This is a genomic window from Paenibacillus maysiensis (assembly GCF_000520815.1).
Taxonomy (GTDB): domain Bacteria; phylum Bacillota; class Bacilli; order Paenibacillales; family Paenibacillaceae; genus Paenibacillus; species Paenibacillus maysiensis.
The window spans coordinates 1-42,672 of sequence record NZ_ASRY01000223.1 but is presented as its reverse complement, the minus strand read 5'-3'; the positions used below and the strand labels follow the sequence as shown (position 1 = coordinate 42,672).

The 42,672-nt window shown below is 46.8% G+C and carries 38 protein-coding genes, 1 tRNA gene, 1 pseudogene and 1 other annotated feature; of the genes and pseudogenes, 35 read left to right on the top strand and 5 right to left on the bottom strand.

The window, feature by feature from the left end:
* The 14 genes and pseudogenes from L696_RS0116540 to L696_RS0116475 all read left to right on the top strand — a co-directional run.
* Window positions 1–472 (top strand): annotated as a pseudogene (locus L696_RS0116540) (cell division protein FtsA); the annotation flags it as partial.
* Window positions 473–538: 66 nt separating this feature from the next.
* A complete protein-coding gene (gene ftsZ, locus L696_RS0116535) occupies window positions 539–1,663 on the top strand; it encodes a cell division protein FtsZ (RefSeq protein ID WP_025684642.1) in 1,125 nt (374 codons plus the stop codon).
* 235 nt (window positions 1,664–1,898) lie between these two features.
* Window positions 1,899–2,975, top strand: a complete 1,077-nt coding sequence (gene spoIIGA, locus L696_RS0116530) for a sigma-E processing peptidase SpoIIGA (protein ID WP_025684641.1) — start codon at window positions 1,899–1,901, stop codon at window positions 2,973–2,975.
* A gap of 1 nt (window position 2,976) precedes the next feature.
* The gene (gene sigE / locus L696_RS0116525; RefSeq protein WP_025684640.1) at window positions 2,977–3,717 is read left to right on the top strand and encodes an RNA polymerase sporulation sigma factor SigE; all 741 of its coding nucleotides are present in this window, start codon (window positions 2,977–2,979) and stop codon (window positions 3,715–3,717) included.
* Window positions 3,718–3,813: 96 nt separating this feature from the next.
* A complete protein-coding gene (sigG, locus tag L696_RS0116520; RefSeq protein ID WP_025684639.1) occupies window positions 3,814–4,596 on the top strand; it encodes an RNA polymerase sporulation sigma factor SigG in 783 nt (260 codons plus the stop codon).
* Between the two features lie 124 nt (window positions 4,597–4,720).
* A complete protein-coding gene (locus L696_RS0116515; RefSeq protein WP_025684638.1) occupies window positions 4,721–5,059 on the top strand; it encodes a YlmC/YmxH family sporulation protein in 339 nt (112 codons plus the stop codon).
* A 96-nt stretch (window positions 5,060–5,155) separates the two neighbouring features.
* On the top strand, window positions 5,156–6,040 hold the full coding sequence (gene pgeF, locus L696_RS0116510; protein ID WP_025684637.1) for a peptidoglycan editing factor PgeF: 885 nt from the start codon (window positions 5,156–5,158) through the stop codon (window positions 6,038–6,040).
* Between the two features lie 8 nt (window positions 6,041–6,048).
* Entirely contained in the window at window positions 6,049–6,750 is a 702-nt protein-coding gene (locus L696_RS0116505; RefSeq protein WP_025684636.1) for a YggS family pyridoxal phosphate-dependent enzyme, read from the top strand.
* Window positions 6,741–7,193 (top strand): cell division protein SepF, encoded by a 453-nt coding sequence (locus L696_RS0116500; protein ID WP_025684635.1) that lies wholly within the window; start codon window positions 6,741–6,743, stop codon window positions 7,191–7,193. The genes L696_RS0116505 and L696_RS0116500 overlap by 10 nt, the downstream gene beginning before the upstream one ends.
* 7 nt (window positions 7,194–7,200) lie before the next feature.
* Window positions 7,201–7,458 (top strand): YggT family protein, encoded by a 258-nt coding sequence (locus L696_RS0116495; protein WP_014282426.1) that lies wholly within the window; start codon window positions 7,201–7,203, stop codon window positions 7,456–7,458.
* Window positions 7,459–7,466: 8 nt separating this feature from the next.
* Window positions 7,467–8,249, top strand: coding sequence for a YlmH family RNA-binding protein (locus L696_RS0116490; RefSeq protein ID WP_025684634.1), 783 nt, complete (start codon window positions 7,467–7,469; stop codon window positions 8,247–8,249).
* A 171-nt stretch (window positions 8,250–8,420) separates the two neighbouring features.
* A complete protein-coding gene (locus L696_RS0116485; protein ID WP_014282424.1) occupies window positions 8,421–8,930 on the top strand; it encodes a DivIVA domain-containing protein in 510 nt (169 codons plus the stop codon).
* A gap of 167 nt (window positions 8,931–9,097) precedes the next feature.
* Window positions 9,098–9,384, top strand: a binding site (T-box leader).
* Window positions 9,385–9,463: 79 nt separating this feature from the next.
* A complete protein-coding gene (gene ileS / locus L696_RS0116480; protein ID WP_025684633.1) occupies window positions 9,464–12,553 on the top strand; it encodes an isoleucine--tRNA ligase in 3,090 nt (1,029 codons plus the stop codon).
* Between the two features lie 141 nt (window positions 12,554–12,694).
* Window positions 12,695–13,090 (top strand): DUF5665 domain-containing protein, encoded by a 396-nt coding sequence (locus L696_RS0116475; RefSeq protein ID WP_081750753.1) that lies wholly within the window; start codon window positions 12,695–12,697, stop codon window positions 13,088–13,090.
* Window positions 13,091–13,121: 31 nt separating this feature from the next.
* On the opposite strand, the gene L696_RS0116470 is transcribed toward L696_RS0116475, so the two are convergent.
* Window positions 13,122–13,859 carry a TraR/DksA C4-type zinc finger protein gene (locus L696_RS0116470; RefSeq protein WP_025684631.1) on the bottom strand — a complete coding sequence of 246 codons (738 nt, stop codon included), beginning with the start codon at window positions 13,857–13,859 and terminating at the stop codon, window positions 13,122–13,124.
* A gap of 237 nt (window positions 13,860–14,096) precedes the next feature.
* Here L696_RS0116470 and lspA point away from each other — a divergent pair, with 237 nt between their 5' ends.
* The 12 genes from lspA (at window position 14,097) to L696_RS31510 (ending at window position 26,565) form a co-directional block, all read left to right on the top strand.
* The gene (lspA, locus tag L696_RS0116465) at window positions 14,097–14,588 is read left to right on the top strand and encodes a signal peptidase II (RefSeq protein ID WP_025684630.1); all 492 of its coding nucleotides are present in this window, start codon (window positions 14,097–14,099) and stop codon (window positions 14,586–14,588) included.
* Window position 14,589: 1 nt separating this feature from the next.
* The gene (locus tag L696_RS0116460) at window positions 14,590–15,561 is read left to right on the top strand and encodes an RluA family pseudouridine synthase (RefSeq protein ID WP_025684629.1); all 972 of its coding nucleotides are present in this window, start codon (window positions 14,590–14,592) and stop codon (window positions 15,559–15,561) included.
* A gap of 504 nt (window positions 15,562–16,065) precedes the next feature.
* On the top strand, window positions 16,066–16,632 hold the full coding sequence (gene pyrR, locus L696_RS0116455; RefSeq protein WP_025684628.1) for a bifunctional pyr operon transcriptional regulator/uracil phosphoribosyltransferase PyrR: 567 nt from the start codon (window positions 16,066–16,068) through the stop codon (window positions 16,630–16,632).
* A complete protein-coding gene (locus L696_RS0116450) occupies window positions 16,629–17,543 on the top strand; it encodes an aspartate carbamoyltransferase catalytic subunit (RefSeq protein WP_025684627.1) in 915 nt (304 codons plus the stop codon). The genes pyrR and L696_RS0116450 overlap by 4 nt, the downstream gene beginning before the upstream one ends.
* Window positions 17,544–17,655: 112 nt before the next feature.
* Window positions 17,656–18,978 (top strand): dihydroorotase, encoded by a 1,323-nt coding sequence (locus L696_RS0116445; RefSeq protein ID WP_025684626.1) that lies wholly within the window; start codon window positions 17,656–17,658, stop codon window positions 18,976–18,978.
* A 60-nt stretch (window positions 18,979–19,038) separates the two neighbouring features.
* The gene (gene carA / locus L696_RS0116440; RefSeq protein WP_025684625.1) at window positions 19,039–20,175 is read left to right on the top strand and encodes a glutamine-hydrolyzing carbamoyl-phosphate synthase small subunit; all 1,137 of its coding nucleotides are present in this window, start codon (window positions 19,039–19,041) and stop codon (window positions 20,173–20,175) included.
* A gap of 1 nt (window position 20,176) precedes the next feature.
* A complete protein-coding gene (carB, locus tag L696_RS0116435) occupies window positions 20,177–23,395 on the top strand; it encodes a carbamoyl-phosphate synthase large subunit (protein ID WP_025684624.1) in 3,219 nt (1,072 codons plus the stop codon).
* Window positions 23,396–23,517: 122 nt separating this feature from the next.
* Complete coding sequence (gene pyrF, locus L696_RS0116430; RefSeq protein ID WP_025684623.1) at window positions 23,518–24,255, top strand: orotidine-5'-phosphate decarboxylase; 738 nt, start codon at window positions 23,518–23,520, stop codon at window positions 24,253–24,255.
* Window positions 24,252–24,893: an orotate phosphoribosyltransferase gene (pyrE, locus tag L696_RS0116425; protein WP_025684622.1), complete on the top strand. Its 642-nt coding sequence runs from the start codon at window positions 24,252–24,254 to the stop codon at window positions 24,891–24,893. Before pyrF ends, pyrE begins: the two co-directional genes overlap by 4 nt.
* Window positions 24,894–25,042: 149 nt before the next feature.
* Window positions 25,043–25,207, top strand: a complete 165-nt coding sequence (locus L696_RS31215) for a hypothetical protein (RefSeq protein ID WP_014282411.1) — start codon at window positions 25,043–25,045, stop codon at window positions 25,205–25,207.
* A gap of 126 nt (window positions 25,208–25,333) precedes the next feature.
* Window positions 25,334–25,407, top strand: a tRNA-Ile gene (locus L696_RS0116415).
* Window positions 25,408–25,827: 420 nt separating this feature from the next.
* Window positions 25,828–26,565, top strand: coding sequence for a hypothetical protein (locus tag L696_RS31510; RefSeq protein ID WP_025684621.1), 738 nt, complete (start codon window positions 25,828–25,830; stop codon window positions 26,563–26,565).
* 219 nt (window positions 26,566–26,784) lie between these two features.
* On the opposite strand, the gene L696_RS29650 is transcribed toward L696_RS31510, so the two are convergent.
* On the bottom strand, window positions 26,785–27,075 hold the full coding sequence (locus L696_RS29650) for a transposase family protein (protein WP_081750752.1): 291 nt from the start codon (window positions 27,073–27,075) through the stop codon (window positions 26,785–26,787).
* A gap of 169 nt (window positions 27,076–27,244) precedes the next feature.
* Between L696_RS29650 and L696_RS0116405 the strand changes: the two genes are divergently transcribed.
* On the top strand, window positions 27,245–27,799 hold the full coding sequence (locus tag L696_RS0116405) for an integrase core domain-containing protein (RefSeq protein WP_049827416.1): 555 nt from the start codon (window positions 27,245–27,247) through the stop codon (window positions 27,797–27,799).
* A 580-nt stretch (window positions 27,800–28,379) separates the two neighbouring features.
* Here L696_RS0116405 and L696_RS0116400 read toward each other — a convergent pair.
* Both L696_RS0116400 and L696_RS0116395 read right to left on the bottom strand, forming a co-directional pair.
* Window positions 28,380–28,712: a hypothetical protein gene (locus L696_RS0116400; protein WP_025684619.1), complete on the bottom strand. Its 333-nt coding sequence runs from the start codon at window positions 28,710–28,712 to the stop codon at window positions 28,380–28,382.
* Between the two features lie 292 nt (window positions 28,713–29,004).
* A complete protein-coding gene (locus L696_RS0116395; RefSeq protein WP_025684618.1) occupies window positions 29,005–30,507 on the bottom strand; it encodes a GDSL-type esterase/lipase family protein in 1,503 nt (500 codons plus the stop codon).
* Between the two features lie 221 nt (window positions 30,508–30,728).
* Here L696_RS0116395 and L696_RS0116390 point away from each other — a divergent pair, with 221 nt between their 5' ends.
* Window positions 30,729–32,990, top strand: a complete 2,262-nt coding sequence (locus L696_RS0116390; RefSeq protein ID WP_025684617.1) for a helix-turn-helix domain-containing protein — start codon at window positions 30,729–30,731, stop codon at window positions 32,988–32,990.
* Window positions 32,991–33,020: 30 nt separating this feature from the next.
* Here the strand turns inward: L696_RS0116390 and L696_RS0116385 are convergent, their stop codons facing one another.
* Window positions 33,021–33,905 carry a carbohydrate ABC transporter permease gene (locus tag L696_RS0116385; RefSeq protein WP_025684616.1) on the bottom strand — a complete coding sequence of 295 codons (885 nt, stop codon included), beginning with the start codon at window positions 33,903–33,905 and terminating at the stop codon, window positions 33,021–33,023.
* A 268-nt stretch (window positions 33,906–34,173) separates the two neighbouring features.
* Between L696_RS0116385 and L696_RS0116380 the strand changes: the two genes are divergently transcribed.
* From L696_RS0116380 to L696_RS0116350, 7 genes are all read left to right on the top strand, one after another.
* A complete protein-coding gene (locus L696_RS0116380) occupies window positions 34,174–35,145 on the top strand; it encodes an ABC transporter permease (RefSeq protein WP_025684615.1) in 972 nt (323 codons plus the stop codon).
* 21 nt (window positions 35,146–35,166) lie between these two features.
* Entirely contained in the window at window positions 35,167–35,790 is a 624-nt protein-coding gene (locus tag L696_RS0116375) for a YesL family protein (protein WP_025684614.1), read from the top strand.
* A 28-nt stretch (window positions 35,791–35,818) separates the two neighbouring features.
* On the top strand, window positions 35,819–37,321 hold the full coding sequence (locus L696_RS0116370; protein WP_049827415.1) for an extracellular solute-binding protein: 1,503 nt from the start codon (window positions 35,819–35,821) through the stop codon (window positions 37,319–37,321).
* Window positions 37,322–37,559: 238 nt separating this feature from the next.
* Window positions 37,560–38,921, top strand: a complete 1,362-nt coding sequence (locus tag L696_RS0116365) for a glycoside hydrolase family 28 protein (protein ID WP_025684612.1) — start codon at window positions 37,560–37,562, stop codon at window positions 38,919–38,921.
* 24 nt (window positions 38,922–38,945) lie between these two features.
* Window positions 38,946–39,830, top strand: coding sequence for a dienelactone hydrolase family protein (locus L696_RS0116360; protein WP_025684611.1), 885 nt, complete (start codon window positions 38,946–38,948; stop codon window positions 39,828–39,830).
* Between the two features lie 25 nt (window positions 39,831–39,855).
* Complete coding sequence (locus L696_RS0116355; RefSeq protein WP_025684610.1) at window positions 39,856–40,860, top strand: pectinesterase family protein; 1,005 nt, start codon at window positions 39,856–39,858, stop codon at window positions 40,858–40,860.
* Entirely contained in the window at window positions 40,826–42,403 is a 1,578-nt protein-coding gene (locus L696_RS0116350) for a glycoside hydrolase family 43 protein (RefSeq protein ID WP_025684609.1), read from the top strand. The genes L696_RS0116355 and L696_RS0116350 overlap by 35 nt, the downstream gene beginning before the upstream one ends.
* Window positions 42,404–42,672: the final 269 nt, after the last annotated feature.

The window sequence follows — 42,672 nt, the reverse complement described above, 5'->3', positions numbered from 1 at the left end:
GCCAGCCGATGTGGTCTTTAAAGTGACCCGTATCGGCAGTAATGTCGATAAGGAATTCAATCAGCAGGACTTGGCTGCCATTATTGAGCCGAGGGTGCAGGAAATTTTTCAACTCATTCAGGCGGAAGTTAAGCGCTTGGGTTACACAGAGCTTCCGGGGGGTTATATACTTACCGGAGGCACCGTCTCCATGCCTGGTGTACTTCAGGTGGCACAAAGCGAACTGGCCGCTTCTGTAAGGATCGCCGTACCGGACTTTATCGGTGTAAGGGATCCGGGTTACACAAGCGGAGTCGGCATCTTGCATAATGCTATTCGCTACTATCGCGGAAGATCGACCAGCGTTAGCAGCAGCAGCGGTGGAAGTTCCAAGAAGCCGACCAACCGAACCAAGAGCAGTCCGGCTGCGGAAGGCGAGCAAAAGCAGGGGTTGATTGAACGCTTAAAAAACATGTTCAGTGAGTTTATATAACGTTCATTGCAATTATGCCAATCATGGACGGGCCATCCATGCACATTGAGGGGGAGATGGAATAGTATGTTGGAATTTGATTTTGAAATGGAGAGCTTGGCTCAAATTAAAGTGATCGGCGTCGGAGGCGGCGGCAGCAATGCGGTTAACCGAATGATCGAAAATGGTGTTCAGGGTGTGGAGTTTATCACCGTCAACACAGATGCTCAGGCGCTTCATTTAGCGAAGTCTGAGCATAAGCTTCAAATTGGTGATAAGCTGACTCGCGGCTTGGGTGCCGGAGCTAATCCGGATGTGGGTAAAAAAGCGGCTGAGGAGTCGCGTGAACTCATTATGAACACACTCAAAGGTGCGGATATGGTATTCGTGACGGCGGGAATGGGTGGCGGTACAGGTACTGGAGCAGCTCCTGTCATTGCTGAAATTGCCAAGGAATGCGGCGCGCTGACTGTAGGCGTTGTAACACGACCATTCACCTTTGAAGGGCGTAAGCGCTCCAATCAAGCCGAGCTGGGCATTGAGGGATTAAAAGAAAAGGTAGACACCTTGATTGTTATCCCGAATGATCGCCTGCTTGAAATTGTGGATAAAAAGACCCCTATGCTGGAAGCATTCCGCGAAGCGGACAATGTTCTTCGTCAGGCGGTACAAGGTATTTCTGATTTGATCGCTGTACCGGGTTTGATCAACCTCGACTTTGCTGACGTGAAAACGATCATGACGGAGCGTGGCTCCGCCTTGATGGGGATTGGCGAAGCAACCGGTGAGAATCGGGCGGCTGAAGCAGCACGCAAGGCTATCATGAGCCCGTTGTTGGAAACATCCATTGAAGGCGCACGGGGTGTGATTATGAACATCACTGGCGGCAACAATCTGTCTTTGTACGAAGTGAATGAAGCAGCTGAAATTGTAACCTCGGCTTCCGATCCGGAGGTCAACATGATTTTCGGTGCCATCATTGACGAAGAGTTGAAAGAAGAGATTAAGGTTACCGTCATTGCAACTGGCTTTGAAGGTAAACCAAGCCAACCGGCACCGGGGCGTAAACCGGCAGCCAACCCGGCGGCTCCTGAATCGGTGGAAAAGGGTTCTCCTAACTTGCGTCCGTTCGGCAACACTCAGAGCAGTGATCAACTCGATATTCCGACATTTTTACGTAACCGTTCACGCAATAATAATAACGATAACTAGATTGAAATCGGATAGCCCGTATTCTCCTTGGAGATACGGGCTTCTTTCTATTTTTTTTGCATCTCATATTCGATTCATTAGCCGATTCCAATGTAAGAACTCCATTTTTAACATTTCCTGTGCTTCTCCCCTTTCCGACAAAATTAGTCGGTCACCGTCCCCATCGTTAGACAGACTTTGAACAGCATGACTACTATACTTAAGCCTATCCTGCAAACGCTGGGCGGGTGAATCTTTGGTTGTTTACATCGACTTAATTTTTTTGGCCAATTTGTTCATTGATGCTGTACTGCTGATGGCTACTGCCTGGATGAGAAAAATTCGTCCGGTGTGGTGGCGACTGCTTGCTTCGGCTGTCATCGGTGCGATGTACGTGGTCATGATGTTTGTGCCGGAGCTGTCCTTTTTATTTACATTCCTGATTAAGCTGGCATTATCGGTCATTATGCTGTTGGTGGCTTTTGGGTTTGGCAGCATGCAAAAGTACCTTCGTACGATGGGTGCTTTTTATATGATCAATTTTGTAGCAGCGGGAGGAATTCTGGGGATGCATTATTTACTCCAGAGTACGGGGGAATTGTTTAATGGCATCTGGTACACGACTTCAGGTGGAATGTCCTTTGAGCTGAAAATTGCATTCTGGTTTATTTTATGCACGTTTGGCGGAGTGATGCTTTTCTTTCGTATTGTGCAATCTTCAAAGCAGCGCGCGGAAAGGATGAGTGGATTTCTGGGGGAGGTGCAGGTATGGATCGGGCAGGATCATATTGAGTGTACAGGCTTGTTGGATACGGGTAACCAACTTTATGATCCTTTGACCCGGACACCCGTGATGGTCATGGAGGCTGCCTTGTGGGAGGCATATTTACCCTCTTCCTGGCTCCAAAAGCTATCTGAGGGAAATGCGGATCAACTGGTGATGGAGTTGGGAGACGAATCGTTCAACTGGCAGGATCGAGTTCGTCTCGTTCCCTATCGTGGCATTAATCGTAACCATTCCTTCATGCTCGCACTCAAGCCAGATCGCGTAGAGGTGGTGATGAATGGGGCTCGCTATGTGCATCATCGAGTGTTGATCGGCTTGGATGGGGGGACATTATCGGCAGAGGGAAAATATCGCGCAATCATTCATCCGGATGTGACGGCACACGCGGAGGGGGCTGCTGAGCCGGACCAGAAGCAGGAAGCACGCTTTGAAGCGCAGGACGATGGTCGTGGACACACGATCAGGTCTGAAGGCAATCAGGCTATGGCTGTAACGGACGAAGGGACGCAGCGAGATTTTGCACCATTTTCAGAAGGGGGAGAATGACATGCGGGAACAGATGAAATTCAAGATGAAAATCAGATTGACTTTACAGTTGCAATATTATCGTATTTTATTTTTATTTGGGTTGAAAAGTGAAGAGATTTATTATATTGGCGGCAGCGAGGCGCTCCCCCCGCCGCTGACGAGGGATGAGGAAGAGTATTTGCTTGGAAAGCTCTCTTCCGGAGATGCTGCAGTACGGTCCATGTTGATTGAACGGAATTTGCGGCTGGTGGTATACATTGCGCGTAAGTTTGAGAACACAGGAATCAACATTGAGGATCTCGTATCCATAGGGGCGATAGGACTTATCAAGGCAGTTAACACCTTTGATCCCGAGAAAAAAATCAAGCTCGCTACCTATGCTTCCCGGTGCATCGAAAATGAAATTTTAATGTATTTGCGCCGAAATAATAAAACGAGAACTGAAGTTTCTTTTGACGAGCCTTTGAATATTGATTGGGACGGGAATGAGTTGCTGCTTTCCGACGTGATGGGAACGGAAAATGATACCATTTACCGCAATATCGAGGAACAGGTTGACCGCAAATTATTGCATAAGGCGCTGGATAAGTTGACGGATCGGGAACGTCTGATTATGGAGCTGCGTTTTGGCTTGCAGGACGGGGAAGAGAAGACACAGAAGGATGTTGCTGACCTGTTAGGTATCTCACAATCCTATATTTCGCGTCTGGAAAAACGTATTATTAAGCGCTTACGGAAAGAATTTAACAAAATGGTATGACGTTTGGGGATATTCGGAAGCGATGGAAACGGCGAATAAAAAAACACCCTCAGGAGATAATGTACATTAATGTTGCTCCTTGGGAGGTAAGACAAGATGACCCGAAACAAAGTGGAAATTTGCGGTGTGGATACCGCCAAACTGCCAGTGCTAACCAATGTGGAAATGCGCGAGCTGTTCACATCACTTCAGCAAAATAATGAACGATCAGCCAGAGAAAAATTGGTTAACGGCAATCTACGGCTCGTTCTGAGCGTGATTCAGCGCTTTAACAATCGGGGAGAGTTTGTTGACGATTTGTTTCAGGTAGGATGCATCGGCCTGATGAAGGCGATTGATAATTTTGACCTTTCGCAAAACGTGAAGTTTTCCACTTATGCGGTGCCGATGATTATCGGTGAGATACGCCGGTATTTGCGGGACAACAATCCGATCCGTGTATCCCGTTCGCTGCGAGATATTGCATATAAGGCGCTTCAGGTGCGGGATAGTCTAACAAATCTAAATTCGCGGGAACCGACGATTTTTGAAATTTCTGAGGCGCTGAACGTGCCTAAGGAAGATGTTGTGTTCGCATTAGATGCGATTCAGGACCCGGTTTCGCTGTTCGAGCCGATATATCACGACGGGGGCGACCCAATCTATGTGATGGATCAGATCAGTGATGACAGAAATAAGGACGTCTCATGGATTGAGGAAATCGCTCTGCGGGAAGCGATGCATCGCCTGGGCCAGCGTGAAAAGATGATATTGTCCATGCGTTTTTATGAAGGAAAGACGCAGATGGAGGTTGCCGACGAAATCGGTATCTCTCAAGCCCAGGTTTCGAGATTAGAGAAGTCGGCCATACAGCAAATGCAAAAGCACGTGAAGTCGTAGTCTTAAGGGAAGAGAAGCTTGGAAGGCATGCCGATAAAAACGATCCTGCGTGGATCGTTTTTGCGTTTACAGGACATTTTTTGGGTTCTCCCTCTCATATAGTGAAATAAAGGATGTGATACGTGTGAGTGCACCGGAAACGTCGGTAAGGGCCATGAAAATTTCCGAGTTTCAAACAAAGGATGTCATTAACATTGTAGATGGGCGACGATTGGGACAAATCAGTGATTTGGAGATTGATGTACGACAGGGCAAAATCGAGGCCATTGTTGTCCCTGGCAGCAGCCGTTTTATGGGCTGGTTTGGAGGGGGAAGCGAACTGGTCATTCCCTGGCGCAATATTGTTAAAATTGGCTCGGATGTGGTACTTGTCCGATTGGAGGGATTGCATGAGTCGCAGGGTGATGGTGAGGAAAAATTATATATTGAGCGTCAGGAACGAAATGACCGACGGGGATTTTGAGCAGTGACTTTGAGCTGTAGGAATATGTGTATTTGACAGCTATGTGAAGACACGGCGGCGGCTTTTTGGTACACTGGGCAGTAGAGGTGAAAACGAATGGAACCGTTTGTAGTGAATACCGGAGCAACGGGTGTCGCGTCAACGACAGATGGCGCGCATCCCTTGCCAGAGTTGTTATATATTCAATCCTGGGAGAAACAGGTTCGTGGATTGACAGCAGGTTTTACCGGACGCCATGGCGGTGTCAGTGAAGTGCCTTACGAAAGTCTGAATTGTGCGTTTCATGTAGGGGATGACCCGGAGAAAGTTATTCGCAATCGGCAGCTTATTGCGGAGCAGCTCGGATTTGTGCCTGAAGCCTGGACCTGTGGAGAGCAGGTACACGGTAATCACGTTGCTGTTGTAAAGGCTGCTGACCGCGGGCGCGGCTTTGTGGATCGTGCATCCGCTTTTCAGGATACAGATGGACTGTTGACCGATGTGCCAGGCATTTTACTGACATCCTTTTATGCGGATTGCGTGCCGTTATATTTTTGTGATCCGGTGCGGCGTGTAATTGGGCTAGCACATGCGGGCTGGAAAGGAACGGTTGCCGAGATTGCGCTGAAAATGGTGCAAACGATGCAGACCGAATATGGATCGCAGCCGTCCGATTTGCTTGCAGCCATTGGCCCTTCCATTGGTATAAAGTCATACGAGGTGGATGAGCATGTGATGAGCCAAATTCGGGTTTTGGAGCATGATTGCCCGGGTAATGATAAATGGGAAGGCACTGTCTATTTCCCGTTAGGCGGCGGAAAAACGCTTCTTGACTTGAAACAATGCAATCGACACATTATGATGAAAGCAGGAATATTGCCGAGCCGTATCGAATGTACTACCTTATGCACGAGTAGCCGCAGCGATTTGTTTTTTTCGTATCGCAAGGAAGGCGGCGTCACAGGGAGAATGGCGAGCTGGATTGGTCTGGAAGAGAGGTGAGTCCTCCCGTGTCTTTGGAGGAACGAATTAAAGAGGTGAACGCCCGTGTGGAAGCGGCATGTGCCCGCAGCGGACGTTCGCGTGAAGAAGTAAATGTGATCGCTGTCACGAAATATGTTTCGGCAGCGGCGATGGCTTTTGTATTGGACAGTGGCTTGGAGCATGTTGGCGAAAATCGCTGGCAGGATGCTGCGGATAAATGGAGCAAGCTGGGTGACCGGGGAACATGGCATTTTATCGGTCATCTGCAAACGAATAAGGTTAAAGATGTCATTGGAAAATTTGAATATATACATTCGCTTGACCGGCTGTCACTGGCTCAGGAATTGGACAAGAAGGCGGCTGCTCTTGAACTGAGGGTCAAAGCTTTTGTGCAAGTTAACATTTCTGGGGAAACTTCTAAATATGGTCTTTCTCCTGAGGCGGTGACCCCTTTTTTGAAGCAAATTCGTGAGCTTGAGCATGTGGACGTGATTGGCTTGATGACGATGGCTCCCCATGAGGAAGACCCGGAGAATACCCGACCTGTATTTCGGGGGCTACGTGAATTGCGTGATGCGATAAATGGACAAGCTTTAACAAGAGAACCTATTGTTCACTTATCGATGGGCATGTCTAATGATTTTGAGGTGGCGGTTGAAGAAGGAGCGACCTGGTTACGGCTTGGTTCTGTACTGGTCGGACGAGAGGAGGATTTCCATTGGGCGTAATGAATAAGTTCATGAACTTCCTGGGACTTCAGGAAGAAGAGGAAGTTGTAGAGCGAGAGGTTATGAATACGCCGGAAGATCAAGAAATTGAAACCCCAAGCTTTGATAAACGTAAGAACCAGAAGGGCAATAATGTTGTCAGCATCCATTCACAGAAAAATGTGAAGGTTGTCCTGTATGAGCCGCGTTCTTATGATGAAGCACAGGAAATTGCCGACCATATTCGTTCCCATCGTACCGTCGTGGTCAATTTGCAACGCATCCGCAAGGATCAGGCGCTGCGAATCATTGATTTTTTAAGTGGTACTGTATATGCGTTGGGTGGAGGCATTTCCAAGGTGGGCAATAATATTTTCCTGTGTACACCGGATACGGTTGAAATTCAAGGCTCCATTACGGAAATACTAGCTGACACTGAACAAGAACTTAACAGAATGAGGTGAGCTTTTCTTGATCGAGGTAATCGGTTGGCTATTTCAGATTTATTCTTACATGATCATTGCATATGTCCTGATGTCGTGGCTTCCTAATGCAAGAGAGAGTGTGATCGGTGATTTACTTGCCAAGTTTGTGGAGCCGTATTTGTCTCCTTTTCGCAGATTTATACCGCCAATCTTCGGGATGATTGATATTTCACCCATTGTTGCGCTGATTGCTCTGCGTTTTGCGTCGTATGGTTTGATGTCTTTAATTAGCAATTTCGTCTAGGAGGACTTATGCGAACTGAGATTTATGAGCACTTTCACCCGGATGAACGAGATTATGTAGATCGCGCTTCCGAATGGATCAGTCATGCGGGGGCTTACCATGAGCAGAAGCTGACTGATTTTTTGGACCCGCGTCAACTGTACATATTGGAGACGCTTGCTTCGAAGGAAGACAAGGTCACGATTAGGGTAGATGGCGGTTATGAGGCATCGGAACGAAAGCGGGCGCTAATCGCGCCCGATTATTCGTATGTGGACGGAGAGAATATGGGTATTCAGGTTCTTTCCGTCACGTCCGATGATCATAAAATTAACACGTTGGAGCACGGGGATTATTTGGGTGCAATATTAGGACTTGGAATCAAGCGTGGAAAAATAGGGGATATTCATGTGCTGGACGACGGGTGTCATGTATTGGTGGCTTCTGAGATCAGCGATTTTATTACGATGCATTTACAACAGGTTCATCGTGTTCATGTATGGACAGAACTGTTGCCTTCAGAAAATCTGCGGACGAAGGACGTTACATTGGAGCCGTTGGACCTGACGGTGGCTTCTTTGCGTCTGGATGGCATTACCAGTGATGTGTACAAGCTCAGCCGGAGCAAGATTTTAACTCCGATCCGGGCCGGACGTTGCCGGGTGAATTGGAAGGTGGAGGAGAATCCATCCACTTTACTCAAGGCAGGGGACGTTATTTCCATGCAGGGATTTGGGCGTTTCAAAGTGCTGGAAACAGATGGAATGACAAAAAAGGGAAGATTCCGTGTCAAAATTGGCAAGTTTATATAGCTGGAGGCAGGAATCACGAGCTTTCTGTCGAAAGAATTAAGCTATAGCAAAGAACTGGAACGATTTTGCTCTGTACAGTTTTCACAAAACGGGGTATGATGACCGATAGATGATAGTGAGCGTCGTGACGAGGTAAATGTTTTTTTGTCAATCTTATAGGAGGTGGACGGCATGCCATTAACGCCATTGGATATACATAACAAGGAATTTGCCCGCCGGCTTCGCGGTTATGACGAAGATCAGGTCAATGAATTTTTGGATCAGGTGATCAAGGATTACGAGGGCGTTATCCGTGAAAATAAAGAACTGAGTACACAGCTGTTGAATGTTCAGGAAAAGCTCGATCATTTTTCGACCATTGAGGATACGCTGAGCAAGACGATTATCGTGGCGCAAGAAGCGGCTGATGAAGTCCGTAATAACGCCAAGAAAGAATCGCAGCTCATCGTGAAGGAAGCGGAAAAAAATGCGGACCGCATTGTGAATGAAGCGTTGTCCAAATCCCGCAAAATTGCGCTGGAGGTCGAGGAACTGAAGAAGCAGGCTTCGATTTATCGGGCACGTTTTCGTACATTGGTGGAGGCGCAGCTTGACTTGCTAAGTCAGGACGGATGGGAAGCGCTTGAAAATCGTGAACGCGAAGTGCTGGAGCGCGAGCGTGAAATGAAAGAGATTTATTAATCCTCATCCCGAACAGCGATTTCTGGTCCTTGTCAGGGTTGACTTTTACCTTTAAACAGGCTATAACTGTAAATACTATACTGAATATCACGTTATCCATTGTGGGTAATGAGTCGTTATTCAGGGCAGCGAAGCTGCTGATTTAATATCCCGATGAATTTAACATTTGGAATTCGTTGATGGGAACGAGTACGTCATGATTTTGTCCCTCAGAGAGTTGGCCTTTTTCCGGTGCAAGCCAACGTTCAGAACATGACCGAAGATCCTCCCTGAGAAGTGAGCTGAAGCGCTTGGATTTTATCCGGTGTGTGTAAGCATTCACCGTTCGCCATACGTTATAATGGCGCCCTGCTGTAGTTGAGTAGGGCTCGGAGAGCCGTAACGGGACCAGTCTTTTTGAGATGGTTTGTTTACGGAATCAGGGTGGTAACGCGAGCACAGTCTCGTCCCTTACAGGGACGGGGCTTTTTTGTTGCTTTTTTTTCAGAGAATGCTACACCAACCAATGATGATCAGAGAGGGAGTATGACATTATGAACAGAGTGGATGTCAAAGAAAAGGCACGGTCCCGCGACCTGCGCATTCTGACCAAATGGAAGCAGGAGGGCACATTCCGTAAAACGATCACACATCGTGAGGGTAAGCCAAACTTTGTATTTTATGAAGGCCCGCCAACAGCTAATGGTAAACCGCATATCGGTCACGTGCTGGGCCGTGTAATTAAGGATTTTGTCGGCCGTTACCAGACGATGAAGGGATATCGTGTCGTACGTAAGGCGGGTTGGGATACCCACGGTCTGCCGGTAGAATTGGGTGTACAGAAGCAATTGGGCATTTCCCATAAGTCTGAAATCGAAGAGTATGGTGTGGAAAAGTTCATTAAAAAATGTAAAGCCAGCGTATTTGAGTATGAGCAGCAATGGCGTGATCTGACCGAAGCTATCGGCTATTGGACAGACCTCGATAATCCATACATCACGCTGGATAATAACTATATCGAGAGTGTGTGGAACATTCTGGCGACGATTCACGAAAAGGGTCTGCTGTATCGCGGTCATCGCGTAAGTCCGTATTGTCCGAGTTGTCAGACAACGCTGAGTTCCCATGAAGTGGCACAGGGCTACAAAGACGTAAAAGACCTGAGCGCCACGGCCAAATTTAAGCTGCATAGCAGTGGTGAATATGTGTTGGCCTGGACGACAACACCTTGGACCCTGCCGAGTCACGTGGCACTTGCCGTCAATCCTGATCTAGAATACGCTCGTGTAAAACAGGAAGACGGTGTATACATCGTTGCCAAAAATCTCGTCGAAGACGTGATTAAAGGCGATCATGAAGTGGTTGGCACGCTGCCAGGTTCGGAACTGGTAGGTCAAACGTATACTCCGCCATTTACTTATTTCCAAGTCGAGAAGGGCAATCAGATTCTGGGTGCGAAGTTCGTAACGGACTCCAGCGGTACAGGTATCGTTCATATGGCTCCTGCGCATGGTGAAGATGATTACCGGGTATGTCGTGAAAATGGCGTTGGATTCATCAATGTGGTGGATCTTCAAGGTAACTACGTCGAGGAAATCACTGATTTTGCAGGCCGTTTTGTGAAGGACTGTGATGTGGATATTGTTAAAATGCTGTCGGAAAAAGGCTTGCTTTACAGTAAGGAAAAATACGAGCATAGCTATCCGTTCTGCTGGCGTTGTGACTCCCCGCTATTGTACTACGCCATGGACAGCTGGTTTATCAAAACAACCGCCATCAAGGATCAACTGATTGCCAACAATAACGAAATCGAATGGTATCCGGGTCATATACGCGAAGGACGCTTCGGCAAGTTTTTGGAGGAATTGGTGGACTGGAACATCAGCCGTGATCGCTATTGGGGCACACCGCTGAATATCTGGGTTTGTGAAGAAACCGGAGAGCAGTTCGCTCCGCATAGTATTGCTGAACTGCGGGAACGTGCGATTGGCGACGTACCAGCGGACTTTGAGCTGCATAAACCATATGTAGATGAAATCAAGGTTCGCAGTACATGCGGTAAATACGAAATGACCCGTACACCGGAAGTGATCGACGTATGGTTCGACAGCGGCTCCATGCCTTTTGCCCAACATCATTATCCGTTTGAAAATAATGAAACATTCGAGCAGCAATTCCCGGCAGACATGATCTGTGAAGGTATTGACCAGACTCGTGGCTGGTTCTACAGCTTGCTTGCGATTTCGACCATGCTGACAGGGAAAGCTCCTTATAAAGCAGTTATGGCGACAGGCCACGTACTGGATGAGCAGGGACAGAAAATGTCCAAATCCAAGGGGAATGTGATTGATCCGTGGGAAGTGATTGACGAGTACGGTACAGATGCTTTCCGGTGGGCATTGTTGTCCGATAGTGCACCGTGGAATAGCAAACGTTTTTCCAAAGGTATTGTAGGCGAAGCCAAATCGAAGCTGGTAGATACGCTCGTAAATACACATGCTTTCCTGACCTTGTATGCGGATATCGACGGTTTTGATCCGGCACAGCATCCGTTCAAGCCATCAGCACACAAGCTGGATCGCTGGATTTTGTCCCGCCTCAACAGCTTGATTCTGGTGGTGGACAAAGCGCTGGCTGTGAACGACTTCCTGAACTCGTCCAAAGCGATTGAGTCGTTCGTGGATGAACTGAGCAACTGGTATATCCGCCGTTCGCGCGACCGATTCTGGGGCAATGGCCTTACAGAAGATAAATTGGATGCGTACCGAACACTAACTGAGGTGTTATTGACGACAGCGAAGCTGCTTGCGCCGTTCACGCCGATGCTGGCTGAGGATATTTACCTGAACCTGAGCAACGGGGAAAGCGTTCATCTGGATGATTATCCGACTGCCAATGAAGCCCTGATTGATCTGGAGCTGGAACGTGACATGGAGACGGCTCGCCGCGTAGTAGAACTGGCGCGCAACGTCCGTAACGAAACGGGACTGAAAACGCGTCAGCCGTTGTCTGAATTGATTTTGTCCATGGATCAGGATTTTGAGCTGAGTGGTTATGAGGAGATCATCAAGGATGAGATCAATGTGAAGCATATTCATGTTGAAACGGACGACAGTGGCTTTGTAGACTTCACACTGAAGCTGAATTTGAAGGTAGCGGGCAAGAAATACGGCAAAAATGTCGGCTTCCTGCAAAACTTTTTCAAAGGAATGTCTGCGGAGGACACCCGTTCGGTTGTAGAAAAAGGAGTGCTGAACGTGGCTTCTCTAGAAGGGGAAGAGTTACAGGTTACAGCCGAGGAATTGCTGGTGGAGAAAAAAGCGAAGGAAGGTTTTGCTTCCGCTTCCGGCTACGGTTTAACAGTAGCGTTGAACACGGACATTACACCTGAGCTAGAGCAAGAGGGCTGGGTACGTGAGGTTGTTCGTGCGGTGCAGGATTACCGTAAGAAGCTGGATCTGCCAATTGAAAAGCATGTCGCACTGACGCTGGATGTAGATAGTGAGCTGCGTCAGGCGATCGAAAACTTCGATTCGGTGTTGCGTGAGAACGTACTGGTAACGACGGTGACATTTGGTCAAGCCGAGCCTGTGGAACGCGTTGAAGTGAACGGTAAAACCATCGGCGTGCATATTGGGGAATAATTACAAGACCCCTGTCCCATAATACAATAACAGGCAGCATATAAAAACGAGCCTAAGCATTGGAAACGGATGGATGATCTCCGTTACTTGCTTCGGCTCGTTTGCTGCTTTTAGGGCAGCGCGGGAAAAGGGGGATTGTGCATGACAGCACGATCAAGACGCAGACAGGGGAGAAGCCGCCAAGGCATAAATAGAGGAAGTACGGGGGGTGTAGCAACAGATCAAAGTACAGCAGGTAATCAGGCTGACCAACTAAGCCGTGTGGAAAAGCTGGTGCGTTCCGTGGCACAGCAGTTGGAACGCACGCGCATTGCTGACTATGCCCTGTTGCTTAACAAGCCTGGGCGACTGCTCTGGCTAAACTTAATATCAGGTCTGTCCAGGGGGCTTGGCATCGCGCTTGGTTTTACTTTTTTCGCGGCGACCATTATTTATGTGTTGCAAGTGCTGGGAGCCCTGAATTTGCCGATCATCGGTGATTATATTGCTGATATTGTACGGATTGTGCAACGACAACTGGAGCTAAACACCTACTAGGTACTTGTTTACCTGTTAGGATTTCGTTGAACTATTCGTCTTCGTTCGTATCTGGCTCCAGCTCCAGCAGACCTTCGCCCTCGCCATCATCCAGATAACGCTGATAAATGGAGCTGCGGACAACAGATACATTTTTTCCATATATGTCTGTAGCTACAAAGCTTTCGTAGGGCTCCACGAAGCCCATATTATCATCGTTGGCCTCAATTTCCATATCGTCGTAGCGGTGGATTTCGCGACTTTCAGCCATAGCTGGTGTGTTAGATGTTCCCCAGCTTTCAACGATTTGCCAGGCATCTTCACCATCAAAGCCATTTTGATCATCACGCTCATCGAGACTTGTTCTGCCGAATGCAGGAGCCAGAAATTCTTCTTCGACCGGGCGTCGATTAGATACTTCCGTTTTAGGGCTGTATTCTTTACAGTAAATGGTATAGGGAACAGCCAGCAGACGCTCATAAGGAATCGGTTTGCCGCTAGCTGCACAAATGCCATAGGTTCCCTTATCCATTGCCAGCAAGGCTGATTCGATACGTTCTAATTGAAATTCGTCATGCTCCAACAGGGAAATGTCCTTGGCTCGCTCATACGTTTCGGTAGCCAAATCGCCCGGATGATTATCAATAGGGGAAAGCTCGCCGGTCTGATCGCGTTGGGAATCACTAAGTCCATAATGATCGTTGTCCTGCAAACGATGCTCAATCTCTTTTTTACGTTCCAGCAGTTCGTTACGCAATCCCTGCAATTGTTGCTCCGTCAATGGGGACATGGAATCCTCTCCTTATTCTAGGTTAAACCTGCGCGTGCGTTATGTCGGTTATGCTCCTTGTAGTTTGCACCGGGAAGACCTCTTTTACATAGGAAATTCTGATCAAATGCGCTGGAGTTGATTTCATTCGTAATCCAGTACCGATAGCTCGCGGGATTCGTGGACGATCTGAGAAGGCTTATGCTACAATAAATGGGATCGACAATGGATATAAGCAGATCGGAGTGACGAAGGACTGTGATTTATTTTGGTATTGCGCTAATTATTTTTTTGATTGATCAGGGAGTCAAATATTTGGTGGCTACGCGTATGGAATTGTACGAGCAAATACCAGTCATCGGCAATTTCTTTTTAATCACCTCCCATCGTAATCGTGGAGCTGCTTTTGGGATTTTGGAAGGCCAACGTTGGCTGTTTATCGTGATTACAATTGTAGTGGTGATCGGTATCATATGGTATTTACGGAAGACGGTTAAGGCCAGGCAGAAATTGCTTCCAATTGCATTAAGTTTGGTACTTGGAGGCGCGGTCGGTAACTTTCTGGATCGGGCTATTTCAGGAGAAGTGGTTGATTTTGCTCAATTCAATTTTGGAAGCTATACGTTTCCGATTTTTAATGTGGCAGACTCGGCGATTGTCATCGGTGTAGCACTGATTATTTTGGATACATTGCTGGAATCGCGTCGGAACAAAGATAATGGCAGTGATAGCATTGAAGGGAAGTCATAGCATGAAAGAAGTAAACGAAAACGGCGAAGCCACAGGTCTGTCTTATGAGGACGAACTTGAGGGTGAATCCCTGGAATGGACAGCGGAATCAGGGGATGCCAAAACGCGTATAGACAAATATATCGCCGAAGAAATGAAGGATGTGTCCCGTTCCCAGATTCAACTGTGGATCGGGAACGGTCGGGTGCTGGTGAACGGCACAGCGATCAAGGCGAATTATAAGCTGGCTGAAGGTGATCGAATTTCATTATCCGTACCTGAGCCGGAGAGTGTAGATATTGTACCGGAAAATATTCCGCTGGATGTTGTTTACGAGGATTCGGACGTCATTGTCATTAACAAGCAACGTGGTCTGGTTGTACATCCTGCACCGGGACACTCTTCGGGAACACTGGTCAACGCGCTCATGTATCACTGTCATGATCTTTCCGGCATTAACGGAGAATTGCGTCCTGGTATCGTCCATCGTATTGATAAGGATACATCAGGACTGCTGATGGCGGCCAAAAATGATCAGGCTCACGCCTCGCTCGCAGCGCAGCTCAAGGACCACAGTGTCACTCGCAAATATATAGCGCTGGTTCACGGCCATCTAAGTCATGATCAGGGAACGGTAGATGCTCCCATCGGGCGTGATTCGGGGGACCGCAAATTGTTCACTGTGACAGAGCGCAACAGCAAGCATGCAGTTACCCATTTTCTCGTGATTGAGCGTTTGGGGGATTACACCTTGCTGGAACTTCAACTGGAAACAGGGCGCACGCATCAAATCCGTGTGCACATGAAATTTATTGGGCACCCGTTGGTCGGTGATCCGATGTATGGACGTAGCAAAGGGGTCCGAATGGACGGTCAGGCACTGCATGCCGCGGTATTGGGTTTTAAGCATCCCACCACTGGAGAGTACATGGAGTTCAGCAGGCCGATTCCTCCCGATATGGAAGATGTATTGGCATCCTTACGCAGTCGGTAAACCATCACAAATTGCATTCGTATTCACAAACCTGAATAATGATTAAGCATAACCGCCTAAATGGCGGTTATTTTTTGTTATTGGGCAAGGTATATGTAAAAACAACTATGGATAATTATACAGAAAAGATGTATAATTATTTAAGTGCTTCCGGTGGCTCCGGTTGAACAGGTGTTGACACGTGATTTTCAATCTGTCATACTTCTTGTAGTTGCGATGAACTTTGTCCAAAAGATGGCTTGCCATCTTTCACTATGAGAAGCTGGATAAAGAAAATCCTGAATAGCACCTTTAAATCAGTCCCGTGAGGCTGGCAAGGTAACGTGAATGGATCACTGATCAGTGCATCCGCTGCGGCGGTATGTCTTCAGTGTATCCGAGAGATCGGAGAACGGTGGAAGACTGTTCATACGAGACTCCTTGCCAAACTTGGGCAAGGAGTCTTTTTTGTATCCGAACACGGGACCAGGTCTGAAGGGAACATAACCTGAGGAGGCTGGAAGCATGAGTAATGAAACACATGTACTGATGGATGAAATTGCGATTCGCCGGGCTTTGACACGGATTGCACATGAAATTTTGGAAAAAAACAAAGGTATTGACAATTGTGTGCTGATAGGCATTCGAACGCGAGGGGTTCATCTGGCGCAGCGTCTCGCTGCAAAAATCGCTGAAATTGAGGGCGCTCCAATTCCATGGGGGGAGCTGGATGTCACAGCTTACCGCGATGACCGGGGGAACAATGCCGAAGCCAAGGGAAATGGAAAAGAGCTTTTGATGAATCCCGCTGACGTATCGGTTCATGATAAGAAAGTCATTCTCTTCGACGATGTGCTGTACACAGGCCGTACCATTCGCGCGGCGATGGACGCATTGATGCACTGCGGACGACCGCAAATGATCCAACTGGCGGTGCTGGCAGATCGCGGACACCGCGAGCTTCCGATTCGTCCGGATTACATCGGCAAGAATATCCCAACCTCCAAATCCGAGGAAATCGTAGTTGCGCTTCAGGAGACGGACGGTAAGGACGAAGTGACGATCAATCAGAACCGGGGGGAACAGGCATGATTACAACAACCAGTCAACTTAGAGAACGCAGCCTGCTCGGATTAAAAGAACTTAGCCGAAATGAAATCGAGTCCATTCTGGATCGGGCTCATTATTGGGAATCACAGCCGGAAAAGCTGGTTCCAGTGCTGCAATCACGCTTTGCGGCCAACATGTTTTTTGAAAACAGCACCCGCACCCGCTTTTCTTTTGAAATGGCGGAAAAACGCTTAGGCGCTCAGGTTTTAAACTTTTCCGCTGCGGCCTCCAGTGTAGAAAAAGGGGAATCCATCTACGACACGGTGCGCACGCTTGAATCCATGGGCATCGACGCAGGAGTCATTCGGCTGAAGCCAGCCGGAGTGCTGCAGGAGCTTGCTGAGAAGGTCAGTGTCCCACTGGTAAACGCTGGTGATGGCAACAACGAGCATCCAACGCAGGCGTTGCTGGACCTATACACGATGCGCAAGACTTTCGGCGAGCTAAAAGGCTTGCGAGTATCCATCATTGGAGACATTCTGCACAGCCGTGTGGCTCGCTCGAATCTGTGGGCCTTGCAAAAATTTGGAGCTCAGGTTAGCTTCTGCGCGCCGGATAATATGCAGGCATCTGATCTTGCGGCGCACGCGCCTTATGTACCGATGCAAGAGGCATTGCAGGCAGACGTAGTCATGATGCTTCGGGTACAGCTGGAACGGCACGCTGAAGGAATGCTGCGCTCAGCGGATGAGTATCGCGAGCAGTACGGCTTAACAGAGCAAAGAGCAGCCAACCTTAAACCTGGAACGATCATTATGCATCCGGCTCCAGTGAACCGGAATGTGGAAATCGACAGTGCAGTCGTGGAAAGCGAACAATCACGGATTTTCCCGCAGATGGCAAACGGGGTTCCAATTCGCATGGCGGTTATGGAACGGGCAATGAAGCTGTAGAAGCTGTAGAAGCTGTCAGCAGGATCGCGGAACTAGCATTGGTAACGGTTAAAGCAAAGCATAACAAGCAGCGGCAAAAGTTGCAGAAAACCTGAGCGGAGGAACTTTTTAGATGAACCAATTAATTATGAACGCAAGCGTATTGAACGAACAGGGCGAAGCTGAACTGAAATCTATTCTGATCGCGGACGGAAAAATCCTAGCAATCGTAAATGCGGACGCTGGAGTTAGTCTACTCGTGGAAGAAGGGGCATCCGAGCAGGAGAGCCAAGTCGAAAAAATCGACGCCCAAGGCAAGCTGGTGATTCCCGGTTTAATCGACATGCATGTGCATCTGAGAGAACCTGGCTTTGAATATAAAGAAACGATTGAAACGGGCAGCCGCGCGGCGGTGAAAGGTGGATTTACGACGATTGCCTGCATGCCGAACACACGCCCGGTGACAGACAATGCGGATACGGTTCAGCTGGTACTGAAAAAGGGGCAGGACGCCGGGCTTGCCAAGGTACTTCCTTACGCAGCCATTACGAAAAACGAGTTGGGCCGCGAGCTGACGGACTTTGAAGCGCTCAAAGCAGCAGGCGCAATCGGCTTTACTGACGATGGTGTCGGGGTGCAAAGCGCGCAAATGATGAAGGACGCCATGGCGCGAGCCAAAGCGCTGGATATGCCGGTTATTGCTCACTGTGAAGATAACACGCTTGTTGAAGGAGCAGCGGTGACAGACGGCGAATTTGCCAAGCGTCACGGACTTAAAGGCATTCCGAACGAATCCGAAGCGATTCACGTCGGACGGGACATTTTACTATCCGAGGCAACCGGGGCACACTATCATGTATGCCATGTCAGCACGGAGCAGTCTGTGCGGTTGATCCGCCACGCGAAATCTTTTGGCATCAAGGTAACGGCTGAGGTATGTCCACACCATCTGGTATTGTCGGATGAAGACATTCCGGGGCTGGATGCAAACTGGAAAATGAATCCTCCGCTGCGCTCCCCGCGTGATGTGCAGGCCTGCATCGAGGGACTGGAGGACGGTACGATCGACATCATCGTGACCGACCATGCGGCACACAGCGAAGAAGAGAAGGCTAAAGGCTTGGAGCTGGCACCTTTCGGTATCGTTGGCTTCGAAACGGCCTTCCCGCTGCTGTACACGAAATTTGTAGCTACCGGACAATGGACGCTGGACTTTCTGGTACGGCGTATGACGGCTGATCCGGCGCGTGTCTTCCGCCTCGCTACAGGGCGCTTGGAAGAAGGAGCACCCGCCGACCTGACCATGATTGATCTGGAGCAGGAGCAGGCCGTTGATCCGCAAACATTCGCCAGCAAAGGACGCAACACTCCTTTTACAGGCTGGAAACTTAAAGGCTGGCCAGTGAAAACTTGGGTAGACGGCAGACTGGTATGGTCTGCTGACGAAGTGAAATAAATACAAACCACTAAAAAATAGAACCTTATAGCAGGAAATCATACAGAGGAGTGAGACGGGATGCAGGCAAGATTGTTGCTTCAGGACGGCACGCTGTTTACAGGCACAGCATTTGGTGCGGACGGTGAAAAAACAGGCGAGGTCGTTTTCAACACAGGGATTACAGGCTACCAGGAGGTACTGACCGATCCCTCTTATTGCGGACAAATCGTAACGATGACTTACCCGCTGATTGGCAATTACGGAATTACTCGGGATGACTTTGAATCAGTACGGCCTTATGTTCACGGCTTTGCTGTTCGACATTACGAGCCTGCGCCAAGTAACTGGCGTGCTCAATACAGCGTGGGCGATTTGCTGAAGGAATATGGCATCATTGGCATTAGCGACATCGACACCCGCATGCTTACCCGGATTATTCGCCATCACGGCACGATGAAGGGCATTTTGACGACAGGCAGTCAGCCTGTGGAAGAACTGAAAGAAATGATGGCTGACCTGACGATTGAAGAACTGCGTAATCAGGTTCCATTGACCTCTACACCTCATCCGTATAGCAGCCCTGGCAACGGGGAGCGGATCGTACTGATTGACTATGGCGCTAAGAGCGGTATCTTGCGCGAGCTGAATAAACGGGATTGTGATGTGGTTGTTGTTCCACATGATACAACGGCAGAGGAAATTCGCCGCTTGGACCCGGACGGAATTCAGTTGTCCAACGGCCCTGGAGATCCCAAAGATGTACCGCATGCCGTACGCACGGTGTCTGAACTGCTAGGGGAATATCCGATCTTCGGAATTTGCCTGGGACACCAGTTGTTTGCCTTAGCTTCGGGAGCGGATACGGAGAAGCTGAAATTCGGACATCGCGGTGGTAACCATCCGGTGAAGGAACTGGAGAGCGGACGCTGCTTCATTACTTCACAAAATCACGGCTACACGGTGAATGAGGATTCAATCCAAGGAACCGAGCTTGAAGTGACGCATATTAATAACAACGATAAAACGATTGAAGGCCTTAAGCATACCAAGTATCCCGCGTTTTCGGTGCAATATCATCCGGAGGCTGCACCAGGACCTTATGATAATGGCTACCTGTTTGACCGTTTTCTGGATATGATCCGTGAGCACAAAAGAAATCATCCAAAGCAACCGCGTCAGGCTGCTATCGCCGCCGCAGTGAGAGGAGAGCGCTAATATGCCGAAAAATACAGAACTTAAAAAAATACTCGTAATTGGTTCCGGACCTATCGTGATTGGTCAGGCTGCGGAATTCGATTACGCTGGTACACAAGCTTGTCAAGCGCTCAAAGAAGAAGGCGTCGAGGTAGTGCTGATCAACAGTAACCCGGCAACCATCATGACGGACACGAACATGGCGGACAAAGTATACATCGAGCCGATTACACTTGATTTTGTAACACAAATTATTCGACAAGAGCGTCCGGATGGTCTGCTTCCTACACTGGGAGGACAAACAGGACTGAATATGGCGGTGGAACTGGCTCGTGCCGGAGTGCTGGAGCGTGAAAACGTCAAGCTGCTGGGAACACAGCTGACTTCGATTGAAAAAGCCGAAGACCGTGACTTGTTCCGCGATTTGATGCGTGAGCTGGAACAGCCTGTACCTGAGAGCGTCATTGTTACAACGTTGGAGGAATCACTGGATTTTGCTAACGAAATCGGTTATCCGATTATCGTCCGTCCGGCTTATACGCTGGGTGGAACAGGCGGCGGGATCTGTGTGAACGAAGAAGAACTGCGTGAGACGGTAAGCTCTGGCTTGCGTTACAGTCCAATTGGACAATGTCTGGTGGAAAAAAGCATCGCAGGCATGAAGGAAGTCGAGTATGAGGTCATGCGTGATGGCAACGATAACTGTATCGTTGTCTGCAATATGGAAAACTTTGATCCGGTCGGCGTACATACTGGCGACAGTATCGTTGTAGCGCCGAGTCAGACGCTGTCAGATCGCGAGTACCAGATGCTGCGTTCCGCTTCCCTGAAAATTATCCGCGCCCTCAATATTGAAGGCGGATGTAATGTGCAGTTTGCGCTTGATCCACACAGCTATCAATACTATGTCATTGAAGTAAATCCGCGGGTGAGTCGTTCCTCAGCGCTGGCTTCCAAGGCGACTGGATATCCGATTGCTAAAATGGCTGCCAAAATCGCACTGGGCTACACGCTGGATGAAATCGTGAATCCGGTAACGGGACAAACGTATGCTTGCTTTGAACCTACTCTGGATTACATCGTGAGCAAAATACCGCGCTGGCCGTTCGATAAATTCATTTCTGCCAACCGCAAGCTGGGCACGCAAATGAAAGCAACTGGCGAAGTGATGGCTATCGGACGCACGTTCGAAGAGTCCATCCACAAAGCGGTACGGTCGCTGGAAATCGGTGTACATCGTCTGCATCTTAAGGGGGCCGATCAACTGTCGGATGAGGTACTCACGGAGCGCCTGATTAAAGCAGATGATGAGCGCTTGTTCCTGGTAGCTGAGGCATTCCGTCGTGGCTGGGAGCAGCAGGAAATTCAGGATTTAACGAAAATTGACTGGTGGTTCCTTGACAAGGTAGAGGGCATCGTCAAGTTCGAAGCTAAAATGGCTGAAGAGTCCGAACTGACCTACGAAACACTCTATCAGGCCAAACGTAATGGCTTTACGGACCGCTCCATCGCCGAGGTTCGCAGTCTGGGCCAACCGGGTGGTAGCATGACAACCGAGCGCGAGGTACGTGAGTTCCGTCTGAGTCACAACCTGCGTCCTGTCTATAAAATGGTAGATACATGCGCAGCCGAGTTTGAAGCCACTACGCCGTACTATTATTCCTCTTATGAGGTGGAGAACGAAGTGATTCCATCTAATAAAGAGAAAGTCATCGTACTCGGCTCCGGGCCGATTCGGATCGGGCAAGGGATTGAATTTGATTACTCCACCGTACATGCGGTATGGGCCATTCAAAAAGCAGGCTACGAAGCAGTAATTATCAATAACAACCCAGAAACGGTATCTACGGACTTTAACACATCCGACCGTCTCTACTTTGAGCCGCTTTTCTTCGAGGATGTTATGAATGTCATCGGGCAGGAAAAACCGATTGGCGTTATCGTCCAGTTCGGCGGTCAAACGGCCATTAATCTCGCAGCTCCGCTTAGTGCGGCAGGCGTGAATATTTTGGGTACGAGTCTGGAAAGTATCGACGAAGCGGAAGATCGGAAAAAGTTTGAGCGGCTGCTGTCACGTCTGGCTATTGCACAGCCTAAAGGCAACACGGTCATCTCGGTAGATGAAGCGGTAGGAACTGCGCAGGCGCTGGGCTACCCGGTGCTGGTGCGTCCATCCTATGTCCTCGGCGGACGGGCGATGGAAATCGTCTACTCCGATGCAGAATTGCTACGGTATATGGAAGAAGCCGTTAAAATCAACCCTGAACATCCGGTGCTGATCGACCGTTACATGCTGGGCAAAGAAGTTGAGGTTGACGCTATCTGTGACGGTGATACGGTACTGGTGCCGGGCATTATGGAGCATGTGGAACGGGCTGGAGTTCACTCAGGCGACTCTATCGCGGTGTATCCGCCGCAGCACTTGTCCGACGAGCTGAAGCAAAAAATCGTGGAAATCACGATCAGCATCGCCAAGGAATTGAAAACGATCGGTCTGGTAAACATCCAGTTCGTCATTCATCAAGACGAGGTGTATGTGATCGAGGTCAACCCGCGTTCCTCGCGGACAGTTCCTTTCCTGAGCAAAGTCACGAATATCCCGATGGCGAATCTGGCGACACAGGCCATTTTGGGCGGCAAGCTCAAGGATGCGGGCTATACAGAAGGGCTATGGCCTGAGAGTAATTATGTCTCGGTCAAGGTTCCGGTATTCTCTTTTGCCAAGCTGCGCCGTGTAGAGCCGACCCTGGGGCCAGAAATGAAATCGACGGGTGAAGTGATGGGACGCGACATTCAGTACGCCAAAGCGCTGTACAAAGGACTCGTAGGTGCTGGTATGAAAATCCCATCTACCGGAGCGATCATCATCACGGTGGCGGATAAGGACAAAGAAGAAGCAGTCGAGTTGATGCAGGGCTTTTACAGACTGGGCTACAAAATTATTGCAACAGGTGGAACGGCGGCTGCGCTGGAGCAGGCTAACATTCCAGTGAAGACGATCAACAAGCTGAGTGAGGGAACCCCGAACATCTTGGATATGATCCGCACAGGTGAAGCCAACTTCGTCTTCAATACGCTGACCAAGGGGAAAACGCCAGAGCGTGACGGATTCCGCATCCGCCGTGAAGCGGTTGAGAACGGCATCGTCTGCATGACCTCGCTGGATACCGTACGCGCTTTGCTGAGAATGCTGGAGACGATTAACTTTACATCCGAATCCATGCCGGTTCTGAGCCACTAACACGATACGAATAGAGGATGAAAAATAAGTAGTACAGGAAAGGACATCATCAGCTTCGGCTGACGGATGTCCTTTATCACGGGCAAATATACCCGAATTGACGTGAAAAGGGGTGCAGGATGGTGAACGAAGCATTTCAGCAGATGGCAGGACGGCTGATGGTCGCGTTAGATTATCCAGATGCGCAGCAGGCGGAGCGGCTCATTCAACAGCTGGAGGGTATTCCCTGTTATATAAAAGTAGGCATGCAGCTGTTTTATAGTGCAGGGCCAGCTTTTGTAGAGCAGCTAAAGTCGAGAGGATACTCCGTATTTCTGGATTTGAAAATGCATGATATCCCCAACACCGTACGGGGAGGTGCGGAGAGCATCACCCGCCTGGGTGTGGATATGTTTAACGTACACGCTGCCGGAGGGCGAAATATGATGGCAGCCGCCAAGGCTGGGGCCGAAGCCGCTGTTTTGGCAGACGGTTCACTTGCCATGCCGCTCATTATAGCAGTTACACAGTTGACCAGTACGGACCAGACAACCATGAATAAGGAGATAGGCATTCCCGGTACAGTACAGGATGTGGTCGTTCGATACGCACAACTGACTCGTGAGGCGGGATTGGACGGAGTAGTGGCGTCCCCATTGGAAGTGCCTGCGATCCGCGCTGTATGCGGACCTGACTTCAAAACGATTACCCCCGGTATACGTCCGGTAGGCAGCGCTACAGGCGACCAGTCACGTGTAGTGACACCCGGACAAGCTATCGCCCAAGGCAGCAGCTACATCGTCGTTGGACGGCCCATTACGGCTGCAGCAGACCCACGTGCCGCAGCGGAACACATTATTGAGGAGATGATCCAAGTATGACTACATTAAATAATATACCCGAGCAAATTGCATCCCATCTGTTACGTATTCAGGCGGTAGCGCTGCGTCCGCAGCAGCCTTTTACATGGACATCCGGCATTAAATCGCCTATCTACTGTGACAATCGCCTGACCATGTCCTACCCGGAGGTGCGCGAGCTGATTGCTGATTCGTTCGTTGCTGTGATTCGTGAGCAATACCCTGAAACCGAAGTCATTGCAGGCACGGCTACAGCGGGGATTCCTCATGCTGCCTGGGTGGCGCAAAAGCTTAATCTGCCGATGGCATATGTAAGAGACAAAGCCAAAGGACACGGCAAAGAGAACCAAATCGAAGGTCGGATTAGTGAGGGACAAAAGGTTATTGTTATCGAGGATCTCATCTCGACTGGCGGCAGCTCCATCAAAGCAGCACAGGCCGTAGAGCAAGCAGGCGCCCAGCCGTTAGCTGTACTCGCTATTTTCAGCTACCAGTTGGATAAAGCGACTCAAGCCTTTGCAGAAGCAGGGGTGAAGCTGCAAAGCTTGTCCAACTACACGGCCCTGATGGACGTTGCCTTGCGTGAAGGAACGATTCAGGAGGAAGAGATGGAACTGCTGCGTTCCTGGCGTCAGGACCCGGCCTCCTTTGGCAAATAAGGCTTAGCATATTGAGTGCAACGGGGCCATTTATTAAAGCGACTCATACTTGTTGCTAACCGTTGTAGATTGTTATAACTCAGGCTGTGTAAATCGAATTCGATCCGGTTACACTAACTCCTACCATCATGTGAAAAGAGGGAGTTCGGATGTATTGGATTTACTACGGCAGACTGTACACGACCAAATTTCAGGCAGGATGTCTGGCAAAAAGGCTGGAGCACGACGGCTGGATGTACGGCTACAACGATCCCCGCGCAGTGGAGGTGTACCGCTCGCGCAAAGGACGTTATGGCGTTCGATTTATTCCCTAGATTCATAAAAATAAATTAAAAAAGAAAAATTTTCGGAAAACTATTGACGAAACACAAGAAAATGTTGTATATTAATTAACGCCGCTGTTTTATGTAAATGTAGCGTGAATATACAGATTTTTTTGAGGGCCCTTAGCTCAGTTGGTTAGAGCGGTCGGCTCATAACCGATTGGTCGGGGGTTCGAGTCCCTCAGGGCCCATTTCCTCAAAAACCCTTGCTTAGCAAGGGTTTTTTTGTTGTTTGTAGACTGATAGGAAAAGAGTAGCACAGGGACTAAATCGTATGGATGGTATTCTTTTTGGAAATGTGTCTTCAAAGTTATCCTTTCTATGGATAAAAAGGTCCTCATAGATGAATTATTCAATGCAATTCTTCCTTTTTCAAAAAGTTTGATTAAATATAAAGACTTATACGAGGATCACTATTTAAGTTTCCATCTTGTAAATCACTTTCAGATGTTAGTAGAAGTCCTTATTTATACCTATTCATTCATTCGTCGAAGTATTTTTAAGTTTATGACATAAATAAAGTAAAAATTGCCCGGACATTTTTAACTATGACTTTATAAGCTAAGCATGTAGTTAACCATCATATTGATCAGCGCTAAGGAGTGGTGATTGTGAAGAATAAAGTGGGGAACTCGAAAACTTCCCGTAAAAGTCCGGCTCAACAATTAAGAAAAAAAGGAAAGCGAAATTTTATTTCATCTGTCAGATCTCTTCAGCTTATTACCTTGCCCGAAGTGAAAAATCTAAAGGGCAAAAAAATCCGAACGACTGTACCCAATATAACCGGGACAATTACCGCCACAGTAGGGGATTATGATTCGAATACAAACCGAGTCCAGTTAATTAATATTATTAGTGACAGAACAGGAGTAAACTATGGAAATCTAAGTTATCTTCCTGATGAATTGAGTGGCTTAGAAGTGTTAAGCGGTGGTACTCCTCCACCAACGCCAACACCAACACCAACGCCAACACCAACACCAACACCAACACCAACACCAACACCTCAAAATTGTGCCGTAACTGGAGGCAAAGGTAATCTCCTTTATTCTGGAGAAGCTAGTATTTCGATAGGATCGGTAAGTTACACGGTACATGAATGCCAAATCGAAGTAACGCCAAAAGTTGCAGGAATACCTGTTCAAAAGTTTGTATTGAATAGAGACAAAAATAGAATTGAAGGTACTTTTTCTACAAGCATAGTAACAAGAATAAAATTTGCAATATGGGTAGTAAACAAGGAACTATGGATCGAAGTTGAATCTCAACACAAAAATTTATTGGGTAAATGGCTTAAGACTGCGGGAGGAAAAACTAAAGTTGGTTCTTGGTCAGGATTGAAGTTTTAAATAAATTTAATAAGAGAGCAGTGAAGGTACCCTCCCTGCTCTTTTTATCCCTTGTAAAACAAAAGCTGTTGCGTATACTCTACTTTTTCTCAGCCGACCGCCTTTGAATGCTGACGCTAAAGGTATTGGGAATTAGGAGAATCAGCGTTTTTTGGTATTGAGGGATAGGGAACTGAATCGGATCGAAAGATTATTATGTCATCTGCTTTTTGTCACCTCTTAAGACCGGGCAGTATGTTTAGCAGTGGAGCCAAAAGCTTGCTCAGCAGACCATTCTCGAAAGAGGTGACTGTATCGTCTTTTGGCTCCCACAAAGTCATACGCCCAGACAAAACCAGCCCCACAGGACGAGCAGTACATTCGAATCGTCGGAACTACAAGAACTATCTTTTTTCCAAACGCCGGAAGATGGCGAACGAGGCGCGGAGTATTGATTCCTTTCCGTATTACAAATTCATCGGTTTGACAGAGCGGACAGCATTGTTTATGGGCTACGGGTGTTACATCTATATGAACTAGGACTTACAACACTACAGGATTAGTAGATATTTTCCATGTTTAACTTATTATTTCGTCAAGCACTGGTTTTTGTTTTGAGCCAATAATAAAGTATTTTTTTGAGAAGAATACCTTCGCCGGGATGATGACCTCATCATTAACAAAAAAGAAGGTTTATCGATTGTGCAAAGAACTGAATATCCTACGGCCGCAGCGAAAAGTGAGCTCGTCTTACCCACGGAAGTTGGCACGGAACCGGATCATTACGAATTCAAACCAGCTGTTTGAGACGGACATTAAGTATGGTTATATTGCAGGTGAAGATAGGTTCTTCTTTATCCAGTCTTGTCTCGAAGTTTACGACCGTTCGGTGGTCGCTTACCATGAGCACGAACGCATTCCTCCACGAACGCCGAATATGAACGCTCACATCGAATCTTTTCATAGGCTATTGCAAGATGAATGCTTGGCTCGCTACGACTTTGAAACGTACAGCGAAGCTTACGAAGCCGTCGCCAAATTCATTCATTTTTATAATGAGCGAAGAATTCATTCCAGCATTGGCGATTTGTCGCCGTCTCAGTTTTATGAGAAGAACCAGACGAAACCGATTCCGATCCGAGAAGTTCGTGTAAAATTTCAAAAACGAAGTCTGGATGAGCAAGAGAGTGCTAGTGTCCAAAAATTTAAGGGGTTAATCCGATACTACTACCAGATGTACTTCCACCAGATATAACAAGCTGCCCTGCCGAAGCAATCGTTATAATATCATCAGTTGTTGTATATCTATATATTAAGGTTGTAAAATTTGGGTTTTGAAGGCTCCATATAATCTGTTATAAATACATATCCGTAAGGCCACCCATTGCAACATCGGTTGAATCCCAAACATCAGTAATTTTACCTTTAATCAGAACTCCTTGGTTTAATAAAAACATTTACTTCTTTACCTAAGTAGAGTTGCTTAATTAATTCTGGATATAGAGGGGGACGAGCACCGAATTGAATAGCGACAGGGGAGTAATAAACCCAAAAAGATTGCATTAAAATTAACCACCACCTTACAATAAAATATTTAATACAGGCAAACGCCTAATTTACTTAAACAAATTATTCAAATTAGCTACTGCTGGTGGATGTACAAATGATAATAGTTGCGTTGGCATTCAAAAAAAGAAGCACTGCCCGAATAAATGGACAGTGCTTCATGTGATAATCTCGAAATCGCTTAACAAAGCGCCTAAAAAACTCGCTACCAAATCACCATTTTGATAATGATGGTTGACTCCACATTCCCAGGAACACTTACTCCAATCTTAGAGAACCTTAACAGTGTACACCATTCTCAATTTACCGTTACCGCCATAAATTTCGACTCTTGCGGTTGTTGCAGTAGTGGTTGTTACCACGCCAGAAGCGGAGACTGTTACATTTCCACTTGCCACTTTATAAGTATCCCCCGGGTAATTTGACAGCGCATAGGAATAATTTCGCGGTAACGTAGCAGTTCTGTAGTATACTCCGTTAACTTCTACAATAGGCGTAATTATCGGCGAAGGACCTACTGCTGCGGACGCACTAGGGACGATGATACTACCAATGAGCCCCAAAGACATAACCGTTGATAATAATATTTTCTTAGTATTCATAAAAAATTCCTCCTGATGTATGATATAAGTTCCCGAAATATACCATGTAAAATTGTTGATTTCACTTCATTCGACAAATGTTCTCAAAATATACAATAAAATGATTCTAAAGTCCTATAAAATGCAAAATCATTAAAATATAATAATTTAAGTATTTACTTTTTAACTTACCGTCCTTTTGAACTATTCTCCTAGCTGTATAGTATTTGATCCACACGGAATAAAAAACGGACATCGGAGTATTCAGCCCCAAGTCCGTTTTTCATCCTTTTATCTTCTTGTTCTATGTGTGTCAGTTTACAAGATGGTGTAAATGCCTTTCACCGCTATCTTGATTCGTTCCTTCCATGCGCATGAGCTGCTTTAAGGCGTGCAATTCCGTACATTTGCTAATTGCCTCAGCGACCAACTTGGCGATCTGACGCGCTCCTTCATCAGAAAAATGAGTATTATCTGTTACGCCAGCGGGGTAATTCGGATGTGCTTTTTCAGGCAAATGCATAAATAGCTGCTTGGACCCTTCTTCTCCCATGGCCCGATAAAGCTGCTGAGAAGCTTTAAAAATATCGAGCAGCGGTGTCTGGGTTTCCTCCGCTACTCGCTTCATTGCTGCGGGATAGGCTCCCACAGCAAGCGGATCAGGTTCTCCATCTGCGGTAAAGCGGCGGCGGCTTACAGAGGTCAACAGCACTGGAATTCCACCACGCTCCCGAGCAGACTCGATACATTGAATTAAGTTTTGACGATAGTCCCCGTCAGGATCGGTATAGCGGGTGGGATCTTCTTTTTTCTCATCGTTGTGTCCAAATTGAATAAACAGATAATCACCGGCTCGAAAATCCTTTTCAATATGAGCCAATCGACCTTCCGCTATAAAAGATTTAGTGCTTCGTCCATTAACTGCGCGATTGTCCACATGAACAGACGGACCAAAATGGCATTGCAAGTATTCGCCCCAGCCTGTCATCGGTTTTTCGGTAGCTCCTTTTTGGGCTGCGGTGGAGTCGCCAGCGATAAACAGCCTAGATGTTATCCGCTGTCCTTCCGTAACATAGCTATGCTTTTGGAGCCACTTTTCCGCAAGAGAGAGCCATTGCTGGCACTCGCGGTTATCTTCAGCCAGTCCCAAGCCGTGTCGCCCTTCCTCAAATACATGCAGCTCAAATGGAATGCCTTCTCTGGATAATGCGGAAGCCAGCAACAAGCTGTTTTCGACCGGAACGGTGGCGTCATTGGCCGTTGTCCAAATAAAAGTTGGAGGGGTCTGTGAAGTCACTTGTTGATCGGATGAAAAGGCGTAAAGCTGCTCCTGTGTCGGCTGTTCACCTAAAAAATGAGTGCGGCTTCCGATATGCGTATAAGCATCATGAAACGTAATCACGGGGTATCCCAACAGCAGAAGATCCGGTTTTTCCGCCCCTCTGGTGGCGACGATGGAGGCCAAGTGCCCGCCTGCTGAAAATCCAGCCAGACCGACCTGATCCTTAATCACTTGCCAGTCCTTAGGCGTTTGACGAATCCACCTCAGGGCATATTCCACATCCTCCAACAAGGAATCGACCTCAAAGTCTCCGACTTGATAATGCAGCACACCTGCATGGATACCTAAATCATTCAACCACCGAGCTATTGGTTCTCCCTCATGTGGGGCCAAGTGCTCGTAGCCACCGCCGGGCAGTACCAATATAAAAGGGCGAGCTTCATGGGCCGCTGCTGGATAGAGGGAGAGAAAGGAAGTGTCTGCTGGAAATTCTTCTTTTACAATCTGTTCTTTATGACTAACAACGTGTAACATAAGGTACCTCCAAATTCCTTTTTTAAATTCTGCAAGCTAATCCAGATGAACATAAAATGTGATGGGACGGACGTAATGGTATTTAACATTTCTGCTTGAAGAGTGGGCTTAAGCTCCAGGTTTGTTTTTTAAATAAATGCACACGTGAAAAAAATGATTTAAACCTTGTTGTGAAAGCGCTATAATTTTGGTGTGATGCATAGAACCAAAGGGGGAGCGCAATGAAAAAAGGCAGGATATTCTACACCATTTTTATTACGATTCTGGTTTTGGGAATAGGGTTGGTGGCCAGCTTCGGCAGCTACATCTATTTTACAACAATTAGCTCAGTTTTGGAAAGGGTTTCCAACAGTAAACAAAGCTACATGACGCAGATCAAAAACAGTCTGGAGCAGAAAATCCAAACGATTGAATATGCTTTTAATACGTATAGTACGACCAGTTCATTTGATGAAGTCGTAAAACATCCCATTACAGAAAAAGATTTTGTAGCGTATCGGAATGTGAATTCGCAACTCAATTATATTGCTACGATGGGATTAGAAGGAACAGAATATTCACTGATTAGCCTGGATCAGAATTGGAAAATCTCCAATGGAAGCCTGTCCTATTTGACGAAAACAGAACGGGAGAAGCTATTTAAAACCTATATCGACCATCAGGATCAAGGGCTATTCTGGATTAAAACAGACAAGGGAATCCGCTTTGTAAATACTTTGCCTGTATTCTCCAAAAAGAAGCAAGCCATTGCGCTGTCGGATATTTCGTTACAAACGTTAAATCGTACAATTCAAGCAGAGGATCACATGGCCGTTTTTATTCTGAATAAACAAGGCGATTTAATGTACGAAACAGAACCCGTTGAACAATTATTGACCACCCAGCAGCTTCAGCACATTTCAGAGGCTACGGATACAACCGACAATTCAGGCATGTTGACACTGGAAAAAACGAAGAATCAGCCTGCTCAGCAAGTCATTTATGCCAAGTCTGCTTATAACAACTGGATGTATTTAACGGTATTAGATAAAAAGGAGATTTCGAATGCATTCCAAACGACCAAATTCGGGATCATCACGATGGTACTTGTACTTACACTCTTGATTGTGGTGGTGGCGTATATCATAGCCGTCTATTTTACAAAGCCATTCCAGCAAATTAAACGCAGCCTGCCTAAAAATCCTAATTTTTCGTTCAAAAATGAGCCTTCCAAAAATGAAATTGACTGGATTATTGATTCCATTGACAGCATTGTAACGGAAAAGGAAAGCCTGGAAAGCCTCATTCAGTCCGAAATGCCACAGCTTGAAACCCAATTGATTCTTAACCTGTTTCGCAGGCGTATTTCAGCAGAGGAATTGGTACGAAAAATGCCACGTTTGGGCTATCCGCAACTGGAGAACCAAATGTATATTACCCTGTTGATTCAACTGGATAATCTGGGAGATCGGGAGCCCTCGGATAAGGACGTTTTACTGCTGGCTATTAACAAAATCGTAGAAGAAACCATTCCAGAGCAGCAGCGAATGCTTCCCATCATTTTGAACGATGACATTCAGGCGACCATTTTAATGTTTACAGGAAAGAATGAACAGGAAATAAACAAGCAAGTGCTGGATGATGCCACCCTTTTAATTCGAACCGTAAAAGAGTATTTGAATGTATCCATCAGTATCGGCATTAGTAAATTGTATGACAATTTGTTAGAAAGCAAGGAAGCCTGTGAGATGAGTAAGCAAGCCTTGCACCACCGTTTAAATTTAGGCAAAGAATCCATTATATTTTATGAAGACATTTCCACAGTCATTTCAGGCCCGGTGCTGCTTCATTATCCGACGGAAATGGAATCACAGCTGTTTGACGCCATTCGAATAGGAGATGAAGAGCAAGTACGTCTAACCGTACATTCCTTATTGGGAGAAATAATGACAAAAAACAATCATTCCATGAACTTTGAGGTGCTGTTGGTGCGGTTTGTGAATAACCTTATTCAATTAGAGCAGCTGTTAGGGATTGAAGTGCTGCTGACGCAGAACAATCATGCGTTGTACCATCGGCTGCTGGACATTCGTAATCCGGAAGAGATCGAGCGTATGCTGGTGGAGCAAGTCATTTCCCCTATGGTAAAAAGCATGAAGGAGAAGACAAACCAGCAATTCCGCTGTCTCTCCGAGAAAATTGCCGCCATGATCCGGGCTGAATATGACCAGGAATTGTCACTGGAGCTCATTGGGGACCGTCTACATTACAATCCCAATTATTTAAGCAGTATTTTCAAAAAAGAATACGGTACGACGTTCAGCGAATATCTAATGGGCTACCGGCTGCAAATGGGCAAAAAGTGGCTCATTGAAACGGATATGACGATTAAAGAAATCGCCGAGCGATTGCAATATCATAATCCGCAGAACTTTATCCGCTCGTTTCGGAAGAAGGAGCAGGTCACGCCCGGAGCATACCGTAAGATGAAGCAAGCGAATTAAATTGAACTTCACTAGCAATCAAGGGGCAGTTTATCCTTTTACCGCCCCTAATAATGCTCCTTTGACAAAGTGTTTTTGCACAAATGGATACACGATTAGCATAGGAACGGTTGCAACCACAATGACCGCCATCTTAATCGTCTGCGCAGGTGGGATGACATCCACAGAGGTTCCTTCTGCCTGCATACCACTGGAAACGATTACAATTTGGCGAAGCAAGACCTGAATAGGCCATTTGGCGGAATCATTAATATAGAGAATGGCATGCATATACGTATTCCAGTAGGCCACCGCGTAGAAAAGTGAAATGGTTGCAATTGAAGGCATCGCTAACGGAAGCATAATTTTAAAGAAAATGCCAAAATCGTTGCACCCATCCATCTTGGCCGATTCCTCCAGATCATCCGGTAGCGCCTGAAAAAAGTTACGCATGATAATCAGGTTAAATGCATTAATGGCCACGGGAAGGATCAAAGACCAATACGAATTGATAAGCCCCATGCTTTTTACCACCAGGAAAGTCGGAATCATTCCCCCGCTAAACAACATGGAAAACACGACAATAAAGTTAATCGTATTTCGGCCAAGTAGATATCTTCGGGATAATCCATACGCCATAAAAGCCGTAAAGATCATACTCACCACGGTACCGACGACAGTCACTCCGACCGAAACCCCTAGTCCTCTGAAAATCGTTGGGGTCGACAGGATATACCGATATGCATCCAGGGAAAAGGTGACAGGGAACAAAATGAATTTTTTAGCTACCACTTCTTGGGTTGAGGCAAAAGAGCTGGCGATGATATTCAGAAAAGGCAAGAGACAAGTGAGGGCAATGAGAATTAATAATGTACTGTTTACGATGGTAAAAATACGACTGCCCAGCGATTCTTTTTTTAGTGATTTTTGCGCCAAGTGTTTGACCTCCTCGTAATCGTTTACATGTAAACTGTATCAAGAGGGCGGAATTCCGTATATAATCAAATCTTGAGGTGTTCTCCTAAGCGTGGAAAAAAGAGGGTAATCATTAGGTTGTGTAGTAATCATTAGGTAAGGTGAAAAGCCGGAAAATAGGCGGTATATAAGGTTTTGTAAACGCTATCATTTGATGATTATATGCGTAACGCAAAAAATCACGTACTCTTGAAAACGTATACAGGAACGTTTGAAGGAGGTCGAGCTAATGAAAGTTTCAAGTGTCCCCGCACCGAACATGAAACCGAATATGAAAAAGAAAAAGAACAACAGAACGACGGAAAATCTTTTACGTATGCAAAAACATAAGTTGCTGTATCTGATGGTTTTACCCGGGCTGGTGTACTTCATTATTTTTAAGTATTTACCTATGGGCGGCCTGGTCATTGCGTTTCAGGATTATCAAGCCTTTCTGGGAATCACGGGCAGCCCGTGGGTAGGAATGAAGCATTTCATTCGTTTATTTACCGAGCCCACGTTTTTCATGCTATTACGTAACACCTTGGTTTTGTTTGCGCTCAACATTGTGATCTTCTTTCCATTACCGATTATTTTGGCATTGATGCTGAATGAGGTCAGGAAGCTTGTTTTTAAAAATATCATCCAAACGATTATCTACATCCCGCACTTTATGTCATGGGTCATCATTGTTTCGATTTCCTATGTATTTTTAACCGTAGACGGCGGGGTACTGAATGAAATGATTGCTGCGCTAGGCGGTGAGAAGATCAGCTTCTTAACTTCCCCGGAATGGTTGCGTACCGTTTATATGGGGCAAGTGATCTGGAAGGAACTCGGCTGGTCCACCATCATTTATCTATCGGCGATTACAGTCGTGGATACGCAACTGTATGAGGCAGCAGAAATGGATGGTGCCGGACGTCTCCGAAAAACATGGCATGTTACCTTGCCTGCGATTCGCCCAGTCATTATTACGTTGTTAATTTTGAAAATCGGCAGCACGCTGGATTTGGGCTTTGAGCATATGTATCTGCTATTGAACTCATTAAACCGCGAGGTTGCCGAAATCTTTGACACCTACATTTATACAGCGGGCTTAAAGAATGGACAATTAAGCTTCAGTACGACGGTAGGACTTTTTAAAGGCGTGGTGGGATTAATCCTGATCATGGGCTCCAATCGACTGGCCAAGAAATTTGGTGAAGACGGCGTTTACTAATGACGACGGGAAGGATGCGGAATGGTACGGTTTGTAGAAAACATGAACAAATGGTGTATGCGCCTACTCCGGCTGGTTTACCTTAATTTGCTGTGGACGGTTGCGACGATTCTGGGCTTGGGATTTATAGGCGTGGGACCTGCAACTGTCGCTATGCTCAGTATTTTAAGGCAATGGATTCGGGGGAATGAGGAGGTCGCCATTTTCTCCACGTTTGTACGTTACTTTAGAGAAAGCTTTAAAGAAGCGGCGATCATTGGAGCGATTTACAGCCTCGTGGGCTACGTGCTCTATGTGGATATCGTCAATGTCTCGTCCTGGTATGTTCGCGTAGTGACGCTTATTGGTGCCTTTTTGTATCTCATCTCGTTGGCGTACATTTTCCCGTTACTGGCTCATTATGATTGGAAAGGGATCAAGCTGAAAATCAGAATGTCCGTGGTGATTGGGTTTTCGTATTTGCAATATACACTTGTTCTTTTTGTTGCGATTGTCGCGCTTTTTACATTGATTCTAGGCTTGTACCCAGGAATTCTGACTTTTGCCGGAGCCAGTATTATCGGTTATCTCGTGATGTGGATGACGCATCAGGTGTTTAGCAAAATAGAGCGAGAGGTTCTGGTGAAAGAGGAAGATATGGCATGAATATACGATCAGAAAAGGAGCAAACACAATGAAAAAAGGGATATCGGGCCTTCTAGCCGTACTTATGGTCATGAGTATTTTTTTAGCAGCCTGTGGTGAAAAAGGAGCAGGAGATCAAGCCAACCAAACGTATGATCCGAATTCAAAGCTGGAATTAACCTGGTTAAATGTATTGCACACAGCCTCTCCACCTACAGATACGATTAAGAACAAAATTGAAAAATACACGAATTCCAAGATTACGTTCAACTGGGTTCCTGATGCATCGAAAGAAGAGAGAATCACTACAGCGCTGGCGTCCGGTGAATTGGCGGATATCGTGACTCTTACGATGATGACAAATTCTTCAGTTCGAAGTTCATTGAAATCAGGTCTATTCTGGGATGTAGGGAGCTATCTGGACGATTATGACAATTTAAAAAAGATACCTCCCGAAGTTAGAAATGCAGCTTCCATCGAGGGAGTTCTGTATGGAGTTCCATTCCAGAAAAATTTGGCACGAGCAGGCTTGGTTATTCGCAAAGATTGGCTGGATCGTTTAGGACTTAAAGTACCTACGACCTTGGATGAGCTATACGAAGTTGCGAGAGCGTTTACAGAAGATGATCCGGACGGTAATGGCAAAAAGGATACGACAGGCTTTGGCGACAGATCTGATCTGCGCTACAGCAGCTTTAAAACCTTAAGCTCTTATTTTGGCACACCTAATGGCTGGAAAGTAGATGAGAATGGCAAGTTTACGCCGGAATTTGATACACCTCAATATTTGGAAACGTTAAAGTATTCCAATAAATTATATAAGAACGGGTATATATCGAAGGATTTCGCCGTAACCGCTAAAACTGATCAGCAGCAGCAATTTGCTCAAGGGAAAACCGGAATTTATACGGGAATGGTGGATATCACAAACTTGAGAAATCTGTCACAAGGCTTGCAAAAGGGGCTTAAGCTGGTGCCTGTAAACAAAATCTCCAATGGAGACGGTAAATATCACATTTGGTCCGAGGGCAGCGGAGTTGGCGGTTTGCTGGCATTTCCTAAATCCGAGGTAAAGACGGAAGCTCAATTGAAAAGATTGCTCCAATTTGTCAATGATTTGATTGATGAAGAAGTATTTATGGACATGACAGGTGGTATCAAGGGAACTCATTATGACATTGATAATGAAGGAGCTTTCAGAATTATTAACACCGATTTGTGGCAAGCAGATGTACAGCCGTTTGCAAGCTCCAGACCGAGTGAAGTAACTTACACGTTAAAAGATGCCAACCCTGAGAAGGAACTAGCCAATCAATTAATCAAGGAAAATAACGATTTTGCCGTTTTGGACCCAACTGTTCCTCTGGATTCTGTAACTGCCAATGAAAAAGGAACTGAACTTGAAAAAATTATTACCGATGCTACGTTCAAATTTATTATGGGTGAGACCGATGAAGCCGGATTCAAAGCAGCCGTAGAGAACTGGAAAAATTCTGGTGGATCACAGATCATCTCTGAGTATGAGGAAGCGTACAAGAAATCAAAAAAATAAGGATATAGGTTGAACATCAGTGTACATGAAGTGCCACTACGCAGGCGGATGGTGCTTACCATCGCTGTTGCCCTCAGATTTCTTGAACAATTTATTTAATGTAAAAATCCGGGGGCAAAGGCGACTGCTGACGCTTGTTCAGCACCATTCCGCCTACTCCGTTTTCCAGTGTATTTTTAAGTTCAGCCTATAAATCATTTTCGTATCCACAAAATATGAAAGACAGGAGAGAACCGAGATGCAAGTGTATAACATTGTAGATTATGGAGCAATTGAGGATGGCAAGACATTAGTAACAGGAGCGATTACGGCTGCGATTGAAGCGGCCAGCAATGCCGGGGGAGGAACGATTTTTGTTCCCTCAGGTACGTATCTGACAGGGGCTATCTTTTTAAAAAGTAACATTGAACTGCATGTAAGCCCCGGTGCAGTTCTTTCCTTTAGTTCCGACCCGGAGGATTATCCTGTGGTGGAGTCCAGATGGGAAGGCGTTCAGCGGGAAGTACGTGCTTCGTGCATTTACGGGCAGAACCTCGAAAATATTTCAATTACAGGCAGCGGTACTTTGGATGGAAATGGTCAGCCGTGGTGGGAAAAGCATCGGAATCATCCGGAGCAGTTGCAGTACCCCAGACCGAAATTAATCAGCTTTGATCGTTGTCAGCGGGTCACCATTAAAGATGTTATGTTGAAAAATTCCCCAAGTTGGACTGTAAATCCCATCGCTTGCTACAACGTCACGATTGACAATGTGTCCATTCTTAACCCGGCGGATTCCCCCAATACGGACGGCATTAATCCCGAATCCTGTTCCAATGTTCGTATTAGCAACTGCAATATTGATGTGGGCGATGATTGTATTGCGATCAAAGCAGGAACCGAAGATACAAAGGAGAAGATTCCTTGTGAAAATATAACGATTACCAACTGTACGATGGTGCATGGACATGGCGCTGTCGTACTGGGCAGCGAGATGAGTGGAGATATCCGTAATGTCACGATCAGCAATTGTGTGTTCAAGCAAACGGATCGGGGCATCCGCCTGAAATCAAGACGGGGACGCGGCGGAATCGTCGAGGATATTCGCGTTAGCAATATTGTGATGGAAGATGTGATTTGTCCATTTATTCTGAATCTCTATTATTTCTGCGGCCCTCGGGGCAAAGACAAATATGTCTGGGACAAAAATCCCTATCCAATTACCGATGAAACGCCGTGCTTTAGACGGATTCATTTTTCCGATATCACGGCACGTCAGGTTCATGCGGCAGCGGGGTTCTTATACGGACTTGCAGAACAATATATTGCTGAAATTACATTTTCCAATATTGATATTTCCATGGCGAAGAATGCAATTCCCGGCCGTCCTGCCATGATGACAGGGATCGAGGATATGAACAACCGTGGTTTTTATTTAGGCAATGTTAGAGATATCCGTTTTCAACAGGTGACCATTGAGAATCATGAAGGTCCTGCTTTTTATATTGAAAACGGGGAAGGCGTTGAAGTCAACCGTTGTCATTCGAAGAATACAAACCAACCTGAAAAGCTGATTGAACAAGTAACGATACAACCTTCTGAACAAAATATTTTTAATTAGGAGGGGCATGGAAGGAGGGAAAACGTGGATAAGCTGCAAGCATCATTGGGAGACCTTCCGGCAGATCGACCCGTTACAGCCACCCTGCTAAAGCAAGAGGAGCAAGAGGGATACCAACTGGAATCTCTCCTGCTGGACATCAACGGAATCGAGCCTGTGCCAGCTTATGTAGCCACACCATTACAAGGAAACGGTCCGTTTCCAGTGGTCATTTTCAACCATTCGCATGGAGGCAATTATACGAACGGGCGCAAGGAACTGATCCATAGCAGTTCTTACTTGCAGCAGCCCTCGTTTGCTAAAACCCTGACAGACATGGGCTATTGCGCTTGTTGTATTGACATGTGGGGCTTTAATGAACGCGGGGGTAAAACCGAAAGTGAGCTGGTAAAGGAAATGCTCTGGCAGGGCCAAGTGCTGTGGGGCATGATGCTGTACGATAACCGTCGTCTGGTGGATTATATGTGCCAGCGTGAGGACATTGATGCTTCTCGCATTGCAACCATCGGCATGTCGATGGGGGGCCTGATGGCGTGGTGGCTGGCAGCGTTAGATGAGCGGATACAGGTCACGATTGATATTTGCGGACAGGTAGATGCCCATACGCTGATCGCCAAAAGGGGTCTGGATCACCATGGCTTCTATTCCTATGTCCCTGGCTTGTTAAAGCATTTTACTACGCTGGATATTCAAAAGCGGATTGTTCCCCGTCCACGAATGAGCATAACAGGCCAAAATGACCGAATGTGTCCTATTGAAGGAGTTGAGCATTTAGCGAAGGGACTGCTGAAAGCTTACCAGGAAGCAGGTCACCCTGAGCATTGGCAGCCTGTGATTGCAGGTGGCGGGCATATGGAGACTTTGGAAATGCGAACGGCGTGGCAATCATTTTTAGCCGAGTATCTGTAAATTCAATGAAAGGATTGGGGCAACCATGCTGGTAGGGAAAGAATCCTTTTGTGATTTCCATACGATTCAGGAGGCGATTGCGGCATTGGAGCAGTCGTCTTCCAATGAAATGGAAACGCTGTATATTTTATCGGGTACCTACGAGGAAGAGGTGCGGATTTACCGTTCGTATCTTCATATCATAGGCATCGGACAGGTAGACATTCGAATGCATCGGTATGCCAGGGAGCGGGATGAGGCAGGTGACGAAATAGGAACCTTTGCGACTCCCACTTTATTTTTAGGCGGCAGTCATTTGATCCTGGAAAATCTTATCATTTCCAACACGGCTGGACAGGGAGAAGCCATTGGGCAGGCTGTTGCGGTGTATGCTCATTGTGATGAAACGGTTTTTAGAAACTGTACCTTTCGCGGGCATCAGGATACGTTATTTACAGGCCCCCTGCCTCCGGCACCGAAAGAACGGCTGAAGTTTGGTGGCATCCATTTGAAAGAGCATCATGCGCACTATCGTCAGCTCTATCAGCATTGCTATATCGAGGGCACGGTCGATTTCATTTTTGGCGGAGCGACAGCTTATTTTGAATATTGCGAAATTCGCAGTTTGCGCCATCATGAGAACCAAACGAGCTATGTCACTGCCGCCTCTACTCCTCAGGGACAAGCGTATGGCTATGTGTTCAACCAATGTTACTTAACCGCAGAGCCTGATATTACTCCGGTATTTTTGGGGCGGCCGTGGCGTGAGTATGCCAAGACTGTATTTGTGGATTGTAAAATGGGCGAACATATTGATCCACGGGGCTGGGACAATTGGGACGATGCTGCAAATGAGAAAACCGTTTGTTATCAGGAGTATGGTGTATCCGAGGTTGCCTCGTTGCGTAGGCAGCGTGTTCCGTGGGCGGGTTGTTTTGAAGCAGGAGCAGAAGCGTGGAGCAAGGAGCAGGTTTTTGGTGGAGACGCTTTTTGGAAGCAAGGAGGAGTCATTTCTCATGATGATCCAAAATCCCATATTAAAAGGCTTTAATCCCGATCCGTGTATTGTACGAGTCGAGGATACTTACTATATTGTCGTGTCATCGTTTGAGTGGCTGCCGGGAGTACGGGTGTATCAGTCCAAAGATTTGGCCCATTGGGAGCATTGTACGGATATTTTAACGGATCAGGTTGATTTAAAAGGAAACCCGGAAAATTGCAGCATTTGGGCGCCGCAGCTTAGCTACGCGGATAACCTTTTTTATCTGCTCTATACGGATGTGAAGAGCACCAGACGCCCGTTCAAGGATGTTCATAATTTTGTGATGACGGCGCCTGCGATCCAAGGACCGTGGTCAGACCCGGTTTATCTTAACAGCAGTGGATTCGATCCGTCTTTATTTCATGACGAGGACGGACGTAAATGGCTATTGAATGCATTGTGGGATTACCGCATGTTGGACAGCAATAAATCTTCAGGTATTGTCATGCAGGAATACGATAGCAGGCAGCAACAACTTATTGGTGAGCCTGTGAAAATTTTTGATTGCACGCCTTTGAAAAAGACAGAAGCCCCCCATATCTACAAGCAAAACGGATATTACTACCTTATTACAGCGGAAGGTGGAACGGGTACGGGACATGCGGTTACTGTAGCACGCTCGAAGCAGCTATCCGGGCCGTATGAAGTGGACCCACAAAACCCGATGCTTACGTCACGCGATCGTCCTGACTTCCCTTTACAATGTGCAGGACATGGCAGTCTTGTGCAGACGCCAGATGGCGATTGGTATATGGCTCATTTATGTACACGTCCGTTGGAAGGGAAATATGCCATTTTAGGGCGAGAAACGGCCTTGCAGCACGTGTACTGGAATGATGAAGGCTGGTTGCGATTAACGGCAGGGGGCCATACGCCGCAATTAGAAGTACCTGCACCTATCGGAACCCCTTTCACGGCAGGGCAGAAGCACAGTTTTGTATTCGAAGACTTTTTTAAGGGACCCGTTTTAAATAAAACGTGGAACACATTGCGTATATTGGCGGATGATCGTTGGTGCTCACTGAGCCAGCGTCCGGGCTATCTCCGAATTCTGGCTGGAGAATCCATTCAAAGCCTGTTTCAGCATCATATGCTTGCCATCCGGCAAACCGATCATCATTTTCGGGTAGAAACGGCATTGGAATATCAACCTGTAAGCTATTTGCAAATGGCGGGGCTCCTGCTGTATCTAAATGATGAAAATTATCTGTATGCCTATGTCAGTTATGAAGAGGGACAAGGAAAAGTGCTGCGCATGATGCAATGTGAAGCTGATACATTCACGTTAGTTCCCCATGTGATTACGCTTCAGGAGGATTTTCCTGTACATTTGGCTGTAGAAGTCCAGGCAACCCAAGGACAGTTTTATTACCATCTCGGGAATGAACCTGCCTGGACTCCGCTTTTTGAAAAGCAAAATATCAGCTTTTTATCAGGTGGATTTACAGGAAATTTTGTAGGGATTGCCGCCCACGACATGCAACAATTTCAAGGCAGCTACGCTGATTTTAGCAACTTTCTGTATCATGGACAAGATCATCCCTCCTCTTAAAACAACAATATAACGATTGTGTTGTCTATCTAACATTTTGTACTTTTTGATGATTGCAGCAGGCGGGTCGCCGCTATAACATATAAGTGCAACACATGTTGTTTAAGCAACCGCAGTCATCCGTGGTAACCAGGTGTTATTTTTTATCAAGGTATTTTCTTCAAGCCCCTTGCTTTGAAGCAAGGGCTTTTGGATTTTTTTTCATGGTATGAGCTGAACGAAAGATATACATGAAAACAGAGTAGCCGGAATAGTGCTCTACAAGCAGC

Coding starts and splice junctions, on each gene's coding strand:
- ftsZ (WP_025684642.1), top strand. CDS start 539: ATGTTGGAATTTGATTTTGAAATGGAGAGCTTGGCTCAAATTAAAGTG.
- sigE (WP_025684640.1), top strand. CDS start 2,977: ATGCGGGAACAGATGAAATTCAAGATGAAAATCAGATTGACTTTACAG.
- sigG (WP_025684639.1), top strand. CDS start 3,814: ATGACCCGAAACAAAGTGGAAATTTGCGGTGTGGATACCGCCAAACTG.
- pgeF (WP_025684637.1), top strand. CDS start 5,156: ATGGAACCGTTTGTAGTGAATACCGGAGCAACGGGTGTCGCGTCAACG.
- L696_RS0116490 (WP_025684634.1), top strand. CDS start 7,467: ATGCGAACTGAGATTTATGAGCACTTTCACCCGGATGAACGAGATTAT.
- L696_RS0116485 (WP_014282424.1), top strand. CDS start 8,421: ATGCCATTAACGCCATTGGATATACATAACAAGGAATTTGCCCGCCGG.
- ileS (WP_025684633.1), top strand. CDS start 9,464: ATGAACAGAGTGGATGTCAAAGAAAAGGCACGGTCCCGCGACCTGCGC.
- L696_RS0116475 (WP_081750753.1), top strand. CDS start 12,695: ATGACAGCACGATCAAGACGCAGACAGGGGAGAAGCCGCCAAGGCATA.
- L696_RS0116470 (WP_025684631.1), bottom strand. CDS start 13,859: ATGTCCCCATTGACGGAGCAACAATTGCAGGGATTGCGTAACGAACTG.
- L696_RS0116460 (WP_025684629.1), top strand. CDS start 14,590: ATGAAAGAAGTAAACGAAAACGGCGAAGCCACAGGTCTGTCTTATGAG.
- pyrR (WP_025684628.1), top strand. CDS start 16,066: ATGAGTAATGAAACACATGTACTGATGGATGAAATTGCGATTCGCCGG.
- L696_RS0116450 (WP_025684627.1), top strand. CDS start 16,629: ATGATTACAACAACCAGTCAACTTAGAGAACGCAGCCTGCTCGGATTA.
- L696_RS0116445 (WP_025684626.1), top strand. CDS start 17,656: ATGAACCAATTAATTATGAACGCAAGCGTATTGAACGAACAGGGCGAA.
- carA (WP_025684625.1), top strand. CDS start 19,039: ATGCAGGCAAGATTGTTGCTTCAGGACGGCACGCTGTTTACAGGCACA.
- carB (WP_025684624.1), top strand. CDS start 20,177: ATGCCGAAAAATACAGAACTTAAAAAAATACTCGTAATTGGTTCCGGA.
- pyrE (WP_025684622.1), top strand. CDS start 24,252: ATGACTACATTAAATAATATACCCGAGCAAATTGCATCCCATCTGTTA.
- L696_RS31215 (WP_014282411.1), top strand. CDS start 25,043: ATGTATTGGATTTACTACGGCAGACTGTACACGACCAAATTTCAGGCA.
- L696_RS0116400 (WP_025684619.1), bottom strand. CDS start 28,712: ATGAATACTAAGAAAATATTATTATCAACGGTTATGTCTTTGGGGCTC.
- L696_RS0116395 (WP_025684618.1), bottom strand. CDS start 30,507: ATGTTACACGTTGTTAGTCATAAAGAACAGATTGTAAAAGAAGAATTT.
- L696_RS0116390 (WP_025684617.1), top strand. CDS start 30,729: ATGAAAAAAGGCAGGATATTCTACACCATTTTTATTACGATTCTGGTT.
- L696_RS0116380 (WP_025684615.1), top strand. CDS start 34,174: ATGAAAGTTTCAAGTGTCCCCGCACCGAACATGAAACCGAATATGAAA.
- L696_RS0116375 (WP_025684614.1), top strand. CDS start 35,167: ATGGTACGGTTTGTAGAAAACATGAACAAATGGTGTATGCGCCTACTC.
- L696_RS0116370 (WP_049827415.1), top strand. CDS start 35,819: ATGAAAAAAGGGATATCGGGCCTTCTAGCCGTACTTATGGTCATGAGT.
- L696_RS0116365 (WP_025684612.1), top strand. CDS start 37,560: ATGCAAGTGTATAACATTGTAGATTATGGAGCAATTGAGGATGGCAAG.
- L696_RS0116355 (WP_025684610.1), top strand. CDS start 39,856: ATGCTGGTAGGGAAAGAATCCTTTTGTGATTTCCATACGATTCAGGAG.
- L696_RS0116350 (WP_025684609.1), top strand. CDS start 40,826: ATGATGATCCAAAATCCCATATTAAAAGGCTTTAATCCCGATCCGTGT.